The organism is Paracidovorax anthurii, assembly GCF_003269065.1.
Taxonomy (GTDB): domain Bacteria; phylum Pseudomonadota; class Gammaproteobacteria; order Burkholderiales; family Burkholderiaceae_C; genus Paracidovorax; species Paracidovorax anthurii.
On the sequence record NZ_QLTA01000022.1, the window covers coordinates 1 to 56,387 of the forward strand.

Genomic DNA, 56,387 nt, shown 5'->3' on the forward strand with positions numbered 1-56,387 from the left:
CCGGCCGAGCGGCAGAACGTGCCGCCATCGTCCGTGGGGTGGCAGCTCGTGGAGTGGTAGAGCGCGGCCGCGGGCCCAAAGGCCTCGTCCACGGTCTCGGCCTTCTGCACGATGGGGGTCGGCCACCCTCCGCCTCCACCCAGCCAGGCCGCCGAGTTGTAGAAGAACTTCAGCTCCACCACGAACCGCACGCTGTCCGCGAGCACCCCCTGAGCGCAGATCAGCAACAGCAGCGCAAGGACTGCTTTTATTCTGGTTGTCATTTTTTTCTTCGGGCCGCGCCGGTGCACGACAGGCCTATGGGCACGCGCGCCATCCAGCGCGCAAGGGCCGCTGCGCCCTTCCCAGGTGCATCGGCGCGCGCAGTTTAACTAGGAGTCACGACACCTCCGTGACCGCAGGCCGCACTGTGGCGGGAAACTGACACAGGCACAGCCGTCACCCCTGCAGCCCCGCCGCCCGCCGGAACACCTTCCAGAACGAGGGTCCCGAAGGCGGGGAGGGCGGCCAGGCTGCCGTACCCGCTTCTTTTCTCCCTGCTCAACCCGAACGTGCCACTTTCCGTGAGGTGGGCACATTAACAAGATTGATTCGCATCCATAATTGCGACCGTTTTTTGCAAGTCCAACAATATGAAACACTCCAGCGCCATCAGAAAACCCCGCAGCCTCCGCCTCGCCGATGGCGTTGCCGCCAGCCTCTCCACCGTGGCCCTGCTGCCGCTGGCCGCCCTGGCCCAGACGGCGGCGCCGGCCCCCGACACCCGCACCATGCCGACGGTGACCGTGCAGGAGCAGGCCATCGACCCGAACCCCAATGCCGAGGTGGGCGCGCCCTACAAGGCCAAGACCTCCGCCGACGTGCGCCACACGCGGCCCCTGGCGGAAACGCCCCAGACCATCTCGGTGGTGACCAAGGCCGCCATCGACGATTCCGGCTTCACCGACCTGAAGCAGATCCTCGCGGCCCAGCCCGGCATCACGCTGGGCACGGGCGAGAACGGCAACGCCTTCGGCGACCGCTACATCATCCGCGGCCAGGAAGCGCGCAGCGACGTGTTCGTGGACGGCCTGCGCGACCCCGGCATGACCACGCGCGAGAGCTTCGCCATCGAGCAACTCGAAATCACCAAGGGCCCCAACTCCACCTTCGCGGGCCGTGGCTCGGCCGGCGGCGCGATCAACGCCATCACCAAGCAGGCCACGCTGGACTACGACTTCTCGCGCGTGTCCGTGGGCGCGGGCTCCGACCACTATCGCCGCGCGACGCTGGACGTGAACAAGGGCTTCACCGACCAGTTCGCGCTGCGCGCCAACGCGCTCACCAGCAATGAAGGCGTGCCGGACCGCGACCCGTCCAAGCGCCGCCGCGACGGCCTGGCGCTCTCGGGCCTGTGGGAGGTGGATTCCAACCTGTCGGTGACGCTGGACTACTACGGCCTGCGCGCCAAGGACAAGCACCCCGACCTCGGCAGCTACCTCGTGGGCACCGTGCCCAACCGCGTGCCCGCCAGCGGCGTGCCGGTCTACGCGCAGGACCAGGACTTCCAGAACTCCGACGTCGATGCGCTCACCGCGCGCGTCAAGTGGAAGATCGCGCCCGACAAGACCCTCACCAGCCTGACGCGCTACGGCCAGTCCGAGAACGGCTACGTGGTCACCGGCGCCTCGGGCGGCACGCGCTACACCAGCACGGGCACGCCGTTCGCCAGCGCCTCGCTCAGCACGCACAACGGCTGGCAGGAGGTGACGTACTTCGCGCACCAGACCAACCTGCGCTGGGACACGCAGGTCGCGGGCAAGAAGAACGAATTCATCTTCGGCCTCGAATACACCGACCACCAGGTCAAGCGCGGCAACTACGCCGTGACCAACACGGGCGCGTTCAACTGCCGCACCCAGGCCGGCGCGGGCGCCAACACGGCCTTCTGCCTCTCGGGCCCCACGGGCGCGATCACGCCGGGCCTGAACTCGGTCATGGGCCGCAGCATCGCCCAGACCCCCTGGGCCAATGACTGGCAGGTCAAGAGCTTCGCGCTCAGCGCCATGGACACCGTGGACCTGACCGACAAGTGGACCGTGTTCGGCGGCGTGCGCGCCGACTACACCGACTTCAGCCTCGTCACGCGCAACGCCACCACGGCCGCGCAGACCGGCAACTACACCTACACCGACACGCTGTTCAACGGCCACCTGGGCATCACGTACAAGATCAACCCGATGGGCATGGTCTACGCCAGCTACGGCTCCTCGCAGGACATCAACGGCGGCGAATCCGACACCGGCACCAGCAGCGGCTACGGCGGCCTCGTGGTCTACAACGGCAACGCCGCCGGCGCCAAGCCCGAGACCTCGCGCAACTTCGAGATCGGCACCAAGTGGAACCTGCTGGACGACAAGCTGCTCTTCACGGCGGCGGCCTTCCAGACCACCAAGTCCGACGTGATGGAAGGCGCCAACTACGACTCCGTGGGCACCTTCAACACCGGCAAGAACCGCGTGCGCGGCGTGGAGTTCGGCCTCGTGGGCAACGTCACGAGCCAGTTCACCGTGCAGGCCGGCATGGCCTTCATGAAGTCCAAGGTGCTCAAGTCGGCCACGGCCGCCAACGTGGGCCTGCCGATGTCGAACTTCGCCGACCGCTCCTTCTCGCTGCAGGGCAAGTACCAGCTCACGCCGGCCTTCGCCTTCGGCGCCACGGCGCGCCACGAGAGCAAGCGCTGCGGCGGCCAGCCCGACACGGGCGCGGGCTACAGCAACGGCGTGTGCTCGCAGCCGGTGCCCTCGTTCACGGTCTATGACCTGTTCGCCTCGTACCGCCTGAACAAGAACGCCGACATCCGCGTCAACGTGCTCAACGCCACCGACAAGGACTACTACACGGCGGTGTACCGCTCGGGCTCGTTCCTGTACAAGGGCGACGGCCGGGCCGTGCGCGTCACGTTCGACTACTCGTTCTGATGCCGCCGCTGGCCATGGGGGCCGCGGTCTGATCCAATGCCGGGCCCTGCCCGGCATTCGCGCTTTCCGATGAGCCCTCACCCACCCACCGCCGCACCGGCCGCCCTCCCGCCCGGGGTGCATGGCGCGATCGACTACGAACGGCTCGCGCCGCGCCACATGGATGCCGCCCGGCACGCCTACGTGGCGGGCGGCTGCGGCCAGGACCTGTCCGTCGCCGCCAACGCCCGCGCCTTCGCGGCCTGGGCCGTGCTGCCCCGGCTGCTGCGCGACGTGCGCCACGGCCACGTGCGCGCCACGGTGGGGGACGAGGCCTGGGCGCACCCCGTCGCCCTCGCGCCCGTGGCCTTCCAGGCGCTCGCGCACCCGCAGGGCGAGATCGACACCGCCCGCGCCGCCGGCGCCACCGACACCTGCCTCGTCGCGAGCACGCTGTCGTCCCATCCGCTGGAGGCGATCGCCGGGGCCTGCGGGCCGGCGCGCTGGTTCCAGCTCTATTTCCAGCCCCGGCGCGAAGACACGCTGCGCCTGCTGCGCCGCGCCGAGGCCGCGGGCTACCGCGCGATCGTGGTGACGCTGGACGCCGCCATCCAGACCGCCAGCCGCCGCGCGCTGGAGGCGGGCTTCCGCATGCCCGCCGACTGCGTGGCCGCGAACCTGCGCGACCAGGCCCCCACCGAGCCGCCGCCGCCCGCGCCGGGCCAGGCCCGCATCTTCCACGCCATGCACTTCGCGCCCACCTGGGACGACCTGGACTGGCTGCTGGCGCAGGCGCGCCTGCCCGTCTGGGTCAAGGGCGTGCTCCACCCGGGTGACGCCCAGGCGCTGCAGGCGCGGGGCATGGCCGGCATCGTCGTCTCCAACCACGGCGGGCGCAGCCTGGACGGCGCGCCCGCCACGCTGCAGATGCTGCCCGCCGTGCGCGCGGCCGTGGGCGCTGACTTCCCCGTGCTGCTGGACGGCGGCATCCGCTGCGGCACCGACGTGTTCAAGGCCCTGGCCCTGGGCGCCGACGCCGTGCTCGTGGGCCGCCTGCAGGTCTATGCGCTGGCCGCGGCCGGCGCGCTGGGCGTGGCCCACATGCTGCGCCTGCTGGTCGAGGAACTGCAGGCCTGCATGGCGCTGGCCGGCTGCGCCACGCTGGCCGACATCGGCCCCCACGCCCTCGTGGCCCAGCCCCTGCCTTTTTCATCCACCACCGACACGCCATGCTGATCACCATCGACCAGGTCCTGACACCGGACGAAGTGCGCCATTTCCGCCAGCGGCTGGACGCCGCCGCCTGGCGCGGCGGCGAGGCCACGGCCGGCACGCTCGCGCGCGCGGTCAAGCAGAACCAGCAGCTCGACGACGGCAGCGATACGGCCGTGGAACTGGGCAACCACCTGCTGCGCGTGCTGGGGCGCCACCCCACCTTCATCTCGGCCGCGCTGCCGCGCACGATCCACCCGCCGAAGTTCAACCGCTACGCCGACGGCGGCACCTACGGCGCCCACGTGGACAGCGCCGTCATGCACCTGCCCGGCTCGCTGCGGCCCATGCGCACCGACGTCTCGGCCACGCTGTTCCTGGCCGAGCCCGACGAATACGACGGCGGCGAGCTGGAGATCGAGGGCCCGTTCGGCGTGCAGGGCGTCAAGCTCGCGGCCGGCGACATGGTGCTCTACCCCTCCACCAGCCTGCACCGCGTGACGCCCGTCACGCGCGGCGCGCGCATCGCCTCGTTCCTCTGGATCGAGAGCCTCGTGGCGGACGAAGGCGAGCGCGCGCTGCTCTTCGACCTGGACCAGTCCATCCAGCGCCTCACCCCGTCGCTGGACGCCGCCGACCCGCGCCTGCTGCAGCTCACGGGCGTTTACCACAACCTGCTGCGCCGCTGGGCGCAGACCTGATCCGCGTTTTCTTTCTCTCCAAGGAGCCTTCCCATGACCACCCCCTTCCTCCCACGCCTGGCCGCGGCCGCGCTCGCCCTGGCCGCCTGCGGCGCCTGGGCCCACGGCGAGGTGCAATGCCCCGCGCACCCCAAGGCCGAATGGCGCCCTCACACCGAGCTGCACGAAAAGCTCGTCAAGGAAGGCTGGACCGTGCGCCGCATGGAGCTGACGCCCACCTGCTACGAGGTCTACGGCAAGGACCCGCAGGGCAAGCGCGTGGAGGCCTTCTTCGACCCCAAGACGCTGGAACGCGTTGAAGAAAAGTAATCCCTGGCCGCGCGTCTGGGACGCGGCCGTGCGGCTGCTGCACTGGTCGCTGGTGGCCTCCGTGGCGGCCGCCTGGATCACGCGCAGCCGGCTCGGCCCCCTGCACGAGAACATCGGCTACGCGGCCCTGGCCATCGCCACGGCGCGCGTGGCCTGGGGCTTCACGGCGGGCGGGCGCCATGCGCGCTTCGCGCAGTTCGTGCGCGGGCCCGCCGCCACCCTGGCCTACGCGCGCGCCGCCCTCGCGGGCCGCGCGCCCCGGCACCTGGGCCACAACCCGCTGGGCGGCTGGATGGTGGTGGCGCTGCTCGCCTGCATCGGCCTGCTGGGCTTCACGGGCTGGCTCTACACCACCGACCTGTTCTGGGGCTACGGCTGGCTCGCGAACCTGCACGAGGGCCTGGGCTGGACACTGCTCGGGCTCATCGCCCTGCACGTGGGCGGCGTGCTGTGGACCAGCCTCCAGCACCGCGAGAACCTCGTGCGCGCCATGCTCACCGGCCGCAAGGCGCCGCCCGGACAGGGCGACGTGGACTGATCCGCCGCCGTCTTCCGGATTAAATCGCCGCCATGTCGCCGAATTTGCTACGTTCTTTGCTATTGATTAAATAGCAACCGCATCCCCCCGTGGCACCCGCCGCCGCAATGCCGCCGCGTCAGGGCAGCTCGCGGCTCGGGTCGGGCGTGGCGGCGTCGCGCGGGCCCACCGTGCCCAGGCGCGACTTGAGCGACTGCGGCTGGCCCGTGAGGATCGCCGCGTACATGGTGGTGTTGGAGATCACCTTCTTCACGTAGTCGCGCGTCTCGGAGAACGGGATGTTCTCGGCCCAGATGGCGGCGTCGAGCACCGGCCCGTTGCGCCAGTTGCGCGGCCGGCCGGGCCCCGCGTTGTAGGCCGCGGCGGCCATGGGCATGGAGCCCTCGAAGTCGTCGAGCGCGAGCTTGAGGTAGGCCGTGCCGATGGCGATGTTGGTGTCGCGGTCGTTGATCTGGTCGGGCGTGAAGCCGGCCATGCCGATCTTGCGCGCCGTCCAGCGCGCCGTGGCGGGCATGACCTGCATCAGCCCCGAGGCGCCCACGCCCGAGCGCGCGTCCATGATGAAACGGCTCTCCTGGCGGATCAGGCCATAGACGTAGGCCGGGTCCAGCCCGATCGCCTGCGCGCGCGCCACCACCGCGCTGCGGAACGGCATGGGAAAGCGCTGCGACGCATCGGCGAAGCCCTTGGTGCGCTCGCTGGTGTTGATGCAGCGGTCCCAGATCTCGCGCTGGCAGGCGTAGTCGGCGGCGGCGAGCAGCTCGCGGTCGCCCATGCCGCCGGGCACGTGCAGGTTGGTGGTGTAGTTCCACTCGCGCACGCCCTCGTGGCGCAGGCCCAGGCCGATGGCATAGAGGCTGCGCGCGAAGCCCGGATTGGCGCGCACGGCGGCCTTCTCCTCGGGCGTGGGCGGCAGCGGCGCCGTGGGGGGCGCCACGCGCTGGCCCAGCTCTTCGAGCGCCAGCTGCTCATAGAAGCCGCCGGGCCCGGCGATGCGCTCGAACAGCTCGCGCGCCTTGGCGCGATCCTCGTCGCCGGGGCGGTTGGAGAGCAGCGCACGGGCGCGCCAGTAGGTCCAGGTGCTGTCCTGCCGCGCGGCCGCGCTCATGGCGTCGATGGCGCGCGCCACCTGCTTCCACTGGCCGGCGCGCATCGACGCGCGCACCTTCCAGGCCAGGGTGTCGTCGTTCAGGTCGCCGTCCTTGGAGACGTTGCCGAAATAGCCCATGGCATCGGGCGAGAGCGCGATGGCGGCCTGCTTGCCGATCACCCCCCACACCCAGTTGCGCTCCTCGGGGCTGAGCTGCACGCCCCACTTGGCGTCGAGCAGGCGCGCGGCGGCGGCGTGGTCGGCCATGGCCATCTTGATGAGCGCCAGCACCACCAGCTCCTGGCGCGCGCGGCCAGGGGCCGTGGCGCGGCTCGCGAGGAACTTGACGGGCGCATCGAACACCTCGCGCAGCAGCGGCAGGGCATCGGGCGCCACGATCTCCACGGCGTTGCGCGTGGTGCGCGCGCGGTTGGCCTCGGCGGCCATGCGCGCCTTGCGCCAGACGTCCATCGCGGTGATGCGCTTGTCCGAGAGGAACTCGGCCGCGGCATGGGTGCAGCCGTCGTCGGCCTCGCGCAGCGCATACCAGTTGCGCAGCACCTCGTCGGCCGCGCCCGGGGCGGCCGTGCCCTTGATCTGGTCCACGAGCAGCGCGTAGCAGCGCACCTCGCGGTCGTCGTTCATGCGGTACTTGGCGTGCAGCTCGGAGAACTGCGCCCAGTCGCGGCGCTGGCCCACCAGCAGCAGCCAGTCGTTGCGCAGCCGGTCTTCCTGGTAGGTGCCGGCGAAGCGCTGCAGGAAGGCGGCCACCTCCTGCGGCGTGGCCTGGTCGAGCCGCGCGCGCAGCTCCCAGTAGGCGCCCCAGGGCTCCAGCACGTGGCCCCGCAGATCGGGCAGCAGCTGCGCGAGCTTCTGCCGGTCTCCCTTGCGGTAGGCCTGCTGCATCTGCAGCAGGGCGTCGTCGCCCCGGTTTTGTGCCAGAACAGGCGGTGCGGCGACCGCGAACACGGCGGCGGCCACCAGCGGTGTCAGAATCGTGAGCAATTGCATTGGGGAATTATGTGATGGACAAAGCAGCCCTGCGACGCGCATTGATCGAGGAACGCCTGAATCTGCCCGACCGGCTCCAGCGGGCCGACCTGCTGCAGCGGGTGATGCGCATATGGCTGGTGGACCGGCCCGACACCGTCATCGGCGCCTACTGGCCCATCAAGGGCGAGTTCGACCCCCTGCCCGCCCTGCACCGCTGGAAGGAGGACGGCGAACTGCTCGACGAGCCCCAGCGCCGCCGCATCGGCCTGCCGGTGGTCAACAAGGAGCACAAGACCCTCACCTTCCACGCCTGGTACCCCGGCTGCCCCATGGAGGAAGACGCCTACGGCATCCCCAAGCCCAAGGACACCGAGGTCATCGTGCCCACGCTGCTCTTCGTGCCCTGCGTGGGCTACGGCCCCGGCGGCTACCGCCTGGGCTACGGCGGCGGCTTCTACGACCGCACCCTGGCTACGCTGCAGCCCGCGCCCGCCACCGTGGGCCTGGGCTTCACCCACGGCTTCCTGGAAGACTTCGAGCCCGAGCCGCACGACCTGCCGCTGGATGCGATCCTCAACGACAACGGGGTGGTCTGGCCGTTGAGGTGACAACCCCCTGAGCGGCTGCGCCGCTTCCCCCTTCTCCTTCGGGAAGGGGGACGACGCCGGTGGCCGGGCGAAGCCCGCTCCACGGCGTCTGCTGGCGTGGCCTGCTCCGCGGCCTTCTGACGGGTGGCGCTGCGCCGGTTTCATGCGCTGCGGGTGGCGCGTTGATGCCATGAGAAGCTGAAATGCTCCCCGAGCCGCCTTCGGAGCGGCTGCGGCCCCGGGATTTCATGCGCGGGGCGCATCAATGGCGGTGCCGATCGGCATCGCATCGTGTGCCGCAGCGCCGTAGCATGCGCAGCCATTCGACATGCACTGCAAGGATGACCCGACCATGTTCCAGCTCTACATCGGCAACAAGAACTACTCCTCCTGGTCCATGCGGCCCTGGGTGATGCTGCGCCAGGCCGGCATCCCGTTCGAGGAGGTGTTCGTGCGCTTCGACAGCTTCGATGCCGGCTCGGCCTTCAAGCAGACCCTGCAGAACATCAGCCCCACCGGCAAGGTGCCCGTGCTGGTGGACGGCGCCGTGGCGGTCTGGGACACCCTCGCCATCGCCGAATATGTCGCCGAGAAGCACCCCGACAAGGGCCTGTGGCCGCAGGACGCCGCCGCGCGCGCCCAGGCGCGCAGCATCGTCGCCGAGATGCACAGCGGCTTCACCGCGCTGCGCGGCGCCTGCCCGATGAACATCGAGGCCCGGCTTCCCGACACCGGCGCCCTCCTCTGGCGCGACCGGCCCGCGGTGCGCGCCGACGTGCAGCGCCTCGTGGACATGTGGGGCGATCTGCTGGAGCGGCACGGCGGCCCGCTGCTCTTCGGCGCGCAGTTCACCATCGCCGATGCCTTCTTCGCGCCGGTGTGCTCGCGCCTCGCCACCTACGCCCTGCCCGTGCCGCCGCGCATCGCCGGCTACGTGGACCACGTCCTGGCCCTGCCCGGCGTGAAGGCGTGGATCGAGGGCGCGCTGGCGGAGCGGGATTTCCTGGATTTCGAGGAGCCCTACCGGCTCGGCCGCTGAAGCGGCGCCCGCCCCATACGGGTTTGCCATCGAAGAGAGAACACGGCGCGAAGCCGCAGACCGTGCAGTCGCACAGGCCAAGGCGAAGCAACGCAGTGATCTTTTCGAGGGCGAAGCCGTATCACCCCTGCCGGAACTGCTTGCGCAGGAACGGCCTGTGCCGCGCGATGTGCGCCATCTGCGCCGGCGCGATGGAGCCGCCCAGGTCCTCGTCCTCGGTGTTGAGCACCTGGTTCCCGTAAGCCAGGGCGCGGGCCACCACCTCGGCCTCGTCCACCCCCTGCTGCGCGGCCAGGTCCATGGCCACGCGGCGCATGGCGCGCTGCGAGAGCATCCACATCGCGCCGAAGGCATCCCACGCGGCGGCCGTCTCCTTGAAGCGGTCGTGCTCGGCCAGGATCTCGCTCAGCGGCTTGTCCAGCACCTCCTGCAGCGCCTCCATGCGCTCGCGCAGCGTCTCGACCTCCTCCTCGCGCCGCAGCGCGTCCACCGCGGCGTTGGCGGCGGCATCGGGCGCTTCGGGCACGGGCACGCTGCCGTCGGGGTTCATCTGGGCGATCGTGAGGGAAGAGGAGAGGGACATGGCGGGCAAGAGGGGAAAGCGCTGGCGAATATACGCCCGGCGCCTGGGACCATCGCCATGGGCATCCTTTCGCGGCGACGGCACATGGCTTCGGCTGGCGCCGCCATCGGTGACGGCGAGCCGGTAGGTTATGGGCAAGCCGCCGCCAGACATTTCTCCGTCTTGCGGAACCATCCATCCTTCCCCGCCACCGTACAACCGCGCCCCATGTTGACACCGTTGATTTCCACGCCACGCAAGGCCGGCTCGCTCGCCTCCACCCAGCCAGGCCCTGCGACGGCGAGCACCCATGCCGCGTCCCGATCCGCCAGTCCTCCAGCCTCGCCGGACGGCCTTGCTCCGCGGCCGCAGCGTGCCCTCGCACCCGTTCAGCCCAAGGGGCCGGATTTCGACGAAACACTGGCGGCACAGCGCAAGCCCCACCTGCTGGCGTACCTGCGCCAGATGGAACGCGAGCTGGAAAACCAGTTGGAGCGCCCCATGGCGTCGGACACCAATTCCGACATGCACCACCTGGACGACATCATGGAAGCGCTGAATGCGACCACCCCGTCGTTGAATCTGTGCAAGTACGCCTTCGAATTCAATCAGCAACTGGAAGGATTGAAGAAAACGGGGCTCGTTACGCAGTTGTTCGAAGGCATGCAAACGCAGGGTCAATGGCATGCCATCTTCGACCGCGACGGAAAACACCGCTCCGCCATGAGCGTGCAATGCGCCAAGGATTCCGCCTCGCTCGTCATCGTGGACAGCCTTCCTGCCGACAGCATCACCGAGGAGGTCCACACCGGCACCTGGACGCGGGTGCTGGAAGAGTTGCAATGGTTTCTCGACAGGAAGCGCAATTTCGTGGAGCCGCGCACTCAGTTACGGGCCCATATCGTGTTCACCCACGCCCAGAAATCCGATGAGGGCTGCACCATCTTCGCCTTGTCGGCGGCCAAGAAAATGGCATCTTCGACGGCCATCGCAGACCTGCACCGGCAGGCACTGGCTTCAGCCGCCAACGCTGACGGTACGGAGCCGGCCGTGAAGATGCTGGCCTCCAGCGTGCTGCCTCCCGCCTTCATGAAGCATGCGACCTCTGCAAGAACGCTGCGCGAATACCTGGAGAAGCGCCGGCAGGAGCCGAACGCGGCGGCAGCCGATCAGGGAGCCGTCAACAAGCGCGGAGAAACGCTGCTTGAACGGCACGCGGCCCACGAGGTCACCCGCCAGAAGCGGCCCCCGGAAGAGTCGACATGGTTCACCCCGATCCTGAAATGTCTGGGCATGGACACCGGCCCCAAGACCTCGACCTACAGCGCCTCCTACCTGCACAAGCGCATCGAATTCGTCCGCACGGCACTGGCCCACTTCGCGCCCCCCACGTCTGACGACACCACCGTCGCACACGGGCAGGTGCCGCAGTAGGGCCACGGCGCCTGCCCGTGCGCCGTACACTGCCCCGCATGCAGATCTACATGGTGGGCGGCGCCGTGCGCGACCGGCTTTTGGGCCGCCCCGTCAACGACCGCGACTGGGTGGTGGTGGGCGCCACGCCCGAGGACATGGCCGCGCGCGGCTTCCTGGCCGTGGGGCGCGATTTCCCCGTCTTCCTCCACCCCGAGACACGCGAGGAATACGCGCTCGCGCGCACCGAGCGCAAGAGCGGGCGCGGCTACCGGGGCTTCTTGGTGCAGGCCGACGCCGGCGTGACCCTGGAGCAGGATCTCTCGCGCCGCGATCTTACTATCAATTCAATAGCAGCCCGCATAGACGATACGCCGACATGGGAGCTATTCGACCCCTATGGCGGCGTGCGGGACCTGCAGGCGCGCACCCTGCGCCACGTGACCGATGCCTTCCGCGAGGACCCCGTGCGCATCCTGCGCGTGGCCCGCTTCGCCGCGCGCTTCACCGACTTCACGGTGGCGCCCGAAACGATGGCGCTGATGCGCGCGATGGTGGAGGCCGGCGAGGCGGCCGACCTCGTGCCCGAGCGCGTGTGGCAGGAGATCGCGCGCGGCCTGATGGAGGCCGCGCCCTCGCGCATGTTCACCGTGCTGCGCGACTGCGGCGCGCTGGCCGTGCTGCTGCCCGAGCTGGACCGCCTCTGGGGCGTGCCGCAGCGCGCCGAATACCACCCCGAGGTGGACACCGGCGTGCACGTGATGATGGTGCTGGACATGGCCGCGCGCCTGCAGGCGCCGCTGGCCGTGCGCTTCGCCTGCCTCGTGCACGACCTGGGCAAGGGCACCACGCCCGCCGACGTGCTGCCGCGCCACATCGGCCACGAGCAGCGCAGCGCCGATCTGCTCGCCGGCGTGTGCGAGCGCCTGCGCGTGCCCGCCGAATGCCGCGAGACGGCCGACGTGGTGGCGCGCGAACACGGCAACATCCACCGCAGCGGCGACCTGAACGCCGCCGCCCTGCTGCGCCTGCTGGAGCGCTGCGATGCGCTGCGCAAGCCCGGCCGCTTCGCGGACGCGCTGCTGGCCTGCGAATGCGACGCGCGCGGGCGGCTCGGCTTCGAGGAGCTGCCCTACCCGCAGCGCGAGCGGCTGTGGGGCGCGCTGGAGGCCGCGCGGGCGGTGGACACCGGCCCGGTCGCGGCGGACGCGGCACGGCGCGGGCTGCGCGGGCCCCAGGTCGGCACAGAGATCCACCGCGCGCGCGTTGAGGCGGTGGCCCGCTGGCTGGCCGCGGCCACGCCGGCGCCCTGATCCCGCGGCGGCGGGCGCGCGGACCTCCCCGGCGGCGCCTACAAGGCCGTGGGCTGCGCGCCTACAAGCCCGGCGAACCCTTCTGGTAAGGTCGTCGGCAATGCAAAAGCCCCCGTTGCTGACCACGCGCCACGCGCTGTTTCTCGACTTCGACGGCACCCTCGCCGACATCGCCCCCCACCCCGACGCGGTCCAGGTCCACCCCGGCGTGGTCCCCGCCCTGCAGGCCCTGCACGAACGGCTGGACGGCGCCCTGGCCATCGCCACGGGCCGCACCCGGGCCGACATCGACCGCTTCCTCGCCCCCCTCCAGTTGCCGCTCGCCAGCGAGCACGGCGCCCAGTACCGGCTGGGCAGCGGCGTGGCCGGCAGCGTGCCCGCGCCCGATCTCTCGCCCGTGGTGCGGGCGCTGCAGCCCCTGCTCGACCGCTATCCCGCACTGGTGCTGGAGCGCAAGAGCGCGGGCATGGCCCTGCACTACCGCCAAGCGGTAGAGCTGGAGCCGCTGTGCCGCGCCACGCTCGAACACGCGCTGGCGCAGGCGCCGGGCCTGGAGCTACTGCAGGGCAAGTGCGTGCTGGAGGTCAAGCCCGCCGGCCCCGACAAGGGCCGGGCGATCGCCGACTTCATGCGCCACCCGCCGTTCGCGGGGCGCATCCCGGTGTTCGCGGGCGACGACGTGACCGACGAGCACGGCTTCGCCGCGGCACAGGCGCTCGGCGGCATCGGCATCAAGGTCGGCCCGGGCGACACCCGGGCGACTGCGCGCTGCGACGACGCGGCGCTGCTGCGCGAATGGCTCTTCCAGATGGCATCACCCGAGGGACTGTCCGCATGAAACCCCACGACCCCGCCCCTTCCACCGGCCACGACGCGCAGGCCGCCGGCACGCCGGCGCCGGCCGACGGCCTGCCCGGTCTCTCGCGCGATCCGCTGCGCAGGCCGCCCACCTTCGCGCCGCCCGCAGAGGCCTCGCTCGGGCTCGGCATGATCGGCAACTGCTCGGTCAGCGCCCTGGTGGACGCCAATGCGCACATCGTCTGGTGCTGCCTGCCGCGCTTCGACGGCGACCCGGTGTTCAACGCGCTCATTCAGCCCGGGGACCAGGGCAGCCGCTTCGCGATCGAGCTGGAGAACCAGGCCGAGAGCCGGCAGTGGTACGAGCCCAACACGGCGGTGCTGCGCACCCGGCTCACGGACCAGGCGGGCAACAGCATCGAGATCACCGACTTCGCGCCGCGCTTCTATGCGCGCTCGCGCTTCTTCCGGCCCATGCTGCTCGTGCGCCGCGTGCGGCCCGTGCAGGGCTCGCCGCGCATCCGCGTGACGGCCAACGTGCGCTACGCCTGGGGCCGCGAGAAGCCCGAGATCACGCAGGGCAGCAACCACGTGCGCTTCGTGGGCGCCGACCTCACGCTGCGCCTGAACACCGACGCGCCGGTCTCGCACGTGCTCTCGGGCCAGCCCTTCGTGATCTCGCGCGAGTACAACTTCCTTCTCGGCGCGGACGAATCCCTGCCGGGCGGCATCGCCGACACCGCGCGCTCCTACGAGCAGGAGACCGTGGCCTACTGGCGCCAGTGGACGCAGCGCCTGGCCGTGCCGCTCGAATGGCAGGAGGCCGTGATCCGCGCGGCCATCACGCTCAAGCTCTCGCTCTACGAGGACACGGGCGCGATCGTCGCGGCCATGACCACCAGCATCCCCGAATCGGCCCACAGCGGCCGCAACTGGGACTACCGCTACTGCTGGCTGCGCGATGCGTTCTTCGTCGTGCGCGCGCTCAACAGCCTGTCCGAGACGGCGACGATGGAGGACTACCTGCGCTGGCTCAGCAACGTGGTGGTGGAGGCGAGCGGCGGCCACATCCAGCCGCTCTACGGCATCGGCCTGGAGCGCGAGCTGCCCGAGTTCTTCGTGCCCCACCTCGCGGGCTACCGCGGCATGGGCCCGGTGCGCGTGGGCAACCAGGCGGCGGAGCACTTCCAGCACGACGTGTACGGCAACATCATCCTGGGCGCCGCGCAGGCCTTCCACGACAAGCGCCTGCTGCACATGGGCGGCGCGGCCGAGTTCGCGCGCATGGAGCAGATCGGGGAGCTGGCGGTGCAGGTCTATGGCACGCCCGATGCCGGCATGTGGGAGCTGCGCACGCGCGCCCGCGTGCACACCTCCTCCGCGCTCATGAGCTGGGCCGCCTGCGACCGGCTCGCCAAGATCGCCTCCGCGCTGCAGTTGCCCGAGCGGGCCGACTACTGGCACGGCCACGCGCGGCGCATGCGCGATGAAATCCTCGCGAAGTCCTGGAGCGAGAAGCGCCAGGCCTTTGCCGAAAGCTTCGGCGGCCACGAACTGGACGCGAGCGTGCTGCTCATGGCCGAGGTGGGCCTGATCGACCCGCGCTTCGTGAGCACCGTGGACGCCATGGAGGCCACGCTCTGCGACGGCCCCTACATGCGCCGCTACGAGGCCGCAGACGACTTCGGCAAGCCCGACACGGCCTTCAACATCTGCACCTTCTGGCGCATCGACGCGCTCGCGCGCATCGGCCGCCGCAGCCAGGCCCGCGAAATCTTCGAGGCCATGCTGGCGGCCCGCAACCCGCTGGGCCTGCTGTCCGAGGACACGCACGCGCAGACGGGCGAGATGTGGGGCAACTTCCCGCAGACCTATTCCATGGTGGGCATCATCAATGCGGCCGTGCGCCTCTCGGCGCCGTGGGATAGCGTCATATGAAGAGGCATCCCCCTGAGCGGCCTTGCCGCTTCCCCCTTCTCTCGGCTATCGCCGGGAAGGGGGACGACGCCAGCGGCCCGGCAAAGCCGGTTCCGCGGCGTCCGCTGGCTTGGCCTGCTCCGCGGCCGTTCGACCGGATGCGCCGCGGTCGGTTGCATGGGCTGTGCCTTCGCGGAATGAAGCTGGATTGAAGAAGAAAGAATCTCCATGAGCCGACTCGTCGTCATTTCCAACCGCATCGCCGATCCCCGGAAGCCCGCCGCCGGCGGGCTCGCCGTGGCGCTGGGCGAGACCCTCCACCGCACCGGCGGCATGTGGTTCGGCTGGAGCGGCACCATCGCCGAGGACGGCCTGCCGGGCGAAGGCAAGCTGCAGACGCGCCAGGCCGGCAGCGTGACGCTCGCCACCGTGGACCTGTGCCGCGAGGACCACGACGCCTACTACGCGGGCTACAGCAACAGCGTGCTCTGGCCCGTCTTCCACTACCGCCTCGACCTGGCGGACTTCAACGCGGGCTATGTCGCCGGCTACCGCCGCGTGAACCAGATGTTCGCGCGCAAGCTGCTGCCGCTGCTGAAAGAGGACGACATCCTCTGGGTGCACGACTACCACCTGATCCCGCTGGCGGCCGAGCTGCGCGCGCTGGGCTGCCGCCAGCGCATCGGCTTCTTCCTGCACATCCCCGTGCCGCCGCCGCTCATCATGGCCGCGATCCCGCAGCACGAGTGGCTCATGCGCTCGATGTTCGCCTACGACCTCGTGGGCCTGCAGAGCGAGGCCGACGTGGCGCACTTCACCCGCTACCTGAGCCACGAGGGCGGCGCCGAGAGCGTGGGCCCGCAGCGCCTGCGCGCCTTCGGCGGTACCGTGCAGGTGGGCGCGTTCCCCATCGGCATCGACGTGGACGAGTTCACGCGCCTCGCGAGCGCGCCCGACGCGGTGCAGACCTGCGAGGCGCTGAAGAACGAATACTCGCGCCGCCGCCTGCTCATGGGCATCGACCGGCTCGACTACTCCAAGGGCATCCCGCAGCGCGTGCGCGCCTTCAGCGAGCTGCTCGCGCGCTACCCCGAGAACCAGCACAGCGCCACCCTGATCATGATCGCCTCGCCCACGCGCGACAGCGTGGACGCCTACGCCGACCTGCGCCAGGAACTCGAAGGCCTGTGCGGCGCCATCAACGGCGACCACGGCGACCTCGACTGGATGCCCGTGCGCTATACATCCACCGCACCGTGGCCCGCAAGCGCGTGCCCGGCCTGTGCCGCGCCTCGGCCGTGGGCCTGGTCACGCCGCTGCGCGACGGCATGAACCTCGTCGCCAAGGAATACGTGGTGGCGCAGGACCCGGAGGACCCCGGCGTGCTGGTGCTCTCGCGCTTCGCGGGCGCGGCCGAGCAGCTCAAGGAGGCGCTGCTGGTGAACCCCTACGACACCCAGGGCATGGCGGACTCCATCCAGACCGCGCTGCGCATGCCGCTGCAAGAGCGCCAGAAGCGCCACCGCGCGCTCCTGGACCGCATCCGCGAGCACGACATCCACTGGTGGCGGCGCACCTTCCTCGACGCGCTGGAGAAGGCGCAGGACTGAACGGAACAAAGGCCCCCGCCGCGCCAGCACGGGGGAGCGGCCTGCGTCGGCGCGGTCAGCCCGCCACGGCCAGGGCCGCGTAATCCCCCACCTGCAGGCCCAGCCCCGCGGGCACCACCTCCACGCCCCCGGTGAGCGCGGGCAGGTGGTTCGACACCTCGGCCTGCAGCAGCGGCAGCAGAAAATCACGGTGGTGCAGGAAGACGCTGCCGCCCACGCTGATGCGCTGCAGATCCAGGATGGCGACGAGGTTGTAGAGCATGCGGCCCAGCACGCGGCCCATGCGGGCGACGGCCTCGGCCGCGGCCGGCTCCCCGGCGCGCGCGGCGCCCACCAGCTCGCTCGCGTCGCGGCCCCAGCGGCGGGGGATCGCATTGCCCGCCACGAGCGACTCCACATCGCCCACGTTGCCGCAGCCGCAGCGGGCATCGGCCGGGCCCTCGCTGGAGAAGCTGTGGCCCGCATGCCCCGCATTGCCGTTCTTGCCGGCCAGCACGCGGCCGTCCACGCACAGGCCCACGCCGATGCCGGTGCTCCAGGTCACGTAGGCGCAGTGGTCCAGCCCCCGCAGCGCGCCCCAGCGGCGCTCGGCCACCAGCGCGGCCACGGCGTCGTTCTGCACGTGCACGGTGCCCAGAGCCTCGGCCAGCGGCGCCTGCAGGGGGATGCGCGTCCAGTCGTTGGGCAGCAGGCTGCGGTCGGCCCCCGGCAGGCCGCCGCAGATGTTGGGCGTGGAGACCTCGACGAGGCCATCGCGCAGGGCGAAGGGCCCGCAGCACGCCACGCCCGTGGACTGCAGCTGCGCGCGGGTGATGCCCGCCTCGGCGCAGGCCTCGTCCACCATGCGCAGGGCCTGCCGCGCCAGCGCGTCGGGCGGCCCCTGCTTGGCGGTCGGCTCGGTGCGGCGGGCCACCAGTTCCGCCAGGTCCGTGCCCGGGGGCGCCAGCGCCACCGCGATCTTGGTGCCCCCAATGTCGATACAAGCTCTCATCGCCACCTCGGTCGTTCTTCAAGGGGCGCGCCGCGCGGCGCGCCGGAAAACATCGAGGCGACAGTATCGGCCGCACGGAGGGGGCCGCCATGTAGGCCGGCAGCCCCAGGAAGCACACGGCCCCGGGCACGGTGGCCGTGCCCGGGGCCGGTGCGCTGCAGGCAGGCAGCAGGCCGCTGTTACAGCGAGTAGCCCAGCATCATCGCCACCCCGGGCTCCTTGTTGGGCCGGCTGAAGCTCTCGCGCGTGAGGCGGCCCACGGGGATCGAGATCTGCTCGGTGGCGAACCATTTCTTGTAGATCTGGTCGATCTCGCGGCTGGCATAGAGCCGGCCCAGGGCCTTGTCCACCGCCGCCGCCAGCGCCGCATCGCCCTTGCGCATCATGATCGCGTAGGGCTCCACCGACAGCGCGAAGCCGCCCAGCGCCAGCGTGTCCTGGGCATGGTTGCGGGCCATCAGGCCCAGCAGCAGCGAATCGTCCTGCGCGAAGGCCTTCACGGTGCCCGCGCGCAGGGCCTTGAAGGCCTCGTCGTTGTTCTCGAACACCTTCACGGTCGCCTTCACCTCGCTCACCGTGAGCTGCGTGAACAGCTTCTCCGACGTGGACCCCTTGCTCACGGCCACGGTCATGCCCGTGAGGTCCTGCACCGAATCGGCCTTCGTGCCCTTGGGCACCAGCACGCGGATGCCGGCCACGAACATGGTCGGGCCGAAGGCCACGCGCTCCTGGCGCGCCTTGGTGTTGGTGGTGGAGCCGCACTCCAGGTCGATTTCGCCCGACTCCAGCTTCGGGATGCGCTCGGGCGCGCTCACCGGGCGGTATTTCACCTCCAGGTCCTTGAGCTTGAGCGTGCTCTTGATCTCCTCGACGACTGCCTGGCACAGATCGACCGAGTAGCCCGCGGGCTTGGCGGCGTTCTGCTTGTCCACGAACGAGAACGGCCACGCCGACTCGCGCACGCCCAGGGTGATGGTGTGGGACTGCTGGATGCGGGCCATCGTGTCGGCCGGAGCCTGGGCCAGCACGGGAGCGGAGAGGGCGGAAAAGGCCGCGGCAAGCGCCAGCAGCCGGAAAGAGCGGCGAATCATGGGGAGGACCGGAACGTGGGGGTAGGGAAGAAAAGTGAGGCAATCACTGTGCCAGGGGAAGGCGCCGGGCATGTGACGGCCCGGCTCATAGCCATTTGGCGATCAGGCTCGCGGCAGCGCTGAGCAGCAGGGTGCTGGCCAGCGGCAGGTTCCATTCACGGCCGAAAAGGCGGAAGTGGAAATCACCGGGCAGGCGCCCCACGCCCAGCCGCTGCAGGAACGGCGCCAGGCCCTGGAGCAGCACCAGGGCCAGGAAGACGACGATCAGCCAGCGCAACATCCCGCGAGTGTAGGTGCAGAGCCGGTTTTTGCCATACCCCGGCAAAAAGCCATTCCACCGCCGCGGCGCGGCCTTTCCGCCAGCAGGAATGAAAGGTGCGCGTTCCGCGCCCCTTTAGAACGTGTTCACGATCTTAGCGCTGCACGCCCCAGCGCCGCACCGTGACGCGCTCCAGCGTGTGAAATCCCAGGGTTTCCACGAGCAGGCCGATGAGGATCACCAGCGCCAGCCCGGCGAAGACGCGGTCGGTGTAGAGCTCGTTGCGGTTCTGGAAGATGTACCAGCCCAGCCCCCCCTTGCCCGAGGAGGCGCCGAACACCAGCTCCGCCGCGATGAGCGTGCGCCACGCGAAGGCCCAGCCGATCTTCAGCCCCGACAGGATGGAGGGCAGCGCCGCCGGCACGAGGATCTGCAGCACGTAGCGCAGCCCCCCGAGTCCGTAGTTGCGCCCGGCCATGCGCAGCGTCTCGGGCACGCCCTGGAAGCCCGCGTACGTGGCCAGGGCCAGCGGCCACAGCACCGAATGCACCAGGACGAACACCAGGCTGCCCTGCCCCAGCCCGAACCACAGCAGCGCGAGCGGCAGCAGCGCGATGGCCGGCAGGGGGTTGAACATCGCCGTGAGCGTGGAGAGCAGGTCGCGCCCCAGCTGCGTGGACACCGCCAGCGTGGTGAGCGCGAAGGCGCCCGCGATGCCCAGCAGGTAGCCCTTGAGCAGCACGGCGAGCGAGATCGCCGTCTTGTCGAGCAGCTCGCCGGAGGCCAGGCCCTCGCCCAGCGCCCGCGCGGTCTGCAGGAAGGTGGGCAGCAGCAGGTCGTTGTCCTGCCAGCGCGCGGCGGCCTCCCACAGCGCGGCGAGCACCACGAGGATCAGCAGGCGGCGCACCGCCGGCAGCTGCCACAGCCGCGCGGCCCACGGCAGGGGCTGCTCGGGCGCGATGCCGTCCAGCGGCTCCAGCGCACGCTCGATTTCGGGGCGCACGGGCGGCAGGGCACGCGCGGGGGTGGGTGCGGTCGTGGTGGTCATAGGGCGATGCGGAACGGCAGCACGTCCGCCGACCTTGCGCCGAACGCACCGGGTGCGCCGGGCACGGCGGCCGGGCGCTCCGGCACGCGGGCCGGGCCCGGCGAAGCGCCGGCGGGTTCGTCGAAAAGCAGGCGGTGGATGCGCTGCGCGGTGGCCTGGAATTCCGAGCTGCCCAGGCTGTGCAGGCCGAACTGGTGGCAATTGATCTCCGCGCGCAGCCGCCCCGGATGCGGCGAGAGGATGGCGATGCGGTTGCCCACCACCAGCGCCTCTTCGATGGAGTGCGTGACGAAGATCAGCGTGAAGCCGAACGCCTCCCACAGCCCGAGCAGTTCCTCCTGCATGCGGCGGCGCGTGAGCGCATCGAGCGCGGCGAAGGGCTCGTCCATCAGCAGCACGCGCGGCTGCATGGCCAGCGCGCGCGCGATCGCCACGCGCTGCTTCATGCCGCCCGAGAGCTGGTGCGGGTAGGCGTCGGCGAACTTCGACAGCCCCACCTTGTCCAGGTAGAGCCGCGCGCGCTCATCGGCCTGCGCGCGCGTGGCGCGGCGCGCGGCCAGCAGCGGAAAGGCGACGTTCTCGCGCACCGTCTTCCAGGGCGGGAGCTGGTCGAACTCCTGGAACACCACCACCCGGTCGGGCCCCGGCCGCGCAACGGGCACGCCACCCAGCACGATGCGCCCCTCGCTCGGCGCGATGAAGCCGGCGATGGACTTGAGCAGCGTGGACTTGCCGCAGCCCGAGGCGCCCAGCAGCACGAAACGGTCGCCCTCGTGCACGTCGAAGCCCACGCGGTGGGTGGCGCGCACGGCGCGCTCCCGCGTGCGGTAGTCGATGCTCACGCCCTCCACGCGCAGCAGGGGCTGGCCCGCGGCGGCAGCAGCGGCGGGGCGCGGCGGCGGCGCGGCGGGCTCGGCCGCTGCGGGTGCCTGGCCCCACAGGGCCGGGCCGCCGGTTTCTTCCTCCACGCGCTCCAGCAGGGCCCGGGGGATCGGTCCGAATCGCATGGCTCGGGCCTCCGGGTTCAGCTGCCGCCCGCCACCAGCGGGTCGTCGAAGAAGTAGTCCTGCAGCGCGGCCGGCCGGTGGCGGATCGCGCCCACACGGTGCATGAACTGGCCCAGGCCCAGCGTGTTCTGCGGGCGCACCATGAACTGCACCTCGGGGTTGCGCAGGATCTTCACGAGCAGGGCGCGGTCGGTGCGGGCGCCCGTCACCTTGAGGTAGATGTCCGCCGCCTGCTCGGGCTGGGCCGCGATGAAGCGCGCGGCCTCGTCCAGCGCGGCGATGAAGGCGCGGTAGGTCTTGGGGCTGTCGCGGCGGAATTTCTCGGTGGCGTAGAGCACCGTGGCCGAGGCCGGACCGCCCAGCACGTCGTAGGAGTTGAGCACGGTGCGCGCCTGCGGGTTGCCGGCCAGCTCCTGCTCCTGGAAGGGCGGGTTGCCGAAGTGCGCGGTGATCTCGGTGCCGCCCTTGATGATGGCGGCGGCCGCCTCGGGATGGGGCACGGCCACCTGGAGCTTGTCCAGCCGGTCGAAGGCCTTGTCGCCCCAGCGCTGCGCCGAGGCGTACTGCAGCACGCGCGACTGCACCGACACCCCCACCGCCGGCAGCGCGATGCGGTCCTTGTCGGTGAAGTCGTCCAGCGTCTTCACGGCCGGGTTGTTGCTGACGAGGTAGTACGGGAAATTGCCCAGCGAGGCCACGCCCTTGACGTTCTGCCGGCCGCGCGTGCGGTCCCACAGCGTGAAGAGCGGGCCCACGCCGGCCCCGGCGATGTCCACGCTGCCCGACAGCAGCGCATCGTTGACCGCCGCGCCGCCCGAGAGCTGCACGAACTCCACGCGGATGTCCACGCCCGCGGCCTTGCCGTGCTTCTCGATGAGCTTCTGCTCCTGCGCCACGTTGAGCAGCAGGTACACCACGCCGAACTGCTGCGCGATGCGCAACTGCCCTTCGGCGGCCTGCGCCGCGCCCGCCACCAGCAGGCCGGCCCCCACGCACAGCGCCGCGCAGCGCCGCAGCCAGCCCCTGCGGGCGCGTGGCGGGGCCGAAGATCCGGGGCGGGACGGAGACAGTGGCATGGCGTGGCTTCTTTCAGGGGAACGGGTGGGCAGCATCGGGGGCGGGGATTACCGGGGCACGTCGCCCTCGATCGTGGTGCGGTAGAGCTTGCGCCGCTCGCTATCGGGCGTGCCGGCGGCCAGGTGAACGACCGAGCGGTTGTCCCAGAACACCATGTCGCGGGGCTGCCAGCGGTGGCGGTAGGTGAACGCGGGCCGCGTGCTGGCGGCGAACAGCGTGTCCAGCAGTTCGCGGCTCTCGGCCTCGGGCAGGCCGACGATGCGGGTCGTGAAATGCTCGCTCACGAAGAGCGCCTTGCGCCCCGTCTCCGGGTGCGTGCGCACCACCGGGTGGACCACGGGCCGCACCTCGTCGAGCTGCGCCGGCGTGAGCGCGGGCCGCCAGGGATTGCGCGCGCGCAGCTCCTCGTAGCGCGCCAGGTAGCTGTGTTCGGCGCTCAGCCCCGCGATGCGGTCCTTCAGCGCCGGCGGCAGCGTGTCGTAGGCGGCGTGCTGGTCGGCGAACAGCGTGTCGCCGCCCTCGCCCGGCAGCTCCTGCGCGTGCAACAGCGAGCCCAGGCTGGGGCGCTCCTTGTACGACAGGTCCGAATGCCAGAAATGGCCCGCGTCGCCCAGCCCGACGGGCTCGCCGCGCGCATCGCGGATGTTGGAGACCACGAGGATCTCCGGGTGGCCGGCGAGCTGGAACTTCTTCTGCACGTGGATCTGCAGCGGCCCGAAGCGGCGGCTGAACGCGATGTGCTCGGCCGGCGCGATGCGCTGGTCGCGGAACACCAGCACGTGGTGGGCCAGGTGCGCACGGTGGATACGCCCGAAATCCCCGGCGTTCAGGGGGCGCGAGAGATCCAGCCCCACCACTTCGGCGCCCAGCGGGCCCGCGCCGTCCGGCAACGGGCGGATGTCGAAGGATTGCGGCGACGCAGGGATGGCATCGGTGGGCGACAGGACAGCCGACATGGATCGAACCTTGGAGATGAACCGGGGCACGGCACCCCGAAGGCCTGCACTGTAGGCAGGCGGGTTCATTCCGGGAACGACGGATTTCTCAGCTGCTTACAACCAAAACAGCTAAGAAATCATCTTGATCACATTACTCCGCAATATGGCTCACTCCATTGCACGGCATCCAGGCGGGTGACGAGGTCTTCGCAACCATGGGAGTCCGGCTCCTCCCGGAGATCGCCGCGCCGGCGGCCCGGGGCACGCCGGGGCCGGTGGTCGGCCGGGAGAGCCCCTTCACCGACGCCGCGGCAACCATCGCCGCGGTCGAGGGAGGCCTGCGCACGCCCGGCAGGGCCGTGCTGACGTTCCAGGGCCTGCCCCGTCCAGGGCAGTACATACGCATGGAAATCACCCTGAACACGCCAATCGAACCAGGATTTCAGATTATTTCAGGTTAATTCAGGAATATTAAGGATGGCCGGAAACACTTTCGTTGACTTCCCCCCACATCTGCCGAGAATAGTCCCTCGGTCCAGCATTAATTCGGACCGATAAAACCATTATCCTTTAGGAGGGATGAAGATGACCGCATACGTTATCCAGAGCCAGCAGAACACCAATCTCTGCGTCGGTGTGACCAATGTCGCGGCGGGTTCGCTGGTCACCCTGCAGACGCTCGCGGGCGTCGGGGGCACGACGTCGCAATGGAACATGGACCCCAATACCGGCTACATCACGCTGGTGGCAAATCCCTCGCTGTGCCTGGACGTGCAGGGATACAACGGGCAGCAGGGGCAGGTGATCGTGGCCAACCTGGTCCTGGGCCGCAACAGCCAGAAGTGGAACTGGGTGGGCAACCCTCCCTTCATCGCCAACGCCCAATATCCGAACATGGTATTGGATAATTCCGGCGGTAATGCCAGCCCGGGTAATCCCGTTCTCATCTGGCCCATTAACAACGGCCAGAATCAGAAATGGAGCAGCCTGGCGGTTCCCGTTCTGCAGAACATGCTGGAAACGGCCTGAAGAAAATCTGGCGCCACGGCGCCAGCCAGAATGCGCGGCCCCGAAGGGGCCGCGCCACGCACAAGCCGCTTGCGGGTTCCGACCGCAGGCGGCTTTTCTCTTTTCAAAGCCGGTGCGACCGATCGCCGCGCGCGAAGCCCATCGGCTCCCAGGGCTCGCCCGGCCCCACGGCCAGCACCTTGAACAGCTCGCCCATCTCGTGTTCCATCATCAGTTTGGCGGCATGTCCTCGTTCCGCCTGCGTCATCTGCTCCAGAAAAGAGAGCAACCCGGCATTGAGGAGGAAATGCCCCTGCGTGGTGTAGCCCAGCACGTTCAGGCCCGCGTCCTGCGCGGCCAGGGCCATGGCGGTGAAGTTGACGTGGGCCGTGATGTCCTTCAGGCCCACGTCCGCGAGCGGATCGGCGTCGGCCTGGTGGGCGCGGTGGCACATCACCGTGCCCATGTGGCGCTGCGGGTGGTAGTACTCGCCCTCGCCGAAGCCGTAGTCGATAAGGAAGGCCGCGCCGCGCGCGAGCCGCTGGGCGAGCATGCGCATGAAGCCCTCGCCCTGCGCGTGGATCTCGGTGAGGTAATCGTGCGGGCCCTCGATCTCCACGGGCGGGCGCAGCGCCGTGGGCCGGTCGGCCCAGGCGAAGCGCGGCGCCGCCTCCGGCGAGCCCTCCTGCACGGCCACGCCGCGCTCGTGCCACGTGCCGGTGCCCGCGCCGCCATGGCGCGCCAGCAGCTGCACGGGCATCGCATCCAGCACCTCGTTGCCCACCACCACGCCCTCGAAGCGCTCGGGCAGGGCCTGGGCCCAGCGCACCCGCCCCTCCCAGGGCGCGAGCCGCGCCTGCTGGCGCTCGCGCAGGCTGCCCGAGAGATCGACGATGGTGTAGCACCGCACGCGCTCGCCCAGGGCCTCCAGCAGTTGCGCGGCCAGGGCCCCGGAGCCCGCGCCGAACTCCCAGACCTCGTGCGTGCCGGTGGCGTCCAGCGCCTGCGCGACCTGCCGCGCCAGCACGCGGCCGAACACGGGGGACAGCTCGGGCGCGGTCACGAAGTCGCTGCCGGACTGGGGCATGGCGCCGAACTTCGGCAGCGCATTGGCGTAATAGCCCAGGCCCGGGGTGTAGAGGGCCAGCTCCATGAAGCGGTCGAATCCGATCCAGCCGCCGGCCTCGGCAATGGCGCGCGCCACGTGCCGTGGCAGGGCGCTCGATAAACTCAGGTGTTCTGTCGTCGTCACGGCCCCGATTGTCCGCCATGCCCTCCTCCTCCCCCACCCGCACCGTGCTCGTCACCGGCGCCGCTCGGCGCCTCGGCCGCGAGATCGCGCTGGCCCTCGCGACCAGCGGCTGGCAGGTGGCCGTGCATTACCGCGGCTCGCGCGAGGACGCTCTCAAAACAGTAGCAGATTGCTCAATGTTTACGGCGACAAGCGCCGCATTCGACGCGGATTTCCAGGACGAGGCCGCCGTGCGGGGCCTGCTGCCCCGGGTGGTGGCGCATTTCGGTGCCGTGCATGCCGTGGTCAACAGCGCCTCGCTGTTCGAGCACGACGACGCGGCCAGCTTCGGCTTCGCGGCGCTGGAAAAGCACCTGCGCAGCAACACGGCCGCGCCCATCCTGCTCGCGCAGGCGCTGCACGCGCACACCGCGCAGCGCGGGGCCGACGCCGAGGGCCGCCCGCCGCAGGGCGCGGTGGTCAACCTGCTGGACCAGAAGCTCTGGAACCCCAACCCGGACTTCCTGAGCTACACGCTCTCGAAGGCCGCGCTGGAATCGGCCACCACCCTGCTCGCGCAGGCGCTCGCGCCGCACGTGCGCGTGGTGGGCGTGGCCCCCGGGCTCACGCTCACGAGCCACATGCTCTCCGACGAGAAATTCCGGCAGCTGCATGCGCAAAGCCCGCTGGGCCGCTCCTCCACGCCCGAGGACGTGGCCGCCGCCGTGCGCTTCGCGCTGGACAACCGGTCGATCACGGGCACCACGCTGCTGGTCGATGGCGGCCAGCACCTCATGCGGTTCGAGCGCGATTTCTCGCTGATGTGACACGCGGGCCGCCGCCCCCTCACCTCCCCCCTCTTTTCCACTGCCCCGACCCACCATGCCCATCAACCACGACGCCGGCCACCAGACCCTCGCGCTCACCGGCCTGCGCTTCGCCGCCAACCTGGGCATCCTCGACCACGAGAAGACCGCGCCCCAGCCGATCCAGGTGGACGCGGAGCTGAACCAGGGCCGCCAGCCCCTGCTGCCGCACGACGACGACATCGGCCACGTGCTGGATTACCGCAAGGTGCGCCAGATCATCATCGACGAGTGCACGGCCGAGCACGTGAACCTGCTGGAGAGCCTGATCGGCAAGCTCACGCGGCGGCTGATGCAGTTGCCCGGCGTGATCGGCGTGCGCGTGAAGATCGCCAAGCTGGAGATCTTCGACGACTGCGAAGTGGCGATCCGCATGGAGTGCGGCGAGTGGTAAGCGCCCACTGACGCCCCCGCGCACCGCTCACAGGCCGCCGCGGAACTCCCCCGGCAACTGGCCCGACCAGCGCTTGAACGCGCGGCGGAAGGCGCGGGCGTCGGAATAGCCCACCGCGTCGGCGATCTGGGCGATCGTCATCGTGGAATGGCTCAGCAGGTCGCGCGCGCGCTCGAACCGCGTGCCGTCGCGCAGCCGGGTGTAGCTCACGTTCTGCTGGCCCAGCCGGCGCCGCAGCGTGCGGTCGCTGATGTTGACCGTCTGCGCCAGGTCTTTCTGCCGGGGGCGCGCCTCGATGTCGAAGCGCAGCCGGTTCGACATCGACTCCACGAGGTCGGACTGGCCGATCGGGCGCTTGAGCAGCGTATTGAGCTGCTGGCGCAGCAGGCCGCAGGCGATGCGGTCATAGCCCGGCAACCGCGCATCCAGCCAGTGGGTGTCGAAGGTCATGCGGTGGCAGCCGGCGTCGAACCGCACGGGGCAGCGGAAGAATTGGCGGTAGACGTCCGCATTGGCCGGCGCCGGAAACCCGAAATCCACCCGCACGGGGCCGAACTCCTGGCTGATGACCAGGCGGGCCACGGCCACCGTGCCGGCAAAGGATTGCTCGACCAGGAAAGGCTCGACCAGCAGGTCGAACACGCGGGGCACGGCGTCCAGGGACATCTGCCGGCCATGCACCCCGAAACGGTGGTCCATCATCGCGCCAGCGTCGTTCTGGTGTTCGATGCTGAAGGCCATCGCCTCGCCGAAGGTCTCGCAGGTCAGCATCGTCAGGCCCGCCACGCCCCAGGACACCAGGGTTTCGCGCGCGCCGACGGCCAGGCCGATCGCGGACTCGTTCCCCAGGAGCCGCTGCGCGCGCAGGATCAGGGCGCGGATCTGGTCGTACGAGAGCAACGTCTCGCGGCCCATCAGGTCCTGGTAGGTGAAACCCAGGCCCCGGCACAGGCGCTCGGGCGCCAGCCCCCGCTCCTCGATGAAGCCGAGCAGCGATTGGGCGACCTGGGGGACGATATTGGCCATGGTGCGCGACTCGGGGACCGGGGTCGCTGGCGCGCTGTCGGGCGGCTCGGGCATGGGGTTCATCGGTCGGTGAAACAGCCAGAGAAGTGAGGGAAGGCACGATGATGACGCAAACGCCGCCATCCATCACGCCGGGACAGACCCGCACCCGCCGCGCACGCACCGGCGCAAGTCCTTGTTGCGTCACGGTTTTCCCGCGCAGACGGACCTCCGCCGCCGCAACCATGTCGGCCGGAAACGCCCCCTTCATGACCTTAATTGTCCCTTCCCTCCAGGGAAGCCATCCTGCGGATGCCCGCCAGCCGCAGGGATTTTCGCCACGGCGTCGCTGTGCAGGCCCTTTGGCGGCATGCTGTCCCCATCGACCCGCAGTGCCCCCTTTGGCCTATTTAGCGCCATTGATGGCCTTTTTTGTCCCCACAAAAAAGATCCCCCCTCCCTACAGTCCGGCGCACGGCATGCCGACGGTCCGGCAGCCCGGCCGCCATGGCGGCCCACCCAACCCATCCCTGCCCGTGTGCCCGGAGATCCTTCCGTGAAACAAAACTTCTTTGAATCCCGATCCGTGCGGCTGATCGCCATCGCCGCCAGCCTGGCGGCCCTGTCGGCATGCACGCGGACACCGGCCGATGCCGTGGCCGAAACGGTCCGCCCCGCCTATGTCGTCCCGGCCCGGGACAGCGCCGCGGCGGCCCTGGAATACGTCGGCGAGGTGCGCGCCACCCAGCGCATCGAGCTGGCGTTCCCCGTCTCCGGGCTGGTGGGCCAGGTGCTGGTGGAGCCGGGCGATGCGGTGCGGCGGGGCCAGGTGCTGGCGCTGCTCGACGACAAGCCGCTGCAGGCGCAATTCGCCGCCGCCGGCGGCGACGTGGCGCGCCTGGAGGCGCAGGCCGCCGAAGCCCGCCTGCGCGTCGAGCGGGCCCGCGCGGCCCGCGCTGCCGGGGCCACCAGCGAAAGCGAGTGGAGCGCCGTGCAGGCCGAGCAGGCCACCGCCGACGCCGCCCTGCGCAGCGCACGCGCCCAGCGCGACCTGGCGGCGTGGTCGCTGGAGCACGCCCGGCTGCGCGCGCCCGCCGCCGGCGTGGTGGCCACGCGCACCCTGGAGCCCGGGCAGACGGCCGGCCCCGGCGTGCCGGTGATGGCCATCGACGGCAGCGGTCGGGAGCTTTCGATCCGGGTGCCCGGGCACCTGGGCCTGCAGGCCGGCCAGCCCGCCGTGCTGCGCAGCGGCGCCGAACGGCTGGAGAGCCGGGTCCTGCGCGTCTCCGGGCGCCTGGAGACCGGCGGCGTGCGCCAGGTGTTCCTCTCCGTGCCGGACACCGCGCCGGTCGGCTCGACCTGGTCGGTCGCCGTGGCGTCCGGTGCTGCCGCGCAGGCCGGCGTACAGGTGCCGCTGCGCGCGCTCCTGCCGGGGCAGACCGGCGACGCGGGCAGCGTGCTGCGCCTGAAGGCGGACGGCCAGACCACGGAGCTGGCGGCGGTGCGGCTGGGCGCGGTGCAGGGGGACTGGATCGAGGTCACCGACGGCCTGCGGTCCGGGGACCGGGTGGTCGTGGCCGGCGGCGCATCGATCGCACCCGGCGCCCGGGTGAGCCCGGTGGCGGCCCGGCAGTAAGGAGCGGCCATGTTCGACATCGCCCGATACGCCCTGAACCGGCCCCGATTCACCCTGCTGGCCGCGCTGGGCCTGGTGCTCGCGGGCCTTTGGCTGGCCCTCGACTTCCCGTCCACCGAGGAGCCGCAGATCACGATCCGCACCGCCACGGTGATGAGCGTCGTGCCCGGCGCCACCGTCGATCGCATGGAACAGCTCGTCGCGCGCCCCACCGAGGAGAGCGTGCTCGGCATGCCCGAGGTCAAGCGCGTGAAGACCACGGTGCGCCCCGGCTTCGTGTTCACGTACGTCGAGCTCCACCCCACGGTGTCCGCCGACAAGCTGCCGAACGTGTGGCAGCGGCTGCGCACCCGCATGGCGGACCTGCGCCCGTCCCTGCCGGAGGGCACGTCGGGCCCGCTGGTGGATGACGAGTTCGGCCGGGTCGCCGTGCTCACGATGGGCCTCACGGGCCCGGGCTACACGGCCGGCGAGGTGCGCGAGCACGGGCGCCGCCTGCGCGACGCGCTCTACGGCCTTCCGGGCGTGGAGCGCGTCTCGCTGCACGGCATCCGCGACGAGCAGGTGCAGATCGTGCTGGACATCCCGGCGCTCGCGGCCAAGGGCCTCACCCCGGGCGTGATCGCGAAGGCGGTCGCGGCCCGCAACGTGATCGCCTCGGCCGGCTTCGTCGAGGCCGGCGGGGCGGAGATGTCCCTGAACGTGACCGGCGATGCCGCGAGCCCCGGCGATCTGCGCACCACGCCGATCCCGCTGCCGCGCGGCGGCACCGTGCCGCTGGGCGAGCTCGCCCGGGTGGAGCGCGTGACCCAGGACCCGCCGGTGGCCGGCGCCTTCGTGGACGGCACGCCGGCGGCGGTGATCGCCGTGTCGATGGACCCGGGCCTGAATGTCGTGAGCTTCGCCGACCGGCTGCGCGACAAGGTGCGCCAGCTCGAAGCCGGCCTGCCGGCGGGCATGGCCCTGGTGCCCATCACGGACCAGGCCCGCATCGTGACCCAGCAATTGCGGCAGGTGGGGCAGGTGTTCGTCGAGACCACCGTGATCGTCATGGGCGTGGTGGTGCTGTTCCTCGGATGGCGCACCGGCCTGATCGTGGGGGCCATCGTGCCCACCACGGTGCTGGGCGCGCTGGCGATCATGCGGCTGCTGGGCATCGACCTGCACATCATCTCGGTGGGCGCGATCATCATCGCCCTGGGGCTCTTCGTGGACAACGCGATCGTGGTCGCGGAAGACATGGAGCGGCGCCTCGCGCTGGGCGAGCCGCGCGAACATGCCGCGTCGGAGGCGGGCCGCTCGATGCTGGTGCCGCTGCTGGTGTCGTCGCTCGCCATCATCCTGACCTTCATGCCCCTGGTGCTGAGCAGCACCGAAATGGGCGAATACCTGCGCAGCATGGGCATCGTGATGGCGATCGCGCTGCTGCTGTCGCTGATGCTGGCCGTGACGGTCACCCCGCTGCTGTGCCAGCGGTTCGCGCAGCACCATGCGCAGCTCAGCCGCACCGCGCGCGCCGTGGAGGCGCTCACGGGCTGGTACCGGGGGCGCGTGCGCTGGGTGCTGCGCCACCGGGCCCTGTACGTGGGCGCCATGGTGGCCCTGCTGGGCGCGGCGGGCTGGCTGTTCGGGCACGTGCCCTCGGAGCTGATGCCCGCCTCGGAACGCCGGCAGCTGCAGATGTCGATCGAGCTCGCACCGGGCTCCGGCACGGCGCACACGCTGGACAAGGCCGCCGCCATCAGCCGGGCGCTGGCCGACCGCGCGGCCTTCCCCGAGCTGGCGAGCCACGCGGTGTATGTCGGCGACGGCGGCCCGCGCTTCATCCTCGCGCTCAACCCGCCCACGCCCGCATCGCACCGGGCCTACGCGGTGCTGACGCTGTCCCCCGACGTGCCCCACGCCACCGCGATCGAGCGCGTGCGCACGGGCCTGGCCGAGCGCTTCCCGGACGTGCGCTTCGAACCCAAGCGCTTCTCCATGGGCTCCTCGGACGCGGGGCTGGCGGTGTTCCGCCTCACCAGCGCCGATGGCCACAGCCACCGGGAGGCGGCCGAGAAACTGATGGCCGCGCTGCAGGCCGACGGCGGGATGCGCGACGTGCAGACCGACGCCGAACGCCCGGTGATGCAACTGGACGTGCGGGTGCAGCAGGCCAGGGCGCAGGCCGCCGGCGTCGGCACCGCCGACATCGCCCGGAGCCTGGACATGCTGCTGGCGGGCACCGCGATCACCCGGTACCGCGAAGGCGACACCGTGCTGCCGGTGATCCTGCGCGGCGACGGCGCCCTGCGCACCCGCACCGAGCAGTTGGCGGCCCTGCCGATCCAGAGGGCCGACGGCCAGGGCAGCGTACCGCTGGGGCAGGTGGCCTCCGTGGAGCTGAAGCCGCAGCCCTCCGTGATCCAGCGCTACAACCAGGAGCGCGCCGTCACGGTGAGCGCCCGCCACGCCACGCTCACCGCGCAGGGCATCGCCGACCGGGTCGCGCCGGTGCTGCAGGAGATCCGCGCCGGGGGCCGGGTGCAGGTGGCGCTGGGCGGCGAGATCGAGGAGAACCACGATGCCAACGCGGCGATCGCGGAGCTTCTGCCCGCCTGCCTGATCGCCATGTTCCTGCTGTTCGTGTGGCAGTTCGAGAGCGTGCGCAAGAGCCTCATCGTGATGGCCAGCATCCCGTTCGTGGCGATCGGATCGGCGCTGGCGCTCGCGCTCACCGGCACCACCCTGACGTTCGTCGGCACGCTCGGCCTGCTGGCCCTGGCGGGGATCATCGTCAACAACGCGATCCTGCTGCTCGACGCCATCGAGGAGGCCCGCGGCTCCGGCCTGCCGCCCGCGGAGGCCGTCGAGAACGCGGCCTCCAAGCGCCTGCGCCCCATCGTCATGACCAAGCTCGTGTGCATCCTGGGGCTGGTGCCGCTCTGGCTGTTCGGCGGGGCCATCTGGACCAGCCTGGCCGTCGTGATGATCGGCGGCCTCGCGCTCGGCACGCTGATCACGCTGGGGCTGATCCCCGCGCTCTACGCCATCGCCTACCGGGTCGAAGCACCCGCCGCCTGAGGAGCACCGACATGCCACATCCCGCACATCCCCTGCGCGGCGCGCTGCGCGCCGCCACGATCCTCGCCCTGGGCGCGCTGCTGGCCGGCTGCGCGGCCGTGGCGCCCCCCAGCGCCGTGCCCGGCGCGGCGCAGCGGCATGCGCCCCCGGACTCGGCGAGCCCGGCCGCCCGCGATGCCGGCCTGGGCGTGGGCGTTCCGAGCCGCCACTGGTGGCGCGACCTGAAAGACCCGCGCCTGGATGCCCTGGTCGAGCAGGCCATGGCCCGCAACCACGAACTCCAGGCCACGCTGGCCACGGTGAAGGAAGCCCGCGCGATGGCGGGCCTCGCCGAGCGCGAGGCCCTGCCGCAGGGCAGCCTGTCGGCCCAGGCCCAGGCCATGCGCCCGTCCCTGGCCGAGACCGACCCCTACGGCCAGAACCTGCCCCGCCCGCCGTCGCGGCGCCTCGGCACGCTCACGCAGAGCCTGTCCTGGGAGATCGACCTGTTCGGCCGTGTCGGCACCGCCGCCGCCATCGCCGAGCGCCAGCTCGACGCGGCCCGGGCCGATGCCCACGCGGCCTCCGCGCTGCTGCAGGCCGAGGTCGTGCGCCAGTACGTGCAATTGCGCCGCACCCAGCAGGAGAGCCTGCAGGCCGACGAGGAAATCGCGCTGCTGCGCCAGCGCGCCGCCCTGATGGAGCAGCGCGTGCAGGCGGGCTTCGCCGACCGCCGCGAGGCGCTCGCGGCCACCGCGGACACCGCCCGCGCCGAGGCCGAGCGCGCCCGGCTGCAGGCCGTCCGGCACGGCAGCATCGCGGCGCTGGCGGTCCTGACCGGCCGCTCGCCCACCGCCACCGACCCCGATGCAGAGGCCCTCGCGGCACCCGCCGCGCTGCCGGATGCGCCCGCGGCCCCGCAGGTCACGCGGCCGGGCGAGCTGCTGGCCAACCGGCCGGACGTGGCCAGGGCCGATGCCCTGCTGCGCGCCAGCCTGGGCGACACCGTGCTCGCCGAACGCGCTCACCTGCCGCGCCTGAGCCTGGACGCGGTCCTCGGCCTCAACGCCCCGTTCGGCCAGCTCGGCCGCGCGGGTGCCCTGCGCTACGCCGCCGGCCCGGCCCTGCAGTGGGACTGGCTCGATGCCGGCCGGCGGCAGGCCCGCGAGGCGGCCGCGCGCGCCGGCAGCGAGCGCGCCTGGCACACCTTCGAGCAGACGGTGCTCAAGGCCCTGGAAGACAGCGAAGGCGCGCTGCGCCACTGGTCCGCCGCGCAGGTGGCGCTGGAGCAGTCGCAGGCGGCCCGCGCAAGCGCAAGCGCCGCGCAAGCCTACGCATCGGCCCGGGCCGCTGCGGGCATGGAAGCGCCCACCCAGGCCCTGGAGCAGCGGGTGGGCCACGTGCGCGCCCTGCGCTCCGAGCTGGCGGCGCAGGCCGACAGCCTCCAGGCCTACGTCCAGGTGCAACTGGCCCTGGCGGCCTGGCAACCCGACCTCTGACCGTTTCTCCACCCGTCCTTGCGAAGGAACGCACCATGACGAACCGCACCCTGCCCCTGGCACCGCCTCCGCACCGCGTCCTCATCGTCGGTGGAGGCGTCGCCGGGCTCGAAATCGCCTCCGCCCTGGGCCGCCGATACGGCGCGGAACGGTCCGGCACCGACCGCCCGACGGCCACGGTCACGCTGCTCGACCGGGGCTTCGCCCACGTGTGGAAGCCCATGCTGCACACCATCGCGGCGGGAACGCGCGACATCTCGCTGCACCAGACGACCTACATCGCGCAGGCGCGCGACGCCGGCTTCGCCTACGAGCCCGGCGCCCTGCACGGGCTCGACCGCGCCAGCCAGACCGTGCTGGTCGGGCCGCTCGTGGAGCCGGACGGCCGCCTGCTGATCCCCGAGCGCCGGCTGCGCTACGACACCCTCGTCCTGGCCCTGGGCAGCCAGGCGCACGCCTTCGGCACGCCCGGCGTCGCGGAGTACTGCTGGACCATCGACTCCCGCGAGGAGGCGAGCGCGTTCAACCACGAACTGCGCATCCGCCTGCTGCAATGCCTGGCGCGGGACACGGAACTGTGCATCGCCATCGTGGGCGGCGGAGCCACGGGGGTCGAGATGGCAGCCGAACTCGTGCAACTGGCCGAAGCCGCAGCGGCCTATGGCGCCCATGGCATGAAGGAGCGCATCCGCATCACGCTGATCGACAGCGGCAAGCGCCTGCTGCCCAGCTTTCCCGAAGACATCTCGCACGCCACGCGGCAGCGCCTGGAGGCCCTGGGCATCACCGTGCTGAGCGAGTCGCGCGTGAACCTGGCGCATGCCCACGGCGTGACCCTGGCCGATGGCCGGCAGGTGCCCGCCGCGCTCACCGTCTGGGCCGCCGGCGTCAAGGGGCCGGACGTGCTGGCGGGGCTGGACGGGCTGGAGACCACGCCCAGCCAGCAGTTGCGGGTGCTGCCCTCGCTGCAGACGACCGCGGACGAGACCATCTACGCGGTTGGCGACTGCGCGAGCCTCACCCCGCAGGGCGCCGGGCGACCGCTCCCGCCCACGGCCCAGGTGGCGCACCAGCAGGCGCAGCACCTGATCCGCCACCTGCCCCGGGCGATCGCACAGGGCCGCGAGGTGCCGGCCTTCGCCTACCGCGACTTCGGCTCGATGGTGTCCCTGGGCGACTACGACGCGTATGCGTCGCTGGGCAAGTTCGGATTGCTCGAAGGGCTCTCGCTGCGGGGCCGCCTCGCCCAGGTCAGCCACGCCCTGCTGTACCGCGACCACCAGGCGCGACTGCACGGGCGGTTCCGCGGCAGCCTGCTGTGGCTGGCCGAATGGCTGAGCACCCGGGTGCGCGGCACGCTCCGGCTGGATTGACCGCGCGGCATGGCACGGCCTAGCAGCAGCGGCCGATGCGCCCCTTGCCGCCGTAGCGCGCGTCCTGCCGGTCGCGGAAGAACTCGGCATAGCTCATCACCGGCTCGCCCGGGTGCGTCCGCTCCTGGTGGCTCAGGTAGGCGTCGTAGTCGGGCAGGCCCACCATGAGGCGCAGCGACTGCGCCAGGTAGCGCCCGCCGGTGGCCACGGCCTGCACGGCGCCGCGCGCGGCCTGCAGGGGCGTGCCGGTGCTCACCGCGCCCCCTCGGGCAGCGCCTCGAAGGGCGTCTCCTGGGCCGTGGGGCGGTTCGCGGCGCGGGCCTGCAGGCAGGCGCGCACGCTGTAGGCCAGCACGCTCAGCACCACGAAGATGAACAGCGCGCACAGGCCGGCGTTGAGGCGGTCGTTGAAGACGATGCGCGCCATGGCATCGGCCGTCTTGGCCGGCGCGATCACCACGCCCTGGGCCAGGCCCTCGGCATATTTCGCGGCGTGCGACAGGAAGCCGATCTTGGGGTCGGCCGAGAAGATTTTCTGCCAGCCGGCCGTGAGCGTGCAGGCCAGCAGCCACGCGGCCGGGGCGATGGTCACCCAGGCATAGGCCTCGCGCTTCATGCGGAACAGCACCACGGTGCCCAGCATCAGCGCCACGGCGGCCAGCATCTGGTTGGAGATGCCGAACAGCGGCCACAGCGTGTTGATGCCGCCCAGCGGATCGACCACGCCCTGGTAGAGGAAGTAGCCCCAGGCCGCCACGCACAGGCCGGTGGCCAGCAGGTTGGCGGGCAGCGAGTCGGTGCGCTTGAGCGCGGGCACGAAACTGCCCAGCAGGTCCTGCAGCATGAAGCGGCCCGCGCGCGTGCCGGCATCCACCGCCGTGAGGATGAAGAGCGCCTCGAACAGGATCGCGAAGTGGTACCAGAAAGCCATCATGGCCGGCCCGCCCACCACCTGGTGGAGGATGTGGGCCATGCCCACGGCCAGCGTCGGCGCGCCGCCGGCGCGGCCGAGGATGGTGGACTCGCCCACGTCCTTCGCGGTCTGCACCAGCATCTCGGGGGTGATGACGAAGCCCCAGGTGGAGAGCGTCTGCGCCACGGCCTCGGGCGTGCTGCCCACCAGCGCGGCGGGGCTGTTCATCGCGAAATAGATGCCGGGGTTGATGCACGAGGCCGCCACCAGCGCCATCACCGCCACGAACGATTCGGCCAGCATGCCGCCGTAGCCGATGTAGCGCGCGTGGGTTTCGTTCTCCAGCATCTTGGGCGTGGTGCCCGAGGAGATCAGCGCATGGAAGCCCGACACCGCGCCGCAGGCGATGGTGATGAAGAGGAACGGGAACAGGCTGCCCGACCACACCGGGCCGTTGCCCTGCGCGAACTGGGTGATGGGCGGCATCTCCAGCGTGGGCGCCACGAAGACGATGCCGATGGCCAGCGCCACGATGGTGCCGATCTTCAGGAAGGTGGAGAGGTAGTCGCGCGGCGCGAGCAGCAGCCACACGGGCAGCGAGGCGGCCACGAAGCCGTAGCCGATGAGCATCCACGTGAGCGTCTTGCCGTCGAAGGTGAACGCCGGCCCCCAGGTGGGGTGCGCGGCCACGGCCTGGCCGCCGAAGATCGCGGCCATCAGCAGCACGAAGCCGATGATGGACACCTCGGCGATGCGCCCGGGGCGCAGGAAGCGCAGGTACACGCCCATGAAGAGCGCCACGGGAATCGTCGCCGCCACGGTGAACGCGCCCCAGGGCGATTCGGCCAGCGCCTTCACCACGATCAGCGCCAGCACCGCCAGGATGATGATCATGATCATGAAGGTGCCGAAGAGCGCGATCAGCCCCGGCACCGTGCCCATCTCCTGCTTGACGAGATCGCCCAGCGAGCGGCCGTCGCGCCGCGAGGAGATGAAGAGCACGATGAAATCCTGCACCGCACCCGCGAACACCACGCCGGCCAGCAGCCACAGCAGGCCCGGCACGTAGCCCATCTGCGCGGCCAGCACCGGCCCCACCAGCGGCCCCGCGCCCGCGATGGCGGCGAAGTGGTGGCCGAAAAGCACGTGCTTGTTGGTGGGCACGTAGTCGAGCCCGTCGTTGTGGCGCCACGCGGGCGTGGCGCGCGCCGGATCCAGCCGCAGCACGCGCTGGGCGATGAACAGGCTGTAGTAGCGGTAGGCGATGAGGTAGACGCAGACCGCCGCGACGACGATCCAGAGCGCGCTGATGGCTTCGCCGCGGCTGAGCGCCACGGTGCCGAGCGCCCATGCGCCGAGCACGGCGATGCAGAACCACGCGAGGTGGCGACGGATGAGGGGCATGAGGGGTTGTCTCCTGGAATCCTGGGAATGCGTGGGCGGCCATCGGCGCCGCCGCCGGGAATGGCCAGTATCCCGAGTGCCTCGCCGCGGCGCATCCGTCGCGCCACGTAGGCGGCCCGCGTGGCATTGCGTAAGGGACAACCCTTTCGGTGTTTACCCGCACCACCCGCCGGCGGCGCGGCCGTCAGCCGCCGCGCCCGAAGCCCTTCGCGTGCTCGACCGCGTAGCGGATCAGATCGGCCAGGCTGCCCAGCTCCAGCCGGCGCCGGATGTTCTGGCGGTGCGCCTCCACCGTGCGCACGCTCAGGCCCAGCTCGCTGGCGATCTGTTTGCTCGACGCGCCCCGGCCCAGGGCGGCGAGGATCTCGCCTTCGCGCGGGGTCAGCGTGGGCTTGGGCGCCTGGTTGCGAAAGAGCCGCTGCGACACCGCCGGGCTGAGGAAGGTGCCGCCCGCCGCCACGGCCTCCAGCGCCGCGAGCAGTTCGGAGGCCGGGGCATCCTTGAGCACGTAGCCGCGCGCGCCCACCTGCAGCGCGCGCTGCACGTATTCGGGGTTGTCGTACATGCTGAGCATCAGCACCCGGGGCGCGGGCTGCCGCGCGAGCAGGCGGGCCGCGAAATCCAGGCCGTTCACGTCCTTCATACCCACGTCCATGAGCACCACGTCGGGCGCCAGCGCGGCCAGCGGCCCCTCGGCCTCGGCCGCGCCGGAGGCCTCGCCCACGATCCGCACCCAGGGCAGGCTGCCCAGGCGCGCGCGCAGGCCGTCGCGCACGAGCGCATGGTCATCCACGAGAAAGAGCCGGACCGGGCGGTCCAGCGGCGCGAAGGCGGTGGTCATAGGGATCGCATCCTATCGCCCGGCACCTCGGCCACCACGCGCGTGCCACCGGGGCCGGCGCGCACCTGCAGGTGGCCGCCCACGGCCTCCATGCGTTCGTGCATGTTGCGCAGGCCGATGCCGCGGCGCGGGTCCTGCTGCAGCGCCTGCGCATCGAAGCCGCGCCCGTCGTCGCGCACTTCCAGCTGCACGCCACCGCCCACGAACTCCAGCGTGACGTGCACCTGCCGCGCCTGCGCGTGCTTGCGCACGTTGGTGAGCGCTTCCTGCGCCACGCGGAAGAGCGCGGTCGTCACCTCCTGCGGCAGGGGCCGCGGCGGCGGGGCCACGTCGGCCGCCGCCGCCACGGGGCCGTGCTCGCCGAAGGCGCGCACCAGGTGCTCCAGCGCGGCCGGCAGGCCCAGGGTGTCGAGCAGTGCGGGGCGCAGCTCGTGCGAGAGGTCCCGCACCTCGCTGAGCGCGTCGTTGAGGTGCTGCAGGGCGGTGGCGAGCGTGGGCGGCGCGGGGCGCTCGCGCTCGATGTCCTCCACGGCGGTCTCGATCAGGAGCTTGGCGGACACCAGCGTCTGGCTGGTGCCGTCGTGCAGCTCCCGCGCCAGGTGGACCCGCTCCTCCTCCTGCGACTGCACCACGCGCCGCGCCAGCAGGCGCATGCGGGCCTCGGCCACCCGGTGCTCGCTGAGATTGAGCAGCAGGCCGGTGGCGCTGATGGCCGCCAGCCCCAGCGCCGCAAAGCCCGCGATCCACCACATGGTGGCGCCCACGTTGGCGCCCACCTGCCGCTCCAGGCCGGCCTGGGTGGCCTCGATGTCGTCCAGGTACAGCCCCGTGCCCACCATCCAGTTCCAGCGCGGCAGCGCGGTCACGTAGCCCAGCTTGGGCGCCAACTGCCCGCCGCTGGAGGGCTTGGGCCATGCGTATTCCACATAGCCGCCGCCAGCGCGGGCCCGCTCGATGAGCTGCTGGATGGTGGGCCGCCCCTGCGGGTCGCGCAGGTCCCACAGCATCCGGCCCACCAGTTCGGGCTGGCGCGAATGCATGAGGGAGCGGCCCTGCAGGTCGTAGACGAAAAAATAGCCGTCGCTGCCGTAGTCGAGCGCGGCCAGCCGGCGCATGGCCTCCTCGCGCGCGCCGGGGTCGTCGCGGCCGCTGTCGTAGAGGGGCCGCACGGTGCTCACGGCCAGTTGCACGTAGCTGCGCAGCTCGCCGCGTCGCTGCTCCAGGTAGGCCTGCTCCACCAGCGCGCGCTCGCGCCGCGCCAGGTCCTGCGCCTGGTGGCGCACCAGGGCCGTCACCAGCGCGAGGGTGATGAGCAGGGGCAGCACGGCCAGCGCCACGATCTTGGTGCGCAGGCGCGCCGCCGCGTCGGCCCCCTGCCACGGCGGCGCGGCCGTGCCGCCCGATGCCCTGCGCATCGCCTTGCGTGCCTTATGTATCACCCTGTGTATTGCCATGCCTGCCGCCCTGCGCTCCATCCGGGTCCGTTTCGCGTGCCGGACCGCCCTGCCGCCCCGAAAGCCGGCGATCCACTAAAATCCGCGCTCCCCCGCAACCCCTGCCGCGGGGGCCGCCGCAGGCTCAGCGCCCCGTGCGCCGGCCACGGCGGGCGCCCCCCGGGACCGCCATCCTTCACCGCCCGGACCCGATTGTCCTTCGCTTCCATGACCGCCCTGCCCCAAGACACCGACTGGACCGCCGACGCCACGCGCCCCGCACAGGCCAAGATCGAGCGCGAGGCGCACAAGCTCGAAAAGCGCCTGTGCCGCGAGGTGGGCCGCGCGATCGTGGACTACAACATGATCGAGGAAGGCGACAAGGTCATGGTCTGCATGTCCGGCGGCAAGGACAGCTACACCCTGCTGGACATCCTCATCAAGCTGCAAAAGCGCGCGCCCATCCATTTCGACCTCGTGGCCGTGAACCTCGACCAGAAGCAGCCGGGCTTTCCCGAGCACGTGCTGCCCGAGTACCTGAAGGCCACGGGCGTGCCCTTCCACATCGAGAACCAGGACACATACAGCATCGTCAAACGGGTGGTGCCCGAGGGCAAGACCACCTGCGGCCTGTGCAGCCGGCTGCGCCGCGGCATCCTCTACCGCGTGGCCGACGAGCTGGGCTGCACCAAGATCGCGCTGGGCCACCACCGCGACGACATCCTGCAGACGCTGCTGCTCAACATGTTCTTCGGCGGCAAGATGAAGAGCATGCCCCCGAAGCTGGTCAGCGACGACGGCCGCCACATGGTGATCCGCCCCCTGGCCTACGTGGCCGAGAAGGACACGGCCCGCTGGGCGCAGCAGCAGAACTTCCCCATCATTCCCTGCAACCTCTGCGGCAGCCAGGAGAACCTGCAGCGCCAGCAGGTGGGCGAGATGCTGCGCGAGTGGGAGCGCAAGTTCCCCGGGCGCGTGGACAACATGTTCAACGCCCTGCAGAACATCGTGCCCTCCCACCTGCTGGACGGAACGCTGCACGACTTCAAGCATCTCAAGGCCACGGGCATCGCGAGCGAAGAGGGCGACAAGGCCTTCGACACCGAGGAGTTCCCCGCGGCGCCCGCCCTGCCGGGGCTGCAGGTGGTGCGGATCTCCTGACGGCGCGCCGCAGGCCGCCCCGCACCGCCCGCGACGCCCTTCCCCTTCGGCCCGGATTCCAGGAGACCGCCCATGACCACGACCCACGGGTTCCCCCTTCGCCTTCGCTGCCTGTTCCTGCTGCTGGCCGCGGCGCTGCTGGCGGGCTGCTCCACCACGCGCACGGTGGACAGCGCGGTGTCCAGCTATTCCACCCTCCAGGCCCTGCCCGCGCCGCCCACCTACCGGCTGGAGCGGCTGCCGTCGCAGCAGGCGCAGGCCGCCCAGTTCGCGGCCATCGAGGCGCAGGCCCAGCAGTCGCTCGCGCGCGTGGGCCTGCAGCGCGACGATGCCAATGCCCGGCTGGTGCTGCAGATCGGCGCCAGCGCCAGCACCACCTGGCCTGCCTCATGGCCCTACTACGGCCCCTCGTACCCCGCCTGGGGCTGGGGCATGGGCTGGGGCGGCCCCGGGCGCTGGGGCTGGGGAATGGGCGGCAGCTGGATGGTGGACCGCCCTCCCACGCTCTACCGCCGCGAGGTGAGCCTCGTGCTGCGCGACGCGGGCACGCAGCAGATCGTCTACGAAACCTCGGCGGTGCACGAGGACGTGTGGACCAGCGATCCGTCGATCTTCGGCATCCTCTTCGACGCGGCGCTCACCGGCTTCCCGCAGCCGCCGGCCGGCCCGCGGCAGGTGCGCACCACGCTCACGCCCGTGCCCTGAACCCCCTGCCCGCCTTCGCCCACCCATGGACGTCACCCGCATCATCGCCATCCGCCACGGAGAAACCGCCTGGAACGTGGACACGCGCATCCAGGGCCATCTGGACATCCCGCTCAACGACACGGGCCTCTGGCAGGCGCGGCAGGTCGGGCGGGCCCTGGCGGACGAGCCGGTGGCGGCCATCTACGCGAGCGACCTGCGCCGCGCCCATGCCACGGCCCAGGCCGTCGCCGACACCACGGGCGCGCCCCTCGCCACGGACACGCGGCTGCGCGAGCGCGCCTTCGGCCAGATGGAAGGCCGCACCTTCCGCGAGATCGAGGCCGAATTGCCCGAGCAGGCCCGGCGCTGGCGGCAGCGCGACCCGCATTTCGAACCCGAGGGCGGCGAATCGCTCCTCACGTTCCGCGAGCGCATCACCCGGGCCACGCACGGGCTGGCCCGCCTCCATCCGGGCGAGCTGATCGTGCTGGTCGCGCATGGGGGGGTGATGGACGTGCTCTACCGCGCCGCCACGGGCCAGGAGCTGCAGGCGCCCCGCACCTGGCAGTTGGCCAATGCCGCCATCAACCGCCTGCTCTGGACCGAAGACGGGCTCACCCTCGTGGGCTGGGCCGACACACAGCACCTGGACGACGCCATCCGCGATGAAAACCATGCCTGACCCCGCCGCCGCGCTGCTCGCCATGATCGGCCAGCGCGTGGACCTGATCGATACCCCCGCGCCCGTCGTCGATCTCGACGCGATGGATCGCAACATCCAGCGCATGGCGGATTTCGCGCGCAAGCACCAGGTGCGCTGGCGCCCCCACGCCAAGATGCACAAGTGCGCCGAACTGGCGCTGCGGCTGCAGCAGGCCGGCGCCTGCGGCGCCTGCGTGCAGAAGGTGTCCGAGGCCGAGGCCCTGGCCGCGGCGGGGGTGGACGACCTCTACATCAGCAACGAGGTGATCTCGCCGGGCAAGCTGCTGCGCGTGGCGCGGCTGGCGCAGCAACTCGCGGTGCGCGGCGGTCGCCTCGCCATCGCGGTGGACAGCCCGGAGGGCATCGCGCGCCTGGCGGAGGCCATGGATGCCACGGCCAGCGATGCCGGCATCGACGTGTTCGTGGAGATCGACGTGGGCCAGGGCCGCTGCGGCGTGCCGCCGGGCGAGCCCGCCGTGGCCCTGGCGCAGGCCGTCGCGCGCCATGCGCGGCTGCAATTCGCCGGGCTGCACGCCTACCATGGCCGCGCGCAGCACCTGCGCGGCGCGGCCGAACGCCGCGACGCCATCGCGGGCACCGTGGAGGCCGCGCGCGCCACGCGCGACGCCATCCAGGCGGCCGGCCTGGCCGTGCCCCTGGTCACCGGCGCGGGCACGGGCACGCTGGTGCACGAGGCCGCGAGCGGCATCTATGGCGAGCTGCAGGCCGGCTCGTTCCTGTTCATGGACGCCGACTACGCCGGCAACGAACGCGAGCCCGCGCAGCCGGCCTTCGAGCACGCGCTGTTCATCAAGACCCAGGTCATCTCCAGCCGCGACACGCATGCCGTATGCGATGCGGGCCACAAGAGCCACGCCATCGATTCCGGGCTGCCGCAGGTGGCGTTCCTGCCGCCCGACCGCGCGCTGCGCTACGCCAACGGCGGCGACGAGCACGGGCTGCTGTTCACCGACAGCCCCAAGGCGCGCCTGCCATCCATCGGCCGCATGCTGTGGCTCATTCCCGGCCATTGCGACCCCACGGTGAACCTGCACGGCCACCTGATCGGCGTGCGCGGCGGACTGGCGCACGGCATGGTGGAACGCATCCTGCGCGTGGATGCGCGTGGCGCAGTCACTTGAGAAGCGAGGGGGAGGAAAACGAATCGGGGCTTGCGCCCCGATCCTGCTGGATTCCTGCTGGATGCCGTTTCCTGTGGCAAAACCGTATCCGTGATCCACGGCGCCATGCGCCACTCGTGACGCATGGAACCGGCACTGCGCCTCCCGCCAGAAGGCTGCGGCTCCCAGCCTGCCTGCGCAGGCTTGGACGGCCCTGAAGGGCTGCCCCTGGCGGTTGCACCGAGGCGCGAAGCGCCACAGGGGCTTGTTCTTTTACTTCAGGCGCGGGACGGGAAGATGCCCTGCACGCAGATGATGAAGTTCAGTTGCAGCGAAGGCTGGACGGTGCTGACGGACACGGGCACGTTCACCTGGACGGGAAGGGGCTGCGCGTTGGCCCCCGTCAGGGTCACGGGCGCAGAGAAGGGCTTCAGCGTGGTGTTGGCGGCTTCTGCGGTATAGATCTTGGGCAATTGGTTGCCCGCAGTCCCCTTGGCCAGCTCCAGCGTCGGTCCGGGCACCTCGGAGACGGCGGTGGGTGCGCTGTTCGCCGGGATCGAGATCGTGGCGGTTCCGGAGAGCGCCGGCAGATTGTTGGCCCCGATGGTGATGGCGCCCGTGCCCACCGCGTTGACCTGGGACGTGGCGGCGCCGGTGACTCCGGGGACCTGCACGACATTGAGCGTGCCCATCGGCACGCGGTTGCGCAGATCGGGAAGATTGAAAGTGTTCACGCCATCCCCGCCGAAACGGGTGCTGAGCAGCGCGAAGAGCGCCTGATTCTGCGTGATGCTCAGCGCAGTGCCGTCGCAAAGCGCCCACCCCTGCGGAATGAACGGCACGGCCCACAGAATGACTTGCCCGAGATAACCTTCCATCGAAATTCCCTCCCAAAAAACTGTTGATACATTGCCGCGCCACTTGGAGCACGTTGACCGGCCCGCAAGCAACTGGGCCAGAGAAGTAAACAACAGAACCCCGCAGTCGCCACCCGGGGGTTTACCCTAATCAATGGTGGCATAACAACAGCCCCCCTCTCGGAGAGCCAGGAGGCGTGCATCCATCCGGCATGAGCGGATCGGGCGCATTCTGGCCAGCGGAACCGGCCATGGGCGGTTTCGTCACACCGCCTCGGAACGTGTTCACGATCTCAGGTGGCCGCGGGCCCGCCGAACAGGTCGGAATGCTGCCGCGACGGCGCCACCCCCAGGTGCCGGAACGCCGCCAGCGTGGCGATGCGGCCGCGCGGCGTGCGCTGCAGGTAGCCCTGCTGGATCAGGTAGGGCTCGATCACGTCCTCGATGGTGCCGGGCTCCTCGCCGATGCTCGCGGCGATGTTGTCCAGCCCCACCGGGCCGCCGTCGAAGCGGTGGATCACGGCCTCCAGCAGCTTGCGGTCCATCACATCGAAGCCTTGCGGGTCCACGTCGAGCATGGCCAGCGCACGCTGGGCGATGTCCTGCGTGATGCGGCCGTCGCCCTTCACGTCGGCGTAGTCGCGCACGCGGCGCAGCAGCCGGTTGGCGATGCGCGGGGTGCCGCGCGAGCGGCGCGCGATCTCGAAGCCACCCTCCGCGTCGATGGGCGCGCCCAGCAGCCCCGCCGAGCGCATGACGATGCGCGCCAGCTCCTCGGGGGTGTAGAACTCCAGCCGCGCGACGATGCCGAAGCGGTCGCGCAGCGGGTTGGTGAGCATGCCCGCGCGCGTGGTCGCGCCCACGAGCGTGAAGGGCTGCAGGTCGAGCTTGATGCTGCGCGCGGCCGGGCCCTCGCCGATCATGATGTCGATCTGGTAGTCCTCCAGCGCCGGGTAGAGGATTTCCTCGACGACCGGCGAGAGCCGGTGGATCTCGTCGATGAAGAGGACGTCGTTCTTCTCGAGGTTGGTGAGTAGCGCGGCGAGGTCCTTGGGCTTTTCCAGCACCGGGCCGCTGGTCTGGCGCAGGTTCACGCCCAGCTCGGCCGCGATGATGTGGCTGAGCGTGGTCTTGCCCAGCCCCGGCGGGCCGAACAGCAGCACGTGGTCCAGCGCCTCCTCGCGCTTGCGCGCCGCGCCGATGAAGATCTCCAGCTGCTCGCGCGCCTTGGCCTGGCCGACGTATTCCTGCAGCAGCTTGGGGCGCAGCGCGCGCTCCAGCGCCTCCTCCTGGGGGGACGCCGGAGCGGCGGAAACCACGCGCTTCGGGGGTGCGGGGGCGAAATCGTCGGTCTGGATGCTCATGCGCGCGCGGGGTGGTGCAGGAAGGGGCTCAATTGGCGGCGGTCCAGGCGTAGTACACCGGGCCCTCGTACTGGTACACGGGGTAGGTGGCGATCACGAAGTCGCGCTCTGCCTGGCTGATCGTGTAGAAGTGCGTGCCGTTGCTGCGGTTGAAGAAACGGTAGATGGCCGTCGATCCCGAGCCGGCGGCGGTCTGGGCGTACCAGCTCGGCCCTTCGTACCGGAAGGCGGGGTACGTGGCCTGCACGAAGTCGCGCTCACCCTGGCTGATCGTGTAGAAGTGCGCGCCCGTGCCCGTGTTGAAGAAGCGGTAGACCGCGCTCTGCCCCGTCGTGGGGCCGGCATACGCATAGAACGCCACGCCCTCGTAGCTGAAGGCCGGGTAGGTCTGGATCACGAAATCCCGCTCGCCGGCGCTCTGCGTGAAGAAGTGCGCGCCCGTGCTGCGGTTGTAGAAGCGGTAGACGGCGCTGCGGCCCGACGGGGTGGCGACGGCCGGCGACAGCCATTGCTGCAGGGCGGCGCTGTAGGCGAGGTCGAAGCGCCCGTAGACGGAGAACGCCGTGGTGGTGCACTGGTCGTTGCTGTTGCTGCCGTACAGCGTACCCACCACGGCGCCGCCGCGGAAGATCGCCGAGCCGCTGCTGCCCGCCTGCGTCGTGCCCTGCGTGTAGGTCACGCGGTAGAAACTGCCGCTCAGGCCGCTGGCGGTGCTGCAGGTGAAGGAGGTGGCGCTGTCCCTGGCGCACGACAGCGTGGAGACGATGCTGCCGAAGCTGATCTTCTGCAGGTCTCCCTTGGGATGGTGGATGCCCGCGACGGCCGAGGACAGGCTCTGCGCGTTGGCGTCCCAGGCGGCGAACACCGCGCCGGCGGGCGGGGCTTCGTTCAGGCGCAGGAACGAGGTGTCGGTGTTCGAGCTGGCATAGAGCAGCGTGGCGCCGCCGGTGCGTCTGGCCGCGCTGGACGACAGCGTGCGGCTGTTGCAGGTCGGGGAGCGGAAGAACCAGTCCGTCTGCAGCGAGGAGGCCACGGTCTGGGACGAGATGCAGTGGTTGGCCGTCAGGAAGTACGGCGTGCCGGTGGAATCGCGGTCGTTGAGCAGCGTGCCGGTGCAGTTGTAGGTCAGGCCGCTGTCCACGAAGGTCATGCGCGCCACGGCGTTGCGCTGGCTGGCGTAATCGTCGTAGCAGGTCGAGTCCAGGTTGCAGGTGCTGGCATCGTTCACGGCCTCCTGGCTCACCGAATCCTCGGACGGCAGCGACAGGTCCTCGAAGATGTGCGAGAGCGTGGGAATGGCGATGTCCAGCGAATCCACCGGGGTGCCCGCCGGCAGCTCGATCTCCAGCGTGATCTCGCCAGCGCCGGAATCGGGCGACCACCAGGTGCGGGCCTTGTCCGACAGATCGCCGGCCGCGCGGTTGCGCTGGAGGGTCTGCAGGATTTCCTGGCCCGCGATCTCATAGACCGAGGTGGGCCGGTCCTGGCGGTAGATGCGCAGCACCGCGCTGCCGGGCAGGCTGCGCACCAGCACGCCCAGCCGCACGCCGTGGGCCCCTTCGGAGGTGAAGCTCACGGCCGCCTTCGCGCCGCCGCTCTCCGTGGCCGTCCACTGCAGGCGCTGCCGCAGGCCGGCCGCCGTGGCGGTGTCGCCGACGCTGCGCGGCGCGCCGATCTGGCGGGCGCCGTTGCGCTCGACGAGCGCGGATTCGCTGCGCACGAAGGCGCCCAGCCCGACGCGGGCCGCAGCAACGGCGGCATCGGCCGCACGCTCGCGGATGCGCGGCACGTCCTGCACGGCCGTGGCCGGCTGCTCCGCCGACTCCACACGGGTCACCGCCGCACGGGTTTCCGCGGACGCCGTGGCGCCGGCCTGGGTGGTGGCAGCGCCATCGCCGCCACCGCAGGCGGCGAGCAGGGCCGCCGCGGCCAGCCAGGCCGCTGCCGGCCATTTCTTCAGGGTCACGTTCATCACTGGACTCCAGTCACTGCATCAAGAAAAAGCCGGCACCACGCCCCGGCGTCGAAAAAAAAGAGGGCCGCCCCACCCGAGCGGCCGCCAGGGGGCGGCCCCCTGGTGCGCTGCATTGGAAGTGCGTTTCATGAAGATGTCGAGAATCGCCGCCATGCCGCGTTGCGAGTTTCCGCGATAGCCAACCTGGCATGACGGCGATTTCGGCATCTTTCCCTGCGCTCTTCAATGAACTTCCCACCCACGACTAGGCCGGCGACAGCCACTTCCGGAGCGCCGCATCGTAGGCCCGGTCGAAGCGGCCATATACCCGGACGTCGTCCACCGTGCAGGCGCCGTTGCCGGAAAAGCCATAGAGCGTGCCGATCAGCCGGCCGCCGCGGAAGATCGCCGATCCGCTGCTGCCCGTCTGCACCGTGCCCTGCGTGAAGCCGACGTCGTAGAAGGCGGCGGCGTCGCCGGTCGCCGAGTCGCAGGTCATCGAGCTCGCGTCTCCCTGGCAGGACAGGGTGCCCATGATGCTGCCGAAGCTGATCTTCTGCAGGTCTCCCCGGGGGTGGTGGATGCCCGCCACGGCGGCGGAGAGGCTCTGCGGGCCCGCGTCCCAGGCCGCGAAAACGGCGCCGGGCGGCGGCGCCTCGTTGAGCCGCAGGAACGCGGTGTCGGTATCGCCGCTCGCGTACAGCAGCGTGGCGCCGCCGGTGCGCACCGCGGCCGAGGCCGAGAGCATGCGGCTGTTGCAGGTCGGGGAGCGGAAGAACCAGTCGGTCTGCAGCGTGGAGGCCACGGTCTGCGTGGAGATGCAGTGGTTCGCGCTGATGAAGTAGGGGGTCCGGGTGGCATCGCGGTCGTTGAGCAGCGTTCCGGTGCAGAGACGGAGACGGCCACCCTCCACGAAGGTCATGCGCGCCACGGCATTGCGCTGGTCCGCGTACTCGTCATAGCAGGTCGCGTCCAGGTTGCAGGCGGTGGCGTCGTTGATCGCCTCCTGCGACACCGAGCCCTCGCGGGGCAGCGAGAGGTCTTCGAACACGTGGGAGAGCATGGGAACGGCGACCTCGAGCGCCGACGCCGGCACGCCGGCGGGCAGCTCGATCTCCAGGGTGGCCTCGCCCGCGCCGGTGTCGGGCGACCACCAGGTCCGCGCGGCGTCCGAGGTGTCGCCGGCCGCGAGATTGCGCGCGATGACCGCCAGGATCTCCCGCCCGGCGATCTCGTACGCCACGGTGGGGCGGTCCTGCCGGTAGATGCGGACCACGGCGCCGGGGGGCATCTGGCGCACCAGCAGGCCCAGGCGCACGCCATACGCCCCCTCCGACGAGAAGCTGACCGCCGCCACACTCCCGCCCCCGGCGGACGGGCTCCAGCGCAACCGCTGGCGCAGCCCCTCGGCGGACGCCGTCGCCTCGATGGCGCGCGGGGCGCCGATCTGGCGCGCGCCGCCGCGCCCGGACATCGCCGACTGCTCCGCCACGAAGGCGTCCAGCGCGACGCGCGCGGGCTCCGCCGCCAAGGCCGCCGCGCGCTGCAGCACGCGCGCCGACGGCGGAGCCGCCGTGTCGGGCTGCACGGCCGCGTTCACCTGCAGGACCGCGGGCGCCGCCCCGGCCCCCGCGCCGCCGCCGCCTCCGCAGCCCGCCAGCATCGCGGCCATTGCGGCGACCGAAACCACCCATCTCCCCCAGCTTGCCTGTGCCATACAGAGTCCTTTCTTTGCATCCCGCATGAAAAAGCGCGGCCGCGCATGTCCTGGCCGCCCGCGCCGCCGGGCTCGGCGCGTGTTCACGCCCTTACCGGGCCAGCGCCTTGAGCGCCAGTTTGATGCCCTCGCTCACCCCCACGTCCCTGGGCAGGGCCTTGAGCGCGGCGGAGGCTTCCTTGTCGTTGTAGCCCAGCGCCAGCAGGGCCTGCAGGATGTCGGCCTGGGCACCGTCCGTGGCCTCGGGGCGCGCGCCGATGTCGGCGCCGAGCTTGCCCTTGAGCTCCAGCAGCAGGCGCTCGGCGGTCTTCTTGCCGATGCCCGGCACCTTCACGAGCCGGCCGCCCTCCTGCAGCGACACGGCCTGGGCCAGATCGGCCACGCCCATGCCCGAGAGGATGGAGAGCGCCGTGCGCGGCCCCACGCCGGAGATCTTGATGAGTTCGCGGAACGCCTGGCGCTCCGGCGCGGTGCCGAAGCCGTAGAGCAGCTGGGCGTCCTCGCGCACGATGAACTGCGTGAGCAGCTGTACGCGCTCGCCCACGGCCGGCAGGTTGTAGAAGGTGCTCATCGGCACCTGCACCTCGTAGCCCACGCCGTGGCAGTCCAGCAGCACCTCGGGCGGGTTCTTCTCCAGCAGCGTGCCGGTCAGTTTGCCTATCATTGTTGTCCTTTGCCGCGCCCTGGCAGCGGCCCAACCGGAATTATCCGCGTGATCCTGCGACACACCTTCACTCCCCACAACAACACCCGGCTCACCCACCTGTGCGGTCCCGCCGATGCCCACCTGCGCACCATCGAGGCGGCCCTCTCGATCACCATCGCGCACCGGCACGAGCAGTTCAAGGTGGACGGCCCCAAGGCCCGCGCCACGCAGGCCATGGAGCTGCTGCAGGCGCTCTACGAGATCGCGGACCGCCCCATTGCCGAAGAGACCGTGCAGCTCATGCTCGCGGGCGACACCGCCCTGCGCGAGGCGCCCGACGGCGCCATGGTGCTCGCCACGCGCCGCGCCGACCTGCGCGCCCGCACGCCCACGCAGAGCGTGTACCTGGGCAACATCGCCAGCCACGACATCACCTTCGGCATCGGCCCGGCCGGCACGGGCAAGACCTACCTCGCCGTGGCCTGCGCGGTGGACGCGCTGGAGCGCAGCGCCGTGCAGCGCATCGTGCTCACGCGCCCGGCGGTGGAAGCCGGCGAGCGCCTGGGCTTCCTGCCCGGCGACCTCACCCAGAAGGTGGACCCCTACCTGCGCCCGCTCTACGACGCGCTCTACGACCTCATGGGCTACGAGCGCGTGCAGAAGGCCTTCGAGCGCAACGCGCTGGAGATCGCGCCGCTCGCCTTCATGCGCGGGCGCTCGCTCAACAACGCGTTCATCATCCTGGACGAGGCGCAGAACACCACGCCCGAGCAGATGAAGATGTTCCTGACGCGCATCGGCTTCGGCGCCAAGGCGGTGGTGACCGGCGACGTGAGCCAGATCGACCTGCCCAAGGGCGCGATGAGCGGACTCATCGACGCCGAGCGCGTGCTCAAGCGCGTCAAGGGCATCGCCGTGACGCGCTTCACCAGCGCCGACGTGGTGCGCCACCCGCTGGTCGCCCGCATCGTCGATGCCTACGACGCACCGCGCGGACGGAACACCCCGGCATGACCCACGATCGCTACACATTCAATAGCATAGAAATGAGCAGAAACGCCGACATGGAGCCCCCATGGCACTGAACCGGCTCTCGCTCTCCCTGCAGTTCGCGCGCTTCGCCGGCGCGCAGGCGCACCGCGACGCCCTGCCCCGCCACGCCGTCACCCGCTGGATCCGCCACGCGCTCGCCGCCGATGCCGAGATCACCGTGCGCATCGTCGACGCCGAGGAGGGCCAGGCGCTCAACCGCGAATACCGCCACAAGGACTACGCCACCAACGTGCTCACCTTCGACTACACGCAGGAGCCCGTGGTGGTGGCCGACCTGGTGCTCTGCGCCCCCGTGGTCGAGCGCGAGGCGCGCGAGCAGAACAAGGACCTGCGCGAACACTATGCCCACCTGCTGGTGCACGGCACCCTGCACGCCCAGGGCTGGGACCACGAGACCAGCGCCGAGGACGCGGACGAGATGGAGGCCTACGAGACGGCGATCCTGCGGGAGCTGGGGTTCGATGATCCCTATGCGGGTTGATGCCGGTGCCGCCCCGGACCGGCATCAGCGGCCGGGAAGTCGCAGGCGCTTGTGGGTGTAGAAGGTGTTGCCCCCCAGGGTCTTGAACTCCACGAACTCGGGAGAAGGGGCACCAGAGTCATCGGTCCGCCATGCAAACAGCCCCGTGGGGCTGGGGTCGGGCGCCAGCGGCTCTGTCGCGACAGAGAGCGCGGCTTCGTAGAACGCCACGTATTTCGCATGCCATGGCGTGTTGGTGGCATCGTTGACGATGGCCATCCGGGCCTCGATCAATTCCTGCTTCTTGCTGGCGATGCGTGGGTAATGCTGAAACCCCGCGAACTGCACATTGCCCCGGTCGCTGGCGGTCACGATGCCCCGAACATCCCGCGCGCCCGCCGCCATGAACTCCTTGGCGCTGCCGGATTCGAGCCGGTTGGCGATCACGCGGTGCATCATGCGCATCCCCTCCCTGGCAGCCTCCAGACCACTGATCCCCGCCGTTGCCCATTCTTGCGGCGCAGGCATCTCCACCAGAAAGAGCCGCACCAGCAGCCCTGCGTCCGATCCAGGATCGGGCAGGCTCACCGCCTTCTTTACCGTGACGCTCACCAGCGCTGGGGTGATCGTCAGTGCTGACTCACCGGCACCGCGTCCGGATCGGAGCATCAGCTTGGCGTTGCCCGCGTTGCGCGCCGTGACCGCGAAGGCCCAGGAATCCGCCCGGCTGTTGTGCGTGGTGCCGGTCACCTCCAGAACGTTCGGGAAATCGCTCACCGCCACCAGCGTGTAGCGCTTGTCGATGGCTTCGAGCTTGACGCGCAAAACGTTGCCTTCGACAAGGGTGATCGCACCAGGAACGGGGCTGTCGTAGATGTATTTCAGGATGGCACTGGGCACGAGAAGTCCTCCCTCTCTCCGGGGTCAGGTTTTGTGTTTTCGGGGTTATTGCGATGGAGTGGGCGGCTTGAATGCCGGAATCCGCACCTTGGTCCCCACGCGCTTGCACTGCGCGAACAGGTGATCGACCCAGGGGCGGCTCACGAGAAAGGTGCTGGTTCCTATATCCGCATCGGTCGGAACGACATCGGTCTGGAGATCCACGGTGCCGGTGGCATGGGCCAGCATCCGCCCTTCGGTTTCCGGGTCCATCGTGCCAGGTGCGTATCGCTGCCCGGGCCGCACACGATTGATTCGGTGGATCGACTCGCCCTCGTACCAAATCATGGACAGCACGCTCGTGCCCGGCTCGGTGGTATCGGGCCGATCCAGCACCCGCTGCACGAAGCAGAACGTGTTGGCATGCCCGATGCTCTTCTTCGTCACCAGAAAGGCCCGCAGCACGGCCCGGCCGGGCACCCGCCCGGGATCGGGCCGGGAGAACGCCGGGTCGATGGCGGGATAGGGCGTGCGCGCCGGCGCGGAGGCTGCCGGTGCGGCGGCGGGCGCGGTGGCTTTCGCCGGGAAGGTGGTGGCCAGGGGAAGCGCCAGCGCGAGGCTGGCACAGGCGAATCGCACAAGGGCAGGCATGGGTCCGGGCTCCTCCAGGAGGCGGCAGTATAGGAGGAGGTCCGCCCACCGCCACCCGGGCCCTTTTCATGGGCATGTCGCCGAATTTTCTACGAAGTTTGCTCTTATTTCAGGAGCATCACCGTGCCCCCCGCGGCAAGGTCGGCCCGCATGCCGGACCGCGCGCGCCAACGGCAGGCTTCCGCGGGCGCCTGGGGAACGTTCTGGCCCCATTTCGCGGCCATGTCGCCGTCTTTTCTCAAGAGTTTGCTATGTTTTCAGGAGTGATCACCCCCGCGCCCCGGGCTCGATCCGCAGCGGGATCGTCACCGGCCCGTCGTTGACGAGGTGCACCTGCATCTCGGCCGCGAAGCGGCCCGTTTCCACCACCGGGTGCAGCGCGCGGGCCCGTGCCACGAAGTGGTCGTAGAGCCGCCGCCCCTCGTCCGGCGCGGCCGCCTGCGTGAAGCTCGGGCGGTTGCCGCCGCGCGTGTCGGCCGCCAGCGTGAACTGGCTCACCAGCAGCAGACCGCCGCCCACGTCCTGCACGCTGCGGTTCATCTTGCCGGCCTCGTCCTGGAAGATGCGCAGCTTGAGCATCTTGGCCAGCAGGCGCTCGGCCTCGGGCTCGCCGTCGCCGCGCTCGGCGCAGACCAGCACCAGCAGGCCCGCGCCGATGCGGCCCGCGACCTCGCCGTCGATCTCCACGCGCGCCTCGCGCACGCGCTGCAGCACGCTCATCATGTCCGGGGTTCCTTGTCGTCTTCCATGGGGGTGGCCACGGCTTCCATGCCCGAGGGCAGCAGCTCGATCGTCGCGCGCAGGCCGGGCACGGCCTCCACCAGCGCCTGCTCCACGGCGGCGCGCAGGCGCGCGGCCTCCGACAGGCGCCAGTCGCCGGGCACGTGCATGTGCAGGGCCACGTGGCTGCGCTGGCCGGCGCGGCGCGTGGCCACGTGGTTGAAGCGCACGCCGGGCTGGCGCCGGGCGAAGTCCGCGAGCGCGCCGTCGATGGCTGCGCGCTCCTGCGGCTCCAGCGCCTCGTCCATCAGGCCCTGCGCGGCCTGCCAGACGAGGTGCACGCCCTCGCGCGCGATGTTGAGCGCCACGGCGATGGCCACCACCGGGTCGAGCCAGAGCCAGCCCGTGGCCATCACGCCGAGGATGCCGACCACCACGCCGGCCGAGGTCCAGACGTCGGTGAGCAGGTGCCGGGCATCGCCCTCCAGCGCCACGGAGCGGTGCGCGCGCGCCGAGCGCAGCATGAGCCAGGCCAGCAGCCCGTTGAGCCCCGAGCTGGCCACCGACAGCGCCAGCCCCCAGCCGAGCTGCATGAGGGGCTCGGGCGCGAAGAGGCGCAGCACCGACGCCCAGAGGATGGCCAGGGCCGCGCCCAGCACGAGGATGCCCTCGAAGCCCGAGGAGAAGTACTCGGCCTTGTGGTGGCCGAACGGATGGCTGCCGTCGGCCGGGCGCTGCGCCACCGCGACCATCATCAGCGCGAACACCGCGCCCGCGAGGTTCACGAAGGACTCCAGCGCGTCCGAGAGCAGCCCGACGGAGCCCGTCAGGTGCCAGGCCGTGCCCTTGAGGACGATGGTGACCCCGGCCACGGCGACCGAGATCCACAGCAGGTTGCGCGGCGCGAGCGGCATCGGGGCAATCTCCAGGTAGGCGATGGCGGCAGCGCCGCGGACGGATCAGGCCGCGATTCTGCCCCAGCGGCCGCCGCCACCGCCCTGCGCCGCCGGCGGCTTCAGGCGTAGAGCTGCGCGGCGCGGCGGCGCGCGGCCTCGGCGGCTTCGGCGCCGAGCGCGGCCGCCACGGGCTCGAAGACCGCTCCGTAGGCCGGCTGGGCGCCCTCGGGGAACGAGGTATGCGGCCAGTCCGAGCCCCACACCATGCGCTGCGGCATGCAACGCGCCACGCGCTCGATGTGCGCGTGCAGCAGGCCGTAGGGGTGCGGCGCGCGCAGCCGGTACCAGCCCGAGAGCTTGATCCACGCGCCCTGGTCCGCCAGTTGCTCCAGGTGGCCCCAGGCCGCGTCGCCGGCGGGCAGCTCGGCGTGCAGGCCCGCCAGGTGGTCGAGCACGCAGCCGACGCCGCTGCCCGCATGCCAGGCCGCGATGCGCTCCAGGTGCTCGGGCGCGGCGTACCACTGCACGTGCCAGCCGCGCCCTCGCAGGCGCGGCGCGAGCGCATCCAGGTCCTGCGGCCCGTTGCCCACGGGCGAGACGAGGTTGAAGCGCACGCCGCGCACGCCCAGCGCATGCATGCGGTCCAGCTCCGCGTCGGCGATGCCGCCGTCCACCACGGCCACGCCGCGGTGCACGCCGGGGCGCGCGGCCAGCGCCTGGAGCATCACGGTGTTGTCGGTGCCGTAGACGCTGGGCTGCACGAGCACGAGGCGCCCCACGCCGTGCGCGGCCGCCAGCGCCTCGATGCGTTCGAGCGGCTGGTGCGCCGGCCGGTAGTGCCCGGGCTGGGTGGGCGCGGCGCCGTCGAACACGTGCACGTGCGCGTCCCAGCGCGCGGCGGCGTCCGCCCCGGCGGCGGGCGGCGGTGCGGAGTGCGGGGCCGCCATGCGGATCAGCCCACCGAGATGTTGCGCTCGCGCACCACCTTGGCCCACTGCGCCTGCTGCGCCTGGATGAACTTGCCGGCGCTGGCCTGCGAGGCATCGGCGAACACGTCGCCGCCCAGCGCGCGCACGCGGGCCAGCACCTCGGGATCGGCCAGCGCGCGGCGGACGGCGTTCACCAGCAGGGCCTTCGTGTCGGCCGGCAGGCCGGCCGGCGCCATCACCGGGTTCCACTCCAGCACCTCGTACTGCTTCACGCCCGCCTCGGCCATGGTGGGCACCTCGGGCAGCGAGCGCGCGCGCACCGGCGCGGTGACGGCCAGCGCGCGCAGCTTGCCCGACTGGATGTGGCCCAGCGCCGAGGCCACGTTGGCGAAGAAGAGCGGCACCTGCCCGCCCATCACGTCGTTCATGGCCGGGCCGCCCCCGCGGTAGGGGATGTGCACCAGGCCCACGCCCGCGCGCTCTTCGAACAGCGCGCCGGCCAGATGCTGGGCCG

Annotated in this window: 52 protein-coding genes and 1 pseudogene (1 of these 53 running past the window's edge); 26 read left to right on the top strand and 27 right to left on the bottom strand. The window is 71.0% G+C overall.

Features of this window, described 5'->3' with window-relative positions:
* On the bottom strand, positions 1-263 hold a 263-nt coding region (locus AX018_RS12260; RefSeq protein WP_146749299.1), incomplete at its 3' end, for a hypothetical protein.
* 369 nt (positions 264-632) lie between these two features.
* Between AX018_RS12260 and AX018_RS12265 the strand changes: the two genes are divergently transcribed.
* The 5 genes from AX018_RS12265 (at position 633) to AX018_RS12285 (ending at position 5,699) form a co-directional block, all read left to right on the top strand.
* The gene (locus AX018_RS12265; protein WP_111877570.1) at positions 633-2,960 is read left to right on the top strand and encodes a TonB-dependent receptor; all 2,328 of its coding nucleotides are present in this window, start codon (positions 633-635) and stop codon (positions 2,958-2,960) included.
* A gap of 69 nt (positions 2,961-3,029) precedes the next feature.
* Positions 3,030-4,175, top strand: a complete 1,146-nt coding sequence (locus AX018_RS12270) for an alpha-hydroxy acid oxidase (protein ID WP_111877571.1) — start codon at positions 3,030-3,032, stop codon at positions 4,173-4,175.
* Entirely contained in the window at positions 4,169-4,852 is a 684-nt protein-coding gene (locus AX018_RS12275) for a Fe2+-dependent dioxygenase (RefSeq protein ID WP_111877572.1), read from the top strand. The genes AX018_RS12270 and AX018_RS12275 overlap by 7 nt, the downstream gene beginning before the upstream one ends.
* A 33-nt stretch (positions 4,853-4,885) precedes the next feature.
* On the top strand, positions 4,886-5,161 hold the full coding sequence (locus tag AX018_RS12280) for a PepSY domain-containing protein (protein WP_111877573.1): 276 nt from the start codon (positions 4,886-4,888) through the stop codon (positions 5,159-5,161).
* Entirely contained in the window at positions 5,148-5,699 is a 552-nt protein-coding gene (locus AX018_RS12285) for a cytochrome b/b6 domain-containing protein (RefSeq protein ID WP_111877574.1), read from the top strand. The genes AX018_RS12280 and AX018_RS12285 overlap by 14 nt, the downstream gene beginning before the upstream one ends.
* 118 nt (positions 5,700-5,817) lie before the next feature.
* Here the strand turns inward: AX018_RS12285 and AX018_RS12290 are convergent, their stop codons facing one another.
* Positions 5,818-7,800, bottom strand: a complete 1,983-nt coding sequence (locus tag AX018_RS12290) for a lytic transglycosylase domain-containing protein (RefSeq protein WP_111877575.1) — start codon at positions 7,798-7,800, stop codon at positions 5,818-5,820.
* A 14-nt stretch (positions 7,801-7,814) separates the two neighbouring features.
* Here AX018_RS12290 and AX018_RS12295 point away from each other — a divergent pair, with 14 nt between their 5' ends.
* Positions 7,815-8,390 (top strand): 5-formyltetrahydrofolate cyclo-ligase, encoded by a 576-nt coding sequence (locus tag AX018_RS12295; RefSeq protein WP_111877576.1) that lies wholly within the window; start codon positions 7,815-7,817, stop codon positions 8,388-8,390.
* A 331-nt stretch (positions 8,391-8,721) separates the two neighbouring features.
* On the top strand, positions 8,722-9,408 hold the full coding sequence (locus tag AX018_RS12300; protein WP_111877633.1) for a glutathione S-transferase family protein: 687 nt from the start codon (positions 8,722-8,724) through the stop codon (positions 9,406-9,408).
* A 121-nt stretch (positions 9,409-9,529) separates the two neighbouring features.
* On the opposite strand, the gene AX018_RS12305 is transcribed toward AX018_RS12300, so the two are convergent.
* Positions 9,530-9,991, bottom strand: a complete 462-nt coding sequence (locus tag AX018_RS12305; protein WP_111877577.1) for a hypothetical protein — start codon at positions 9,989-9,991, stop codon at positions 9,530-9,532.
* Between the two features lie 207 nt (positions 9,992-10,198).
* Here AX018_RS12305 and AX018_RS12310 point away from each other — a divergent pair, with 207 nt between their 5' ends.
* From AX018_RS12310 to otsA, 5 genes and pseudogenes are all read left to right on the top strand, one after another.
* The gene (locus AX018_RS12310; protein WP_211322424.1) at positions 10,199-11,404 is read left to right on the top strand and encodes a YopJ family acetyltransferase; all 1,206 of its coding nucleotides are present in this window, start codon (positions 10,199-10,201) and stop codon (positions 11,402-11,404) included.
* A 38-nt stretch (positions 11,405-11,442) separates the two neighbouring features.
* Positions 11,443-12,696 carry a multifunctional CCA addition/repair protein gene (locus AX018_RS12315; protein WP_111877579.1) on the top strand — a complete coding sequence of 418 codons (1,254 nt, stop codon included), beginning with the start codon at positions 11,443-11,445 and terminating at the stop codon, positions 12,694-12,696.
* A gap of 100 nt (positions 12,697-12,796) precedes the next feature.
* Positions 12,797-13,534, top strand: coding sequence for a trehalose-phosphatase (gene otsB, locus AX018_RS12320; RefSeq protein WP_111877580.1), 738 nt, complete (start codon positions 12,797-12,799; stop codon positions 13,532-13,534).
* Positions 13,535-13,683: 149 nt separating this feature from the next.
* Positions 13,684-15,432 carry a glycoside hydrolase family 15 protein gene (locus AX018_RS12325; RefSeq protein ID WP_111877634.1) on the top strand — a complete coding sequence of 583 codons (1,749 nt, stop codon included), beginning with the start codon at positions 13,684-13,686 and terminating at the stop codon, positions 15,430-15,432.
* 207 nt (positions 15,433-15,639) lie between these two features.
* Positions 15,640-17,021 (top strand): annotated as a pseudogene (gene otsA, locus AX018_RS12330) (alpha,alpha-trehalose-phosphate synthase (UDP-forming)).
* Positions 17,022-17,076: 55 nt separating this feature from the next.
* Here otsA and AX018_RS12335 read toward each other — a convergent pair.
* The 7 genes from AX018_RS12335 to AX018_RS12365 all read right to left on the bottom strand — a co-directional run bounded on the left by AX018_RS12335 (position 17,077) and on the right by AX018_RS12365 (position 23,450).
* The gene (locus tag AX018_RS12335) at positions 17,077-18,012 is read right to left on the bottom strand and encodes an ROK family protein (protein ID WP_111877581.1); all 936 of its coding nucleotides are present in this window, start codon (positions 18,010-18,012) and stop codon (positions 17,077-17,079) included.
* A gap of 179 nt (positions 18,013-18,191) precedes the next feature.
* Positions 18,192-19,103: an amino acid ABC transporter substrate-binding protein gene (locus AX018_RS12340; protein ID WP_111877582.1), complete on the bottom strand. Its 912-nt coding sequence runs from the start codon at positions 19,101-19,103 to the stop codon at positions 18,192-18,194.
* 85 nt (positions 19,104-19,188) lie between these two features.
* Entirely contained in the window at positions 19,189-19,383 is a 195-nt protein-coding gene (locus tag AX018_RS12345) for a DUF2905 domain-containing protein (protein WP_111877583.1), read from the bottom strand.
* A 133-nt stretch (positions 19,384-19,516) separates the two neighbouring features.
* Positions 19,517-20,410 (bottom strand): ABC transporter permease, encoded by an 894-nt coding sequence (locus AX018_RS12350; protein ID WP_111877584.1) that lies wholly within the window; start codon positions 20,408-20,410, stop codon positions 19,517-19,519.
* The gene (locus AX018_RS12355) at positions 20,407-21,417 is read right to left on the bottom strand and encodes an ABC transporter ATP-binding protein (protein ID WP_111877585.1); all 1,011 of its coding nucleotides are present in this window, start codon (positions 21,415-21,417) and stop codon (positions 20,407-20,409) included. Before AX018_RS12355 ends, AX018_RS12350 begins: the two co-directional genes overlap by 4 nt.
* A 17-nt stretch (positions 21,418-21,434) precedes the next feature.
* A complete protein-coding gene (locus AX018_RS12360; RefSeq protein WP_111877586.1) occupies positions 21,435-22,493 on the bottom strand; it encodes an ABC transporter substrate-binding protein in 1,059 nt (352 codons plus the stop codon).
* Between the two features lie 48 nt (positions 22,494-22,541).
* Positions 22,542-23,450 (bottom strand): TauD/TfdA dioxygenase family protein, encoded by a 909-nt coding sequence (locus AX018_RS12365; protein WP_111877587.1) that lies wholly within the window; start codon positions 23,448-23,450, stop codon positions 22,542-22,544.
* A 197-nt stretch (positions 23,451-23,647) separates the two neighbouring features.
* Here AX018_RS12365 and AX018_RS12370 point away from each other — a divergent pair, with 197 nt between their 5' ends.
* On the top strand, positions 23,648-23,893 hold the full coding sequence (locus AX018_RS12370) for a hypothetical protein (protein ID WP_170146242.1): 246 nt from the start codon (positions 23,648-23,650) through the stop codon (positions 23,891-23,893).
* A 124-nt stretch (positions 23,894-24,017) separates the two neighbouring features.
* Positions 24,018-24,461 carry a ricin-type beta-trefoil lectin domain protein gene (locus AX018_RS12375; RefSeq protein WP_170146243.1) on the top strand — a complete coding sequence of 148 codons (444 nt, stop codon included), beginning with the start codon at positions 24,018-24,020 and terminating at the stop codon, positions 24,459-24,461.
* Between the two features lie 103 nt (positions 24,462-24,564).
* Here AX018_RS12375 and AX018_RS12380 read toward each other — a convergent pair whose 3' ends face one another.
* Positions 24,565-25,692: a class I SAM-dependent methyltransferase gene (locus AX018_RS12380; protein WP_211322425.1), complete on the bottom strand. Its 1,128-nt coding sequence runs from the start codon at positions 25,690-25,692 to the stop codon at positions 24,565-24,567.
* A 17-nt stretch (positions 25,693-25,709) separates the two neighbouring features.
* On the opposite strand from AX018_RS12380, the gene AX018_RS12385 reads away from it, so the two are divergent.
* Positions 25,710-26,498 carry an SDR family oxidoreductase gene (locus tag AX018_RS12385; protein ID WP_111877591.1) on the top strand — a complete coding sequence of 263 codons (789 nt, stop codon included), beginning with the start codon at positions 25,710-25,712 and terminating at the stop codon, positions 26,496-26,498.
* Positions 26,499-26,553: 55 nt separating this feature from the next.
* Positions 26,554-26,931, top strand: coding sequence for a dihydroneopterin aldolase (locus AX018_RS12390; RefSeq protein ID WP_111877592.1), 378 nt, complete (start codon positions 26,554-26,556; stop codon positions 26,929-26,931).
* A gap of 27 nt (positions 26,932-26,958) precedes the next feature.
* Here AX018_RS12390 and AX018_RS12395 read toward each other — a convergent pair whose 3' ends face one another.
* Positions 26,959-28,011: an AraC family transcriptional regulator gene (locus AX018_RS12395; RefSeq protein WP_211322426.1), complete on the bottom strand. Its 1,053-nt coding sequence runs from the start codon at positions 28,009-28,011 to the stop codon at positions 26,959-26,961.
* A gap of 481 nt (positions 28,012-28,492) precedes the next feature.
* Between AX018_RS12395 and AX018_RS12400 the strand changes: the two genes are divergently transcribed.
* The 4 genes from AX018_RS12400 to AX018_RS12415 are packed head-to-tail and all read left to right on the top strand — an operon-like array spanning position 28,493 to position 35,486.
* Positions 28,493-29,572 (top strand): efflux RND transporter periplasmic adaptor subunit, encoded by a 1,080-nt coding sequence (locus AX018_RS12400; RefSeq protein WP_211322427.1) that lies wholly within the window; start codon positions 28,493-28,495, stop codon positions 29,570-29,572.
* 9 nt (positions 29,573-29,581) lie between these two features.
* Positions 29,582-32,635: an efflux RND transporter permease subunit gene (locus AX018_RS12405; protein WP_111877594.1), complete on the top strand. Its 3,054-nt coding sequence runs from the start codon at positions 29,582-29,584 to the stop codon at positions 32,633-32,635.
* An 11-nt stretch (positions 32,636-32,646) separates the two neighbouring features.
* Entirely contained in the window at positions 32,647-34,113 is a 1,467-nt protein-coding gene (locus AX018_RS12410) for a TolC family protein (RefSeq protein ID WP_111877595.1), read from the top strand.
* Positions 34,114-34,148: 35 nt separating this feature from the next.
* Entirely contained in the window at positions 34,149-35,486 is a 1,338-nt protein-coding gene (locus AX018_RS12415; RefSeq protein WP_111877596.1) for an NAD(P)/FAD-dependent oxidoreductase, read from the top strand.
* A gap of 19 nt (positions 35,487-35,505) precedes the next feature.
* Here AX018_RS12415 and AX018_RS12420 read toward each other — a convergent pair whose 3' ends face one another.
* From AX018_RS12420 to AX018_RS12435, 4 genes are all read right to left on the bottom strand, one after another.
* Complete coding sequence (locus AX018_RS12420) at positions 35,506-35,742, bottom strand: YbdD/YjiX family protein (protein ID WP_111877597.1); 237 nt, start codon at positions 35,740-35,742, stop codon at positions 35,506-35,508.
* Positions 35,739-37,802, bottom strand: a complete 2,064-nt coding sequence (locus AX018_RS12425; RefSeq protein ID WP_111877598.1) for a carbon starvation CstA family protein — start codon at positions 37,800-37,802, stop codon at positions 35,739-35,741. Before AX018_RS12425 ends, AX018_RS12420 begins: the two co-directional genes overlap by 4 nt.
* 184 nt (positions 37,803-37,986) lie before the next feature.
* Positions 37,987-38,643 carry a response regulator gene (locus tag AX018_RS12430; protein WP_111877599.1) on the bottom strand — a complete coding sequence of 219 codons (657 nt, stop codon included), beginning with the start codon at positions 38,641-38,643 and terminating at the stop codon, positions 37,987-37,989.
* Positions 38,640-40,058, bottom strand: coding sequence for a cache domain-containing protein (locus AX018_RS12435; RefSeq protein WP_111877600.1), 1,419 nt, complete (start codon positions 40,056-40,058; stop codon positions 38,640-38,642). Before AX018_RS12435 ends, AX018_RS12430 begins: the two co-directional genes overlap by 4 nt.
* Positions 40,059-40,304: 246 nt before the next feature.
* On the opposite strand from AX018_RS12435, the gene ttcA reads away from it, so the two are divergent.
* The 4 genes from ttcA (at position 40,305) to AX018_RS12455 (ending at position 43,768) form a co-directional block, all read left to right on the top strand.
* Positions 40,305-41,237 carry a tRNA 2-thiocytidine(32) synthetase TtcA gene (ttcA, locus tag AX018_RS12440; RefSeq protein ID WP_111877601.1) on the top strand — a complete coding sequence of 311 codons (933 nt, stop codon included), beginning with the start codon at positions 40,305-40,307 and terminating at the stop codon, positions 41,235-41,237.
* A gap of 72 nt (positions 41,238-41,309) precedes the next feature.
* A complete protein-coding gene (locus AX018_RS12445; RefSeq protein WP_111877602.1) occupies positions 41,310-41,942 on the top strand; it encodes a DUF4136 domain-containing protein in 633 nt (210 codons plus the stop codon).
* A 25-nt stretch (positions 41,943-41,967) separates the two neighbouring features.
* Positions 41,968-42,606, top strand: coding sequence for a histidine phosphatase family protein (locus tag AX018_RS12450; RefSeq protein WP_111877603.1), 639 nt, complete (start codon positions 41,968-41,970; stop codon positions 42,604-42,606).
* The gene (locus tag AX018_RS12455; protein ID WP_111877604.1) at positions 42,590-43,768 is read left to right on the top strand and encodes a DSD1 family PLP-dependent enzyme; all 1,179 of its coding nucleotides are present in this window, start codon (positions 42,590-42,592) and stop codon (positions 43,766-43,768) included. The genes AX018_RS12450 and AX018_RS12455 overlap by 17 nt, the downstream gene beginning before the upstream one ends.
* A 257-nt stretch (positions 43,769-44,025) precedes the next feature.
* Here the strand turns inward: AX018_RS12455 and AX018_RS12460 are convergent, their stop codons facing one another.
* The 5 genes from AX018_RS12460 to ruvA form a co-directional block, all read right to left on the bottom strand.
* Positions 44,026-44,625 (bottom strand): phage tail protein, encoded by a 600-nt coding sequence (locus tag AX018_RS12460; protein ID WP_111877605.1) that lies wholly within the window; start codon positions 44,623-44,625, stop codon positions 44,026-44,028.
* A 272-nt stretch (positions 44,626-44,897) separates the two neighbouring features.
* Positions 44,898-45,968 (bottom strand): Holliday junction branch migration DNA helicase RuvB, encoded by a 1,071-nt coding sequence (ruvB, locus tag AX018_RS12465; RefSeq protein ID WP_111877606.1) that lies wholly within the window; start codon positions 45,966-45,968, stop codon positions 44,898-44,900.
* Between the two features lie 28 nt (positions 45,969-45,996).
* Complete coding sequence (locus tag AX018_RS12470; RefSeq protein WP_111877607.1) at positions 45,997-47,940, bottom strand: trypsin-like peptidase domain-containing protein; 1,944 nt, start codon at positions 47,938-47,940, stop codon at positions 45,997-45,999.
* Between the two features lie 247 nt (positions 47,941-48,187).
* Positions 48,188-49,594: a trypsin-like peptidase domain-containing protein gene (locus AX018_RS12475; protein ID WP_245951535.1), complete on the bottom strand. Its 1,407-nt coding sequence runs from the start codon at positions 49,592-49,594 to the stop codon at positions 48,188-48,190.
* 136 nt (positions 49,595-49,730) lie between these two features.
* Positions 49,731-50,303, bottom strand: coding sequence for a Holliday junction branch migration protein RuvA (gene ruvA, locus AX018_RS12480; protein ID WP_111877609.1), 573 nt, complete (start codon positions 50,301-50,303; stop codon positions 49,731-49,733).
* A gap of 48 nt (positions 50,304-50,351) precedes the next feature.
* Between ruvA and AX018_RS12485 the strand changes: the two genes are divergently transcribed.
* Entirely contained in the window at positions 50,352-51,299 is a 948-nt protein-coding gene (locus tag AX018_RS12485; protein ID WP_111877610.1) for a PhoH family protein, read from the top strand.
* Between the two features lie 61 nt (positions 51,300-51,360).
* A complete protein-coding gene (gene ybeY / locus AX018_RS12490; RefSeq protein ID WP_111877611.1) occupies positions 51,361-51,819 on the top strand; it encodes an rRNA maturation RNase YbeY in 459 nt (152 codons plus the stop codon).
* A gap of 24 nt (positions 51,820-51,843) precedes the next feature.
* Here the strand turns inward: ybeY and AX018_RS12495 are convergent, their stop codons facing one another.
* The 6 genes from AX018_RS12495 to AX018_RS12520 all read right to left on the bottom strand — a co-directional run.
* Entirely contained in the window at positions 51,844-52,698 is an 855-nt protein-coding gene (locus AX018_RS12495; protein WP_111877612.1) for a hypothetical protein, read from the bottom strand.
* Between the two features lie 45 nt (positions 52,699-52,743).
* A complete protein-coding gene (locus tag AX018_RS12500; RefSeq protein ID WP_245951536.1) occupies positions 52,744-53,328 on the bottom strand; it encodes a hypothetical protein in 585 nt (194 codons plus the stop codon).
* 267 nt (positions 53,329-53,595) lie between these two features.
* Positions 53,596-54,051 carry a D-aminoacyl-tRNA deacylase gene (gene dtd, locus AX018_RS12505; protein ID WP_111877613.1) on the bottom strand — a complete coding sequence of 152 codons (456 nt, stop codon included), beginning with the start codon at positions 54,049-54,051 and terminating at the stop codon, positions 53,596-53,598.
* On the bottom strand, positions 54,048-54,962 hold the full coding sequence (locus AX018_RS12510) for a cation diffusion facilitator family transporter (RefSeq protein ID WP_111877614.1): 915 nt from the start codon (positions 54,960-54,962) through the stop codon (positions 54,048-54,050). Before AX018_RS12510 ends, dtd begins: the two co-directional genes overlap by 4 nt.
* A gap of 101 nt (positions 54,963-55,063) precedes the next feature.
* A complete protein-coding gene (locus AX018_RS12515; RefSeq protein ID WP_111877615.1) occupies positions 55,064-55,891 on the bottom strand; it encodes an amidohydrolase family protein in 828 nt (275 codons plus the stop codon).
* Between the two features lie 5 nt (positions 55,892-55,896).
* Positions 55,897-56,387: the 3' end of a tripartite tricarboxylate transporter substrate binding protein gene (locus tag AX018_RS12520; protein WP_111877616.1), read on the bottom strand. It continues 523 nt past the right edge of the window; 491 of the gene's 1,014 nt are visible here — the last part of the coding sequence; the start codon falls outside the window, past its right edge; it ends in the stop codon at positions 55,897-55,899.

Bases quoted from the DNA above. Each gene is read 5' to 3' on its own strand.
- AX018_RS12265 (WP_111877570.1), top strand. From the start codon at position 633: ATGAAACACTCCAGCGCCATCAGAAAACCCCGCAGCCTCCGCCTCGCC.
- AX018_RS12270 (WP_111877571.1), top strand. From the start codon at position 3,030: ATGAGCCCTCACCCACCCACCGCCGCACCGGCCGCCCTCCCGCCCGGG.
- AX018_RS12275 (WP_111877572.1), top strand. From the start codon at position 4,169: ATGCTGATCACCATCGACCAGGTCCTGACACCGGACGAAGTGCGCCAT.
- AX018_RS12280 (WP_111877573.1), top strand. From the start codon at position 4,886: ATGACCACCCCCTTCCTCCCACGCCTGGCCGCGGCCGCGCTCGCCCTG.
- AX018_RS12290 (WP_111877575.1), bottom strand. From the start codon at position 7,800: ATGCAATTGCTCACGATTCTGACACCGCTGGTGGCCGCCGCCGTGTTC.
- AX018_RS12295 (WP_111877576.1), top strand. From the start codon at position 7,815: ATGGACAAAGCAGCCCTGCGACGCGCATTGATCGAGGAACGCCTGAAT.
- AX018_RS12300 (WP_111877633.1), top strand. From the start codon at position 8,722: ATGTTCCAGCTCTACATCGGCAACAAGAACTACTCCTCCTGGTCCATG.
- AX018_RS12305 (WP_111877577.1), bottom strand. From the start codon at position 9,991: ATGTCCCTCTCCTCTTCCCTCACGATCGCCCAGATGAACCCCGACGGC.
- AX018_RS12310 (WP_211322424.1), top strand. From the start codon at position 10,199: ATGTTGACACCGTTGATTTCCACGCCACGCAAGGCCGGCTCGCTCGCC.
- AX018_RS12315 (WP_111877579.1), top strand. From the start codon at position 11,443: ATGCAGATCTACATGGTGGGCGGCGCCGTGCGCGACCGGCTTTTGGGC.
- otsB (WP_111877580.1), top strand. From the start codon at position 12,797: ATGCAAAAGCCCCCGTTGCTGACCACGCGCCACGCGCTGTTTCTCGAC.
- AX018_RS12325 (WP_111877634.1), top strand. From the start codon at position 13,684: ATGATCGGCAACTGCTCGGTCAGCGCCCTGGTGGACGCCAATGCGCAC.
- AX018_RS12335 (WP_111877581.1), bottom strand. From the start codon at position 18,012: ATGAGAGCTTGTATCGACATTGGGGGCACCAAGATCGCGGTGGCGCTG.
- AX018_RS12340 (WP_111877582.1), bottom strand. From the start codon at position 19,103: ATGATTCGCCGCTCTTTCCGGCTGCTGGCGCTTGCCGCGGCCTTTTCC.
- AX018_RS12345 (WP_111877583.1), bottom strand. From the start codon at position 19,383: ATGTTGCGCTGGCTGATCGTCGTCTTCCTGGCCCTGGTGCTGCTCCAG.
- AX018_RS12350 (WP_111877584.1), bottom strand. From the start codon at position 20,410: ATGACCACCACGACCGCACCCACCCCCGCGCGTGCCCTGCCGCCCGTG.
- AX018_RS12355 (WP_111877585.1), bottom strand. From the start codon at position 21,417: ATGCGATTCGGACCGATCCCCCGGGCCCTGCTGGAGCGCGTGGAGGAA.
- AX018_RS12360 (WP_111877586.1), bottom strand. From the start codon at position 22,493: ATGCCACTGTCTCCGTCCCGCCCCGGATCTTCGGCCCCGCCACGCGCC.
- AX018_RS12365 (WP_111877587.1), bottom strand. From the start codon at position 23,450: ATGTCGGCTGTCCTGTCGCCCACCGATGCCATCCCTGCGTCGCCGCAA.
- AX018_RS12370 (WP_170146242.1), top strand. From the start codon at position 23,648: ATGGGAGTCCGGCTCCTCCCGGAGATCGCCGCGCCGGCGGCCCGGGGC.
- AX018_RS12375 (WP_170146243.1), top strand. From the start codon at position 24,018: ATGACCGCATACGTTATCCAGAGCCAGCAGAACACCAATCTCTGCGTC.
- AX018_RS12385 (WP_111877591.1), top strand. From the start codon at position 25,710: ATGCCCTCCTCCTCCCCCACCCGCACCGTGCTCGTCACCGGCGCCGCT.
- AX018_RS12390 (WP_111877592.1), top strand. From the start codon at position 26,554: ATGCCCATCAACCACGACGCCGGCCACCAGACCCTCGCGCTCACCGGC.
- AX018_RS12395 (WP_211322426.1), bottom strand. From the start codon at position 28,011: ATGCCCGAGCCGCCCGACAGCGCGCCAGCGACCCCGGTCCCCGAGTCG.
- AX018_RS12405 (WP_111877594.1), top strand. From the start codon at position 29,582: ATGTTCGACATCGCCCGATACGCCCTGAACCGGCCCCGATTCACCCTG.
- AX018_RS12410 (WP_111877595.1), top strand. From the start codon at position 32,647: ATGCCACATCCCGCACATCCCCTGCGCGGCGCGCTGCGCGCCGCCACG.
- AX018_RS12415 (WP_111877596.1), top strand. From the start codon at position 34,149: ATGACGAACCGCACCCTGCCCCTGGCACCGCCTCCGCACCGCGTCCTC.
- AX018_RS12425 (WP_111877598.1), bottom strand. From the start codon at position 37,802: ATGCCCCTCATCCGTCGCCACCTCGCGTGGTTCTGCATCGCCGTGCTC.
- AX018_RS12430 (WP_111877599.1), bottom strand. From the start codon at position 38,643: ATGACCACCGCCTTCGCGCCGCTGGACCGCCCGGTCCGGCTCTTTCTC.
- AX018_RS12435 (WP_111877600.1), bottom strand. From the start codon at position 40,058: ATGCGCAGGGCATCGGGCGGCACGGCCGCGCCGCCGTGGCAGGGGGCC.
- ttcA (WP_111877601.1), top strand. From the start codon at position 40,305: ATGACCGCCCTGCCCCAAGACACCGACTGGACCGCCGACGCCACGCGC.
- AX018_RS12445 (WP_111877602.1), top strand. From the start codon at position 41,310: ATGACCACGACCCACGGGTTCCCCCTTCGCCTTCGCTGCCTGTTCCTG.
- AX018_RS12450 (WP_111877603.1), top strand. From the start codon at position 41,968: ATGGACGTCACCCGCATCATCGCCATCCGCCACGGAGAAACCGCCTGG.
- AX018_RS12455 (WP_111877604.1), top strand. From the start codon at position 42,590: ATGAAAACCATGCCTGACCCCGCCGCCGCGCTGCTCGCCATGATCGGC.
- AX018_RS12460 (WP_111877605.1), bottom strand. From the start codon at position 44,625: ATGGAAGGTTATCTCGGGCAAGTCATTCTGTGGGCCGTGCCGTTCATT.
- ruvB (WP_111877606.1), bottom strand. From the start codon at position 45,968: ATGAGCATCCAGACCGACGATTTCGCCCCCGCACCCCCGAAGCGCGTG.
- AX018_RS12470 (WP_111877607.1), bottom strand. From the start codon at position 47,940: ATGAACGTGACCCTGAAGAAATGGCCGGCAGCGGCCTGGCTGGCCGCG.
- AX018_RS12475 (WP_245951535.1), bottom strand. From the start codon at position 49,594: ATGGCCGCGATGCTGGCGGGCTGCGGAGGCGGCGGCGGCGCGGGGGCC.
- ruvA (WP_111877609.1), bottom strand. From the start codon at position 50,303: ATGATAGGCAAACTGACCGGCACGCTGCTGGAGAAGAACCCGCCCGAG.
- ybeY (WP_111877611.1), top strand. From the start codon at position 51,361: ATGGCACTGAACCGGCTCTCGCTCTCCCTGCAGTTCGCGCGCTTCGCC.
- AX018_RS12500 (WP_245951536.1), bottom strand. From the start codon at position 53,328: ATGCCTGCCCTTGTGCGATTCGCCTGTGCCAGCCTCGCGCTGGCGCTT.
- dtd (WP_111877613.1), bottom strand. From the start codon at position 54,051: ATGATGAGCGTGCTGCAGCGCGTGCGCGAGGCGCGCGTGGAGATCGAC.
- AX018_RS12510 (WP_111877614.1), bottom strand. From the start codon at position 54,962: ATGCCGCTCGCGCCGCGCAACCTGCTGTGGATCTCGGTCGCCGTGGCC.
- AX018_RS12515 (WP_111877615.1), bottom strand. From the start codon at position 55,891: ATGGCGGCCCCGCACTCCGCACCGCCGCCCGCCGCCGGGGCGGACGCC.